Raw genomic sequence first — 56,313 nt, 5'->3', positions numbered from 1 at the left:
GTCGAGAAAAACCGGATTACGCAGCTGATCGAAGCGACACTGGCAGGATCGATTGGCAATTGGCTGCGCAGCCGAGGATCAAGTTCGCGCGCGGTCGAGGGAGCCGATCACCTATGCAGTCGGCAACCGCACCCGTTAACGTGCCTTGTTAAATTACCGCGGTTGCCTCGACTTCGATTAGGAAGTCGGGCAAAGCGAGCGACTGTACTCCGATGAAGGTATTAGGTGCAGGGATTGCGCCTTCATAAAATTCGAGGATGGCCGCAGTGACGGGAGCGAGCTTCTCTAAAGAGTGATTCACAACATAGGTCCGCAATCGCACCACATCTCCGGGCTCTGCTCCAACCTCAGCGAGCATTCGGCGTAGATTTTTGAAGGCTTCTCGAGCTTGCACCACCAGGTCATCCTTACCGATCACCTGCTGATCAGGTGAAAATGCAACTTGCCCAGCTATGTATACGATCTTCCGATCACCGCCATGAATGGCAGCTTGGGAAAAGCCATGACGAGTGGATTCAAAAAGTGCTGGCGGATTGATAATTTCCCGTTTCATTTTTTCCATCCTTTAAACCGAGAGACCGCTATCACGACAATGGTGTGCAACATTGCGCTTCAAGGTCGGACGAAGTTCGCAGTCTTTGTGTTCGAGAAATATGCACGTCCGTCGCGCCAAAGATTAAGGAGAATTGTATTGCTATAGGACCCTGAGAGCACAAACGACTCTTCTGGTAGATCAAGCCAGTATCCGTTCAGGTCGGCGACGTATCTGCGAAAAGCCGTTGCCTTCTGGGTTGAACGATATTCAGTTCCAGGCGACATAACGGAAACCAAAAGGCCGTCTGGTTTAAGAAAGCGTATCGCATGCATCACGTGGTCGATATCACGCTGGTGATCGAACGGCGGGTTCATAATGACTCTATCATAGAGACCAGTCTCTTCCGGGTTCACGTCGAGAAAGTCTGACTCTCTGATCATGCGGTAGAGACCGGCGGCCCGCAGCTGGGCGCAGCGGTCTGCATCCAACTCGACACAATCCACCATAGCCCCCGCTTGAACTGCCTCCCGAGCGAGGTGACCTGCTCCAGCGCTGGGCTCGAGGACACGCAAGGAATCGCCCTGCGAACGTCGGAAAATCGACGAGTGTTGAATAATGGTTGAGGCGATATCTGGTGGAGTTGGAAAAAAGCCCAAATTTTTCGCGTGAGAACGTGTCGGGGCATAAAGGTTATCCGTATCTTTGATCCCTTCTTCAGGGGCAGGAGCTCCATAATGATCCGCGAGAACATCAAGAATCTTTTCCAGAAGATCCTCACGCCGAAATTTGATCGATAACTCACCCGTCGAAGGAATTGTTACGTCGAGGTATTCGGCGGTGATGCCGTTCGCGAAACCTACCTCCGGTATCACGGCTTTCTTCAAAGCCGCGAGACTTGTATTTGCATCGTATTCGCTCTCGCGACCATCCATGATCGCAAAAATGACCTCGACGTCCCACAGCAAGCGCATGATATCCTGCTGGGATATTTCATGACTCGGTATATGCACAAGTTTTGCAGCTGAATTTTCGCGCCAGCCATCATATGAGCGGAAGCGACGATCCAAGACCGAAAGCCTCCTTGCTAGCGTGCGCCGGAATAAGGTCCCAGGTGACTCACAAAGCAGCCGTATCGTCTCCACGTCCTGAGCTGGATCGTTAAGATCAGGAACCGAGTCGTGCATCAACCGAACAGCGGCGCGATCGGTGCGATCCACGTTGGATCTCGCAGCTATTTTATCGATCGCTAGTTGCCATATCTTTCTTCCAAATTGGTCAGTCGCCGCCGATCTCATGCAGTGGCTGAGCGCTGTGCCGCCAGGTGTCGCGCAAACGTCAGGGGGTAAATCGTCGGCGCGCCTCCACGACGTATCAGCGACCACCCTTGGGAAAGCATGATCCGCGTCCGCCGGTTCCCGCTCCGAAATCGCGACCTCAAGGAACGGCATTCGACGCAACATCGCTTCAGTCGCGCTCTCCGCGGCGGTCCGGCAATCGCGCAAGGTCCTTACGCAATCATCGAGAATAGTTCGGTCTACCATATATTCCTCCATTGCTAAGGAGAAGCCCGATCGCAGGTTCTGCATTCGCAAGTAAAATACTGTCAGCGCCAGGCTACCACTGTGAGTAGTAGTGCCGGAGCCTATTGGTGATAGCCGGATTAAACTGAGAGAAAGCGACGACTTCCGGCGGTGGCGTATACTCGGTGTGAAGTTCATCTACGACCCTAGTGTACTTGGCCAATAGCGCGGACTCGATTTCGCTATTCCAGTTTGCCTTGATATTCCACATCGTCTCGAAACCCATTCCCATCATTTGGGACATTGTTTCAGCTGGCATGCTTGAGCGAGAAAGACCCTGTAAGGGCGCACGGATCGGCTGGAACTCAGAAAGATCAATGTCGCTCTGCGCAGTTCCAGCAATGGCGTTAGCCATGTAGTTCGCGAGCAAAGGAGACTGATGCAACCCGTCTCGATAGGTTCCCGAGACCAGCCAAAGACCTAAAAGGCCACACTCCCCGATCAGAGGGAACCCATCTGCCGGAATCGGTCTATTTCCGACTTGCACTGCAGCGATTTCAGAAAAGTAGAGCGATCGATTGATCTGCTCGACAGCGCATTCTAATAAAAATTGTACATCGGATACGGACGCTTCGAATCTCGGAAGATTTTTCAAGATGTTCGTTGCGCCGATGTAGAGCGTGCCGTCGGACCGCGGGACGCAATGCAGACCGCAGGCAAATGCACGATTCGGGGTTCGAATCACTGCGTCCGGCAAGTCCTCCGGATTTTGCAAGCGGAGGAGTATCGACACACCATTTCCAGCGAACATTGGCGGTATCCGGTCAACATCCACTGAATCGCGCGGAAGCAGATCTATGGAACTAACGCCAGCCGCTATCACAACGTGCCTGGCATCAATTCTCTGTCCGCTCGCAGTTATAGCGCCTACAGCGGACTTTCCTTCGACCAAAATATGGTCCGCATTCTCATCCATAATATGAACGCCTCGCTTATGCGCGGCGTCGTCAAGAAGCTTAATAAGCAGCGAGGAGTCGACCGCGTGCTCGTCCGGTATATAGATACCTTGAAGAGGCCTCACTAAATCGTTCGGTTTCAATCCCCGTATTTTAGTAAGATCAGAAGATACATAGTTCTCCCCGTAAGACTCTATCGTGGCTTTTATAGCCTCAAGGTTCACTGTATCAATGTCGTGAGTGCCTGCGGTGTTGAGGACAACATGGGTGCCCTTTGCAACGACCAACTCATCGTCTCTGCCAGTCTCGGCCTTTAATCGTTCAATCCAGTTCGGCCACAGCCGACTCGCAAGATAGTCTAACTTGACCTTCTTCCTTCCGTGCTCGCTCGCGATCAGGCCGCTAGTAACCTCACCAAAGCATCCATTCATTGCGCCAGCTGCTTTCGACGCAGCGCCTAGGCGCTCAGATGTACCTAATCGGCAGACTGTCGCACCCCGGCTAGCGAGTTCGTAGGCGATCGAGCTACCGATCGCGCCATTGCCGATGACCAAAACGTCAAACTGCATTTCTCATCTCCCGTTTTCTCGCTTTATCAAGCGAGTGATTGAATGAAAGAGCGCATTAGTTGAGCTGGCGGATCTCGTTCGACGACTAAGCGGTTTAGGTGGGAAGGTTTGATTGCCCCGTGGTGGCACACGGCCAGTCGATCACGTTGTAAGGTGATTGCTTACGCGGTTACCGCAGCGCATTTCATAATGAGCAGAGCCACATCTTCCGGTGTCGGAAGCGAGGGATGCTCGACATTTTGGCCGAGCGAGAAATCAAAATTTTGGCGCCAAACAGGCTCGGCAACCACATACCCATCGGTTTTGATTTGCTGAACATTGCGCATGACAGCCGCCTTCTTCCACATTGCGGCCCCCATCACGGGAAAGAGGATAACTGGGAACGTGGCTGCAAGGACTACTGTCGTCAGTCTGTTTGGAGCCGCTCCGCCCGCAATGCTCGCTAACGTGTGCGCTGTAGCCGGCAGAACCACAAGCACGTCATGATCGGCTACGAGGCGCGATGGCTTGTCGCTCGGCCAATCCGCAGTCCGCTCACCCGCGATGACCCGGTCCGCACAAAGCGCTACGACATCGGGCGACAGAAACTGAGTCGCGGTTTGCGTCATAAGTACGCTAATCTCGCATGACATTCTTGTTTTTATATGCCGCAGGTATTCTGGCAGATGAATAATGTCCACAGAGCCAGTAGCCCCCACGAGAAGTCGGACGTGTCGCTCGGGCACAGCGCCTTTGTTGATTACTTTTGACATGTAACACTCCCCGCGTGATGATAGACTAGCAAAAATGCCGCATCATGAAATCAGTCAGTGCCTGGAGGAGCTTCGCCCCAACCCCACAACTTGATTGTTTCACGCTTAGAGGGGGGTGCATCGGGTTGGGAGTTTGCCATTGCCCGCCGCGACCCCCACTCAATGTACGCGACAAGCGCCGATCGAAACTCAGGATCGGTGGGTAGGCCGACTTCGTCGACGCTCTCAAAAAATAGTGCAACCCAACGAGCGCGTTGTTCCGGCGCTATCTTCCGCCCGCGATGCTGGCGGATCATTGCTTTAAAGCCACCGCGTTGTTCGGTGTAGCGTTTCGCTCCTCCCAACACCTCTTCAAGCCACATCCCAACATGTTCGGGATGTTCTTCTTTCATCCGTTGAAATAGAGGCTGTAGAAGATCGTCCGCTGCCACTTTCCTATAGAAAACGCTCATTAGCTCATTCAGTTTTTCGCGTCCGCCCATCCAGTCGAAAAGCGTCGGTGCGTTCGTCATTTCACATTCTCCTTTTCAAGTGCTTCATTCAGAGCTTGAGAGACTTGCTAATGATCTCGAGCATGACCTCGCTAGTTCCGCCATAGATTGTTTGAACCCGACTGTTCGTCCATTTTCTTGCAACTTCGGAGCTTGCCATATATCCGCCAGCTCCGAATAACTGCAGGCAACGGTCTGCGACCTTGAACTGCATCTCGGTCGTCCATAGTTTCAGCTGTGCGGCTTCTATGGTGTTGAACTCGCCTTTATTGAACTTCTCGATCGAGGCATTTGCGTAGAGTCGAGATATTGAAATCTCCGTATGTAAGCGCGCAAGATCAAATCGATTATACTGAAGCGACCCTATGGGGGACCCGAAAGCTTTTCGCTGCCGAACATGGTTGAGCGTGACGTTCATGATCGCTTCGGCCGTGGTGACAGCCACAATCGATATGCTCAAACGTTCACGGGGCATCGCTGCTAGAAAATGCATGTTCCCTAGGTTCACCCGTCCGAGAAGGTTTTCTTTTGGAACTAAACACTCCGAAAATCGCAGATCGGCAGTATCGCTTGCGTGCCATCCGAGCTTCTTGTGTAGTTGCCCCCGCGAAAGCCCGGGCGCGTCTCCATCGATGACGAGCAAGCTAATTCCACTTCCCTGTGGACCGCCAGGTGTTTTGACGGCGACGACAAGCAGGTCAGCTTGCATTCCGTTTGTGATGTACGCTTTACCGCCAGTTACGATGTAGTTGCTTCCATCTGGCTGCGCGGTTGTCTGCATCTCGGCAGTATTTGATCCGCCACTATGCTCGGTAACTGCAATTGCAGCGATCTTTCTTCCCTTGCACAAGTCAGGCAGCCAACGTTCTTTTTGTGATGATGTGCCAAGTGCTGAAATATAGCTTGCAACAACATCATTATGCGACACAAATCCCGGAGCAGATACATCCGCTCGGACAAGCTCCTCGGTGAGGGCAGCCGAATATCTGTAATCGGTTATGCCGCGGCCACCGAATTCGATCGGGGCAGTGATGCCCAACAAACCTGCTTCGCCAGCTTTTCGCCAAAAGCTCCGATCGACAAACCCTTGATCTTCCCAGGCTTGTTGGTTAGGAGCCCCCTCCAGCATCAAGAATTCCTTACAGGTTGCGCGGAATATGTTGAGCGGATCGGATGTTGCATCCATGATTAAGCTCCGACGAGATGTCGGCCACGCGCTCTTGTGGCGCCGCCGCACATGACATCCAATACGCACGCCAAATTCTCGTAAATTGCGAAGTGATCACCACTTATGGTGATCTCTTCCAGAGATTTCGTAGTGAATGCGCGCCATGCGTTCGCACAATCGGCAGGGACGTGCGGATCGTCGAGCGCACGAATGTATTTGATTGGGCAATTTAAGGTCGTCCCGAGGAGCTTTTTATATTGATTTCGTATGAGATAATCGGATCTGATTTGGGTTACCAGACGGCTACACATCGCGGGATGATCAAGCAGAGCCGGTGCCGTGGCATTGTCCCGCCTAAGACGGGCGATAATATCTTGATCCGACTCAAGATGCCTGCCGTCATAATCCTGAATATTAGGGGCGATCGAAGCTGAGAGAACGACAAATTTTGGTGTCAATCCGCAGCGTGTCGATAGAAATTGTGCGGTGGCATAACCCAGAACACCTCCGAAACTATGGCCAAAGATTATCCAATCTTCCACACCGTAGCGCCTGCGGATATTGAGATCGTCAATTATCTTTCGCCCTAAATTCTCCACCAGCCGGTTGAGATCGTGGATTGGCTCTTGCCTGATCAGGCTTCCCCTGCCTGGCAATTCCATGGGGAAAAGGGTGACCGGCCCGTCATGACCCAGTTGATCAATCCATCGACGGTAGATGGTAGCGGTTCCTCCAGCATGCGGGAATGCATAGGCAATTCGGGGATTACAAGTGCTCATCGGACACTCCCGTTTAAAATGAAGTCTGCGATGCGCTCGGCAGTCATGATGACGGTTAAGTTAGTCGGCATCGACGGAATGGACGGGAAGATCGAGGCATCGGATACAAACAATCCTCGTAGTCCGTGCACGGCGCCCCGCTCGTCGACAGCTGTTGATTTGTCTTCTTTGGAACCCATGCGGACCGTGCCGCATGCGTGCCATCCGGGATTTGCAAGATTGCTGACCGCGCTTCTGAGTGTGTCGTCGTTTGCAACAACCGCCTCAGACCAGAAGCGAACGCTCTCGACATTTTCTTTCACATCTGGATGCTGAAGCAGCCGCCACATTTGGCGCACGCCTCCGGCAAGACGAGCGACGTCGACTTCGCTGGATGTGACCGGTAATTCGATCAGCGGCGGCTGCCTCGGTCCGCGCCAAGCGACCCGCCCTCGGGCTTCCGGGCGCATTAGCATTACGGTCGCCCCGATCAACGCAGGATCGTTCGTACGCGCTCTCATCGCCGGTATACGCTCGCTGACGACATTGTTGAGTAAGCCGAGTTGGACGTCGATCTCCTTGTCGATCCCGCTTGGGGTTCGCGCCACGACCTGCCGCCAAGGTCGGGGTTCATGCACCTCTTTTGACTTTGGAACTGCCCAGAGCACGACTGACGCGTGATCAGACAAATTTTTGCCAATCGCGGGGAGATGGCTGACAATCGGGATATCCAGCGATCGGAGCTGTGGGGCGTCCCCGATTCCTGACCGTTGGAGGAGGAGAGGTGTTCCGACTGCGCCCGCGGAAAGAACCACGTTCCTTGAATGGATTTCCAGTGCCCTGCCAGATTGACTGATTTCGACACCGGTCGCGCGATTGCCGACGGTTTTGACTCGATTTGCCATCGCCTCGGTCAGAATAACGAGGTTCGGCCTATGGAGAACAGGTTGGACGTAGGACTGGAAGAGATTAATCCGCTCTGCTGCGGGGCCGACGTTCGCTGGAGACAGGCCGACTGCCGGTTCCTCACCTCTATTGATGCAGTCGATGAAAGGCACTCCTGCATCGACACAGGCACGGATAAATGCGCGGTCGAGGGAATGCAGTTGTGACTGTTCGGGGAATCGAAGCCGCAGCGGGCTTTGAATAGCGGCATCCGAATTACGCCGCTCGCATCCGTCGATCGCGCGGAACCATGGCTCCACGTCGCTCCAGCCCCAAACTGTACAGCCTGCGGCAGCCCAGCGGTCAAAATCGCTAGCGAAGCCGATTAGTGCGACGGCACCGTTGACCGCTGAAGAACCGCCAAGTGTTTTGCCTAATCGATACGGAAAGGATTTTGGGCTTCTGGCCGGCGACCCGTCGGCACGCGCCCGAATGAGCTGCGCCTCATAATCCCAATTGTAGCCCTCCAAGATCAGACGCGACGAGTCGCGGAGAGGGCATCCAATCGCATCTGCAACCTCGCGAACGCCGGCTTCTATCAAGACGACAGATCGAGACGGATCGGCAGAGAGGCGATTTGCGAGGACACATCCAGCCGTTCCGCCGCCGATCACTGCATAGTCGAAGACGCGCTCGTCTAACGATGAGGTCGAGACGTTACTCATCGCCCCCGCCCATTCGATCGAATTGCTCCACAATTTTAGCGAAGGCGACAATATCGGCATTCATGAAAAGCGCCTCAATCATGCTTTGCTCGCCTTCCGTCGTGACCTTGAACCGCTGCCTGACCGCGCTCAGAAGCCCCACAGCGTGCAGTGAGTCGCCGCCAGCGTCGAAGAAGCCCTCAGATACTCCGAGATCCGCCCGATTGAGCTGTTCCCGCCACATCTCGAGCAAAAGCTGTTCAGTTGCGTTGGCGGCATTGGCTGGCGCGCTGTTTTCAGCGACCTCCCTGGAGAAAGGCGAGGGAAGCGCCTTTCGATCAATCTTGCCATTCTGGGTTAGAGGGATGGACGGCAAAGTGACGTAGTGGCTGGGCACCATATAAGAAGGAAGAATGTCCCTTACGTTGCTTCGTATGTGAGCAGTCAACGTCTCCGGCTCTCCCGTATTGTCGTCGAACACCAAGTACGCGACGATGTGGCGTCGCTTAGTTTCCGGATGAGCCGGAGCGTCGATCACTGCATGCCGGATACCTGTACACGACAGGATACAAGCTTCAATTTCGCCTAGCTCAACACGGTAGCCATTGATTTTAACTTGGTTGTCCTCGCGACCCAATATCTCGATATTTCCGTCAAATATGTATCGCCCCAAATCTCCAGTCTTATAGAGCCGTTCGCCCGTATGAGGATGATTAATGAATCGTTCTGCAGTTCTTTCGGCATCAGCCCAATATCCTTGAGCAACCCCGGCGCCACCGATGTACAACTCTCCCGTAACACCTTTAGGAGATGGATCGAGCCACTCATTCAAAACATGGAAGCGCTGATTTGCCAGAGGCTTGCCATAGGGTATGCTGGACCATGCTGGGTCGGTCTCGTCTATCTCGTAAAAGATAGACCATATTGATCCTTCGGTCGCTCCACCAAGGCTTATAACTCTAGCGCTTGGTAGCGCAGACTTGATCGCTCCGGGAAGATTGACCGGTATCCAATCACCACTCATGAGTATGAGGCGCAAATGGCAAGTCCTCAACTCGTTCGAATATTCGTCTGCGACAAGCTTCATAGGAGCGGGAACACTGTTCCATATGGTCACATTATTGGTGACGACGGCATCAACCCAACTTTTCGGATCACTGATCGTTTCTGCGGCAGGGAATACAACGCATCCACCTGCGCCGAGAACGCCGAAGTAATCGTATACGGAAAGATCAAAACCGGGCGGCGCAATCGAAAGCACCGTATCGTCGCTTGATACTTCGAATTTATTATTGATGTCGATGATCGTATTAGCAGCATTGCGATGTGAAACCATCACCCCTTTGGGCTCACCCGTCGAGCCTGAGGTGAATATTACATAAGCCAGATCATCGTGGCCGACAGCTGTCATAGGCCGATCGACAGAAGACACGTCGCTTTTGCAATCGTCAATATTTATGCGAAAACACGATTCAGGGAGATCAGAATCGGGATTTATCTCCGTTTTTGTCAAAATTGCTTTCGCAGCGCAGCGTGTGATCAAGCTCGTCCGCCGTTGCGAGGGAAGTGCCGGATCGATAGCGACGTAAGCTCCGCCCGCTATTAAGATACTCATGATGGAGACGAGCAATTCAGGTCCGGGATACATCGAAACCGCAACGATGTCGTTCGGCTTGATGCGGCAGCGTCTGAGGAGTTCGTGACTCAGCGAGATGGCCTGGTCCTCAAGTTCTCCGAAGGTCAGGCTTGAGTAACTCGACCGAACGGCGACTTTGCTCGGGAAGCGCGTTGCGGCTGCGAGAACCATGTCGTGCAGGAAGACCGAGGGTGGCTCGCTTCCAGTGTCATTTGCCCGAACGCGTTCCTCCAGATCTTGAGTGGGCAAATTGACGACGCCGCGCAAGCGCGCCCATATGGTGGAATCAGAGATGCAGTTCTGAAGGAGGCGGGAGAATGCCTCGGCCATGGCCTGTACCATCCCGTCCGGGAACAGCCCATCGACATAATTCCAGTGCATCCATATTTCGTCGGCTTCCCGCACGATCTGTGCTTCCAGCCAAACCTGAGGAGTGCGACTGCTTGTATATACCGGGGTCGTACCGTCCCATGTCAGGTTTACGCCGGCAGCACGCGAACGAAAATGTGGGTCAAGCAAATTATTGAAAACAACAGGTGTAGAAGTCCCTCGGTCGGGAGAGTTCCTCTGTCCCACTTCTCGGATAATGCCTATCGTACTACACGCACCATGAAGGCGCGACTCCAGTAAGTCCTTGTGTAAGCGACCTATCCTGTCGCAAAGTCTGTGATCTTTCATGTCTCGGACCGGCAGAGGCACTGGTTGCAGAAAATTTCCAACAACATTCTGCACATCATCAAAATGAGCCCGGCGGCCATGTTCCGCGATGATTAGCGACAGCTCCTGGTGGCGAGACCAAGTTCGAATGACCTCAGAGAACAACCCAAGAACGAAAGACTCTGGAGAGACTTTAAGCTTGTCCGCCAGCCTAACTATTTCGCTGTAATCGTCATGTCCGATACGAACAGACTCCCGATTAAACGAAATTCTACTGATTAACTGGGGCGAGATTTTTATCGGTAGCTCCGCCGGCTTTGGCAACCGGTCAAGTTGAGTTCGCCAAAAGTTTTCATCGTCTTTTGCTTGTTTGGAGGATCTCAATGATTTCTCGTAGCAAGCATAATCGAGAAATCTGCGATCCTCTTTTACGTCAAATATATTATCCTTATAATGCCTCCACAAATCTCGTAAAACTACATCAATACTTGCCGCATCAATGAACAACAAGCTTATATTGATATGCAGTCGGGTTTTGCCATTCGGAAGCTGAGTTGCATGGACCAGAATCGCGCTCGGCGCAGTGTAGTTTGGCGGAGCCGCCTGCAAGTCAGCACGCTTCTGATCCAAAGCACGCTTTACGATATGATCTGGAGCAGCTCTGTAGTCTTCTGTAGATATCTTGCAATGTACGTTATCCGCAATAACGCCTTGTGAACCAAAGTTAGTAAGTGAGGTTCGTAACATTGGATGCCGACGTAGAGTCAGATCCAATGCCCGTTCAAGCTTCGAAATATCGACATCAGGGACGTCGACTTCCTGATAATGGGCGGCCACAATACCGCCGAGTTCAACGCCGGTTTGAGCGCTAAAAATATAAGATAACTGCATGTCGCTGAGCGTGACTGCTGATCTTAACGCGCCTACATGGTGATCAGAAGCACAATCAACGGGCTCAGACAGGGGGAGTATGCCTGCCTCAATACCAACATCGTGCTTGATCTTTGAGGAATGTGCAGACGAAACCTGAATTTCGTTCTGATGCGTCTTAGACAAGCTGATCATATGCATAAGCCTCCCCTCCCGGCTGAGATTTCTGCTTGAATGTCTACTGTCTGTGCATGCAACAGCACCACGGTGATCGCCCGAGCGGGATGACCCGCTCTGCAAACCCTCAATCGATGAATTGAATGTTCTTTGATAATGGATCGCATATCAAGGAAAAACGCCACACATTTTAGTATGTTTTCATAGAAAACCGGCTAAATTCGTTGCAAATCAAAAGCTTACATTCATATCTCCGAAATATTATATTGTAGGTATCATGCGCATCCGAGATCAGGCATCGGTTTTAATATGTGAAGGTCACCCATCCGTCATACGATATGCAATGCGAGTTCATTCGACGCGATTTATTTAGCGAATGCGTTTCCGACAAAGTTTAGACTTAGAAAATCCGTTCTATTTTTGCCCGTATGTGGAGAAAGGTCCTTTCGCGTCTCAACCCATTAAGATGACGTCATGATTTTGGCCGGTGACTTATTTTTGCGGATCTTGCGTTGGCGAATGGATCAGACTGTTAGTATTGTCGCCGGATACATCCTCCGAAACCTCCTGCCGCAGTTTCGGTCCCTTCGCGAGGCGTTGGCCGAGCGCGGTGACGAAAGCGTCGTAGCGACGGCCTGCGTCAGCACGCGCGGCTTTGGCCGCAGGTTCTGGCAAAGCCGGGGTGGTCATCAGCCAGAACCGGACGAACACCGCCAAAGTCTCGACAGCGATACCGAGGTCCCTTTCCAGCCTGGCCATCCGCCGATCGAGTTGGTCGATGCGCTTGATGATCGCCGCCTCCTGGCGTTCCGCCGCATCCGGCGAGAGAAAGGAGGCGATGGCGGCTTCGGCCACGAGCGAACGGGAGTGATCGCGCCGGGCGGCGTGTTCCGCGAGCGCCTTCATGACGGGCGGATCGAGATAGACCGAGAGCCGCTGCTTGCGCTGAGGTTTCGTCATCGGTGCCTCACAGGTCCATGCCGTCATTGGGGTCGAGCGAGACCTGGCGGGCGACGCCCTGCATGAGTCCGGTCATGCGCCGGTTGCGGGTGGCCGTATCCTCCATCTCGTCGTCACGGTCGAAATCGATCTCGAATTCGTTCTCGACCGGAGGCGCCTTCTCGACCGGCCTCACCCGGTTGAGCTCGGGTTGCTGGCGACGCTCGGATTCGGTCGGATCATCATCAGCAGCTTCCATTCCTGGCCCTGCCTCCACGGCCTGGGGGCGAGCTGGCACCGGCAGCATCGTCCAATCATCGGGTCCGGGGTGCTTCGGCCTGTGAAGCGCTGGCGGCGGCAGGATGCGTTCCTGGAACCGGGCATCCTCATAGTAGCGCGCCTTCTTCGCCCGGATCGGCGGGGTGCCGGCGACCATGACGATCTCGTCGGTGGGCGGAAGCTGCATCACCTCGCCGGGGGTGAGCAGCGGCCGGGCGGTTTCCGAGCGCGACACCATCAGGTGGCCGAGCCAGGGCGAGAGCCGGTGGCCGGCATAGTTCTTCATCGCCTTCATCTCGGTCGCGGTGCCGAGCGCGTCAGACACGCGCTTGGCAGTGCGCTCGTCGTTGGTGGCGAAGCTGACGCGCACATGGCAGTTGTCGAGGATCGAGTTGTTGGCGCCGTAGGCCTTCTCGATCTGGTTCAGCGACTGGGCGATCAGGAAGCTTTTGAGGCCATAGCCCGCCATGAAGGCCAGCGCCGACTCGAAGAAGTCGAGACGGCCGAGTGCCGGAAACTCATCGAGCATCAGCAAGAGGCGATGACGGCCGGCCTTGGCCTGGAGGTCTTCGGTCAGGCGGCGGCCGACCTGATTGAGGATAAGGCGGATGAGTGGCTTGGTGCGGTTGATGTCGGAGGGCGGCACGACGAGGTAGAGCGTCGTCGGGTGTCTCGCCGTCACGATGTCGCCGATCCGCCAGTCGCAACGCCGCGTCACCTCGGCGACGACAGGATCGCGGTAGAGGCCGAGGAAGGACATGGCGGTGGAGAGCACGCCCGAGCGCTCGTTGTCCGACTTGTTGAGCAGCTCGCGCGCGGCGCTCGCGATGACCGGGTGCGGACCGGCATCACCGAGATGCGCCGTCTTCATCATCGCGGCGAGCGTCGACTCGATCGGCCGCTTGGGGTCCGACAGGAAGGCGGCGACGCCGGCCAGCGTCTTGTCGGTCTCGGCGTAGAGGACATGCAAGATGGCGCCAACCAGAAGCGCGTGGCTGGTCTTCTCCCAATGGTTCCGCTTCTCCAGCGAGCCTTCCGGGTCGACCAGGATGTCGGCGATGTTCTGAACGTCGCGCACCTCCCATTCGCCGCGCCGGACCTCCAGCAGCGGATTATAGGCCGACGACTTCGCATTGGTCGGATCGAACAGCAGCACGCGGCCATGCCGGGCGCGGAAGCCGGCGGTGAGCTGCCAGTTCTCGCCCTTGATGTCGTGGACGATGGCCGAGCCAGGCCAGGTCAGCAGTGAGGGAACGACGAGGCCGACGCCCTTTCCGGACCGGGTCGGCGCAAAGCACAGCACATGCTCCGGTCCGTCATGACGGAGATAGTCGCGATCGAGCTTGCCGAGCACGACGCCATCTGCGCCGAGCAGGCCGGCGGCTTTCACTTCCTCCGTCCCGGCCCATCGCGCCGAGCCGTAGGTCTCGACCTTCTTCGCCTCGCGCGCCCGCCAGACCGACATGCCGATCGCAACAGCGACCGCGATGAAGCCGCCCGAGGCCGCGATGAACGCACCGCGCACGAAAATCTCCGCCGCATAGGCGTCATAGAAGTACCACCACCAGAAGAAGGATGGCGGCAGGTAGAGCGGCCAGCCGAGGATCGTGAACCAGGGCGGGCCGAGCTGCGCCTGAAACCCGAGCCTCCAGGCGACGTACTCGGTCGCGCCCCAGGTGGTGGCGAGGACAATCAGGAGAACGGTGAGGATCTGACCCCAGAGGATCTTGGTGCCTGACACGATGGCAGTCCTTTCGTGGGTGGGAGGAAGGGTTCAAAGGCCGAGGCCGCGCTTGCGGCCGAAGCTCCAGTCGATGCCGCCGTCGTCGCGGGCGACACCGGAGACGTGTTTGCCGAGCTGCTTCTCGAGTGCGGGCGTCCAGGGCACGAGCTGGAAGCCCATGCCGTCGTCGAGCATGGCGAAGCGGCCGGAGGCGAGCGTGAGGCGCTGGCGGTAGGTGCCGGCGACGTACTCGCCGCTGCCGGCGCGATTGAACGGCAGCCCGGTCTCGGTCGACAGCTTGTCGCCGAGCGCGTCCAGTTCGCGTCGCCGCAACGTGTCGATCAGATTGCGGCTGAAGGTGACGCGCTGGCCGCTGCGTTCCGCGAACCCCTGCTCGACCAGATGCTGGGCGCGGCGCTCCAGCGCCTGACGCACGTCGGCGCCGAAGCCGCCATCCGCCAGGGCGACGGGTTCCCGAGCGATGTTCTGCCGGTCGAGCCAGGTCGCGCCGGATGCCGTGACCTGTCGATCCAGGTCGAGGTCGGAGCGGACGGCGATGGCGACGCGGCGATTGCCCTTCGCGTCCTCGAAGCGGCGCAGTTCGACGATCGAGCCGGGCGCGCTGTCGCCGGTGGCATCGAGATCAGGGAGCTTGATGTGGTGCGTGCGGCCGTCCACACCGTCGACCACGGCATAGGCGCTGCCCTTCAGCTCGTCGTCGAGACCTCGATCGACCAGCCGGCCGATCACAGGCACGTCCAGGCTCTCGGCCGCGAGCACGTAGCTGGCCGAGCCGCGCTCGATCCCGCGATCGGTGAGCGCGCGGTGCATCCGCTTGATGATGTCGCCGCGCTCACCGAGTTCGCGCAGCACCGCTTCGGCATTCTCCTTGATGTGCCATTGCGCGTTGCCGATCTGGCTGACGACCCCGAGCGTCTCCAGCTTGCGCAGCCGTCCGACCTTGAGCGCGTGGAACTCGTCCGGCTGCACGCCAGCGCGCGGGGCGAGATCGACGATCCGGTCCGGACCGCCGTCGCGGACGAGCTGCCGATCGAGCTGGGTCCAGCGCTCGGCGTCGATCTGGCGTTCGAGCGAGCGGCGGATGTCGAGATCGGTGCGCGGTCCCAGCTCCTGGGTGATCAGGTCCCGCGCCCGGTCGCGCATCCCTTCCTTGATGTAGTCGCGGGCGATGACGAGGTTCTCGCCGTCGTCCCGGACGCCGCGCACGATCAGGTGGACGTGCGGGTGCTCGGTGTTCCAGTGGTCGACAGCCACCCAGTCGAGGCGGGTGCCGAGATCCTTCTCCATCTGCCGGGCCAGATCGCGGGTGAAGGACCGCAGGTCCGCCATCTCCAGCGCGTCGTCGGGCGAGACGATGAAGCGGAAATGGTGCCGATCGTCCTCGCATCGCTCAGCGAAGGCGCCGGCGTCCGCATTGTCGGTGTCGGGACCGAACAGCCGGGCCTTCTCGCCATCGCGGGTGACGCCCTCGCGACGCAGGTAGTTCAGATGCGCGGCGAGCTTGCCGCGCTGCGTCGCGTGGCGGAGGAAGCGGCTCTTCACCACGGCGCCGCGTGAGCGGGATGTGATGATGCGATTGGCCTGGACCGCCGCGCGCTGGCCGCGGCCGAAGCGCGAGCGATTGCCCGCGCCGATCTTGCCGCTCCGGGACACGGTGCCGCCTGCCTTCTGCGTGGCGGCAAGCGCCTGCGCGACGAAGGGTCTGGCCCGCTGGGCCTCGGAGGAGCGGATGCGGCCGGGTCGGACGCGGAAATCGTCCTCCCCGCTCATGGGCAACGCCCCACGCATCGCACCAAGTCCCTGATCGGGCTTGCATTCCATGCCGGTGGCGAGGTGCGATCGGTCTCCGCGCCTCGCGCAATCCCCTGATAACCTCTTGAAAAACCACAACCGACCGACGCCGCACCTCGCGGCCCTTTATCCTGCCCTCGTTCGGTCGCTGTTCCTCCCCCGCCCTTCCAAGCTGCCGAACATTCGCCTTTGCACGCGGAGCCACGCCACCATGCGATCCGCTGAGTGACGGGCCAGTCCGCGCCGGAATTGAGAGCGAACCTCCCCTCATGCCGCTGCTCGACACTCGAAGACCTGCCTCCGGGGGCCATCATGCGCAGGCGGACTCGGCGCGATCGGTCAGCATCGCTGCATCGCTCCGACAGGGTCGAAGCTGCCGGGGCTTTCGCCGTATATGCGCCGGTCGACTGCGCGCGTGAGGTGGAGATCGCATGTCGGCTGCACGCCGTTTGCAGTCCGATGGCGGCAAAGCCGGTGTCGGCGCAGGTCGGCGTCTGCGAGCAGCACGATGCCGGAGCGGCGCTGGGTCGCGCCGCCCCGATCGCGCTGTGGCGGCTCAGCCTGCCGCCGCCAGCTCCCTGTCGAGTGCCGCCTCGCGGGCCGCCAGTTCGGCCTCGGCCGCCCGAAGCTCGGCCGTGATCTGCGCCTTCTCGCGCCGGTCGATGCACGCGTTGAGTTCGGCCCGCAGTTCCTCGATGTGCTGATAGAGCGCCATGGTCGCCTCCTGTTTCGTGAAAGACAGGAGCGACGCCCGGTGCGGCGCGGAGCGGGTCAGGGATCGCGTCAGCGACCGCGAAGCGGCGACAGGGGCAACGATTTTGCGCAGCAAAATGGTGGGACCCTGTCGTCCTTGACGCGCTCCGTGCCGTACCGGACCCTGGGCATGTCTGAGCAGACAGCCTTGTCCCCGACGCCAGCCGCGGGCTCATCGAACCTCTCCGCGGTCGGGACGCTCGACGAACAGGCCGCCGACCTGCGGCACGATCGCCGAGAGATCGCGCACCAGCGCGGCGACCGGCGTCTCGTCCTCTCCCGTTCCGGCCTGGACCTGACCCGCTGTCGGCCGACCCTTGCCGCGCACGGCGAAGAGCGATGCGCGCGTCCAGGCGGACGGATCGGCGTTCGCGAAGCGAGGCGGCCGCGTGCGCCCCGGCGCGCCGACCGCTGATGCCAGTACCGCGACATAGGCCCTCGTTTCTGCCGGCAGTGCGCGGCCGAGAAGCGAGGCTTCGTATCGCCCCGGTCCCGCGTTGTAGGCGGCGAGGAAGCCCGGAGAGCCGTAGCGGTCGTACAGCTCACGCAGATAGGCCGCGCCGGCGAGGATGTTGGCGCGGGGGTCGTAGGGATCGCTGCCGAGCGCATGACGGGCGCGCAGATCCGCCCAGGTTTCGGGCATGATCTGCATGAGCCCCATCGCGCCCTTCGGTGAGGTCGCACGCGGGTTGCCGCGGCTCTCCACCCGCATCACGGCGCGGATCCAGGCTTCTGGAATGCGAAAGCGCTGCGCCGCGATCGTGATGTGACCGGCATAGGGATCGCGCAGCCCCTGCGCGGCGGCCGACGCGGCGATCGTCGCCGATGGCACGGCCACAGCGCAGACTGGAAGGCCGGAAAGGAGAAGGGCGACGATGCGCCTGGTGACGCGGGGCGACCGCGTGGCCGAGCTGGTGCGGAGCGGCGGCATGGTTCAACCCCGCTCCGCGTTTCGCGGTGTGCGGCTCCAGTGCAACGACCATGCGTCTCCATGCTCCTCGTCGCGGAACAGATGGGCGCGGATCGGAGCGAGAAAGGCCGGATCGTCGAGGATGATCGCGACGTACTCCCCCGCGCGCTCGCCGGTGCGTTTCCAGCCGGCACCGATCTCCGGGCCTTGGTCATCGCCGACATGGACGCGATAGTCCGGAGCGTTCTCGGCCTCCGACGGCTCGGCCGGAACGAGAGTGATTTCGCGGTACAGGGTGAAGGTGTGGATGCGGCCGACGAAGCCCGTGGCTTCGCGCGCAAAGGTGCCGATCTTCGACATGAAGAACCTCATTCGAACGGATTGTGGATGAGAGGACGCGTCGGTCCGGACGCTCAGCGTGACACCGCCGCGCGCCAGACGAAGTGGCCGTCGGCCTGTTCGTCGGTGTAGAGCGGCGTCGCCTTGCCGATGACGGTCCGCGCGGGGACCGGGCCGAAGTAGCGACCGTCCATGCTGTCGGGCACGGACGGGTTCATCAGGAAGATCTCGCCCTTCGCGACGCGGCGGCAGCCGCGCCAGACGGGCAGTTCCCGCCCGCGCCGGTCGCGGGCCAGCGCGTCCCCGAGCGGCACGGCATCGACGGTGACGGTGCTGCCGGACCGGCAGACTTCCTGTCCGGGAAGGCCCATGACGCGCTTCATCAGCGGCACACCGCGCCCGATATAGCCGCGTTCGACCATGAAATCTGCGAGCGGCTTGTCCGGCATGACGGCGACCAGATCGCCGACGGTCAAATCGCGGGGCGGATCCAGATCGTAGAGTCCGATCGGCACGCTGGCCGACGCGTTCCAGACGAGCCGCAGCGGCGTCGGCACGAAGGAGGCGATGGCGATGCCCATCGTCGCGAAATACGTCGTCATGACATAGCCGAAGCGGGTCATGCCTCGGCCTCCCGCCGCTTGAGCCACGCCTGATGGCGTTCCGCCGTGTAAGGGCGCGGCTCGTGACCGGCGCTCAGTCGGCTGGCGACATGGCGCCAGTGATCCGGGGCGACCTCGTGCGGTTCGATGCCGGCAGCTTCCACGGCATCGACGTGGTGAAGCACGCGTTCGACCTTGGGCCAGCTCTCGATCTTCAAGAGAATGTCGCCGCCCGGACGCACGAAGGGGAGCGTCTGGTAGGGCTCTCCCGGCGCGACGGCGCGCACGATGTCGATGCGCGAGATGACGGTGCCGAAGTCATTGGCGGCCCAGCGCACGAAGGCGAAGATGCTGCCGGGCCGATAGGAAAGGACGCGCCGACGGCGATCGAGAATCGTCTCACGCGCCTCGCGGCCGAACCTGATCCAGTTCTCGATTCGCTTCTCGATATGCGTCAGTTCGACATGGGTGAGATCGTCGGTGGAATGGGCGCGCGGCGGCGAATCGCCGAGCGCGCGGGGCACCGCGGCGCTGGTCATGACGGGTCTCCTTCCGAGGTTTGGGGAAATTCGCGCGCGAGAAGGTCGCGCAGCATGTCGGCGACGGTGATGCCGCGCCGGAAGGCGGCGATCTTAATCCGGCCGCGTAGCTCGGGCGTCACGTCGATGGTCAGCCGGGCGGTGAACCCGTCGGTCTCACGATCGCGCCGCGCGGGTCCGGCCGCCTTAATCCATTGTTCGGGATCGCCGGGGCGGGCGGCGAAGCCACGGCGGCGGGCGGGCTCGCTCATGGTGCCCTCCCCACGCCGAGGGCGTCGATCGCTCGTGTCAGGGCTGCGATCTCGCGCGTAGCGGGCGTGTCGTCGTCCAGTTCGGACACCAGGCGGCCGGACTGTGCAGCGACCGCGAAGGCGACGCGTTGGCCGACGGTGGCGGTGAGCACCGGCGGGTCGTGATCGGCCAGCGTCTCGGCCGTCTCGCGGGCGAGCACGGTTCGTGCACCGCAGCGGTTCAGCACGAAGCGGGCGGTGAGCTCCGGCCGGTAGATGCGCGCCTCGGTAAGGAGTGCGAGCATCTCCGCCGAGGCCCAGCCATCGAGCGGCGATGGCTGCACGGGGATCAGCACCAGGTCGGCGGCGAGCAGCGCCGACCGCATGAGTGCGGCGACACGCGGCGGGCCATCGATGACGATGTGATCGACGTCACGGGCGAGCTCGGGCGCTTCCCGGTGCAGCGTGTCGCGCGCGAGACCGATCACACCGAACGTGCGATCCAGCCCCTCGCGGGCGCGCTGCTGCGACCAGTCCAGCGCCGAGCCTTGCGGGTCTGCGTCGATCAGGGTGACGCGCCTGCCGTGCCGCGCCCACTCGCCTGCCAGATTCAAAGCCAGCGTCGTCTTGCCGACGCCGCCCTTCTGATTGAGCAAGGCGATGATCATCGGTTGCCTCCCTTGGAGAGGGAGCGAACCGAGAAGCTTCGCGCGACATCCTGGACGAGTTTGTCCACATCGCCGGGCGCAACAAAAATATTAGATTCTCTATTAGACTCTCTATTACGGGTCGGATTCGCGCTGTCGTTCCAAAGTGTTAACTGCGATCCGTGCGTGTGATCTCCCGATCGACTTGCGTGTGATCTCCCGATACCCGGTGCGTGTGATCTCCCGATGGGATCCACAGGCTTGTCCACAGGCCGACCCGCCGCGGCGGCCGGCAGGATGCGGAGCAATTCGCGCCGGTCCTCGCGTTCGAGGATGAGGCGATAGCCCGGCAGCGGCTGCCGCGCGGTGAGCCGGCGAAGCTGGAGGGCGAAATCCGAGAAGCGCGCGAGGCTGCCCGATTTCTCGTGCAGGTGACGCAGCTCGAAGAGCCAGCCGGTCGGCTGATGGCCGGCGTGCTTGCGCGCGACGCGGTAGAGCCAGCGCTCGATCCCGCCGGTCAGGCTGAAATAGGTCGGGTCGATGGTGAGGACGAGCGAGCGGTCGACGACGCCGCGATAGAACCAGTCGGGAAGGACCATCTCCATCCCTTCGGTTCGGCCGTCGCGGGTGGAGCACTCCTCCCACTCGTTGATCCAGGAGAACTGATGGCGCCGCCAGCGGACATCGTGCCGGATCGTCGTGCGCACCGCGGTCGACTGGAGGCGAACCAGCGCGTCCTTCAACAGCTTGTAGTCGCTCGCGCCGGTCGCCCGGCCGATAGAAGTGAGAAGCTGAAAGGGCGTGAAGCGCAGGAAGCGCGAGGTCTTGAGACCAGCAGTTTCCGCTTCCACGATCTGGCTTGCGGCCCAGATCAGGATGTCCGCGTCCCAGATCGTCGCCATGCCGTGCTCGGCGACGGCATGGACCTCGACGCGCACGTCGCCGGCGGCATAGAGGATCGGGGTGACCCGCTTCGACTTGGCGAGCGAGAAGAACGGACGCTCCATCAGGTCGCGCTGATCGCGCGGCGAGGCGTCGCCGGTGGCGATGACGAACGGGTCGAGTCGCGCCCGTTCGCTGCCGGCGAGGAGATCTCGGCGGGACATCGGCGAACCGCTCAGCGGCCGTAGCGCGGCGGCGTCGCCGGCGGGAGGTCAGGCTGCGGCTTGGCGGCGAGAACGGAACCGCGCGGATCGGAGGTTGACGTGACCGTTCCGCGAGCCACCCAGGCTTCGAGATCCTCGATGGCGTAGACGACGACACCACCGAGTTTCCGATAGGCCGGGCCGGTGCCGTAAGTACGGTGCTTCTCCAGCGTCCGGCCCGACAGGCCGACATAGCGGGCGGCGTCAGGGGTGCGCAGATAGTGCGGCGCGAGTTTGGTCGGCGGCATGGGCATAGGAAAGGCCTCCATGGTCTCGGGGGTGGCCGCTGGCGAAGAGCGGCGAACGGAGGCCAGGATGGCGGAGTGGTGCGGCGGGGGTGGATGGGGAAATATGGATCGCTAAATTCCCATCCCGCCGCCCGATCAGACGTGTCAGGGTCGGCGCCGATGACGAAAGAGTTTGCGATAGCTGCCGGCGATCAAGGCGCGACCTCGGGCGACGAGTTCGATCGCTTCGGTGCGCAGAGGAGAACTGTCCCAATCGGGCTCTTCGGCCACGCGCCGGGGACCGTGCAGGGCTTCCGCGATCTCGCGATAGGTGGCGCCGTGCGCGCGAGCGTCGGCGGCGCGCAGTTCGCGCGGAATGCGCCAGCGTCGGAGCTCTGTCAGGCGCGTGTCGGGCGCAGGGAGGCCCTGCAAAGCTTTTTGGAAACGGAAGATGGCGTCAACACGGTCGCGAGCGTCCGCGCCGAGCGGAACCAGCGCCGCAAGCGGCAGCTCCGAGGCCGCGCCCGGAAGCAGGAGGAGCGGTATCTCGGATTGACCGGCCCGATGCCGGGCGAACCGGCCCTCACTGCCATCGCGGATATCGGTAAGCGTCAATAGGATGGTGGATTGATCGTGCGATGAAACGGGTGACGGGACGAGGATCAGGACGGCCGGATCGATGTCCGGAGTCCAGTGGATCGCCTGTTCAAGGCTGGAGCGGCTGGGACGGGCGACGAAATCGCAACCCCCAGCGACGGGAGACGACCAGATCGCCGTCCGAGTCCTTGTCGTCTGCCCGGAGCTGTCGCCTTGCGTCATCCTGATAGGATGGGTTGCGGCGGAGACATTCCCAGGCGAGGTCTTCGACCGATAAGGTATCCATATATTCGTAAGCGCCGTTGTCGCGCCAATGCGACGTATCCGGTTTCATCTATCCTCTCCCGTACTCACAAGTCTTACGCTTGCTAGGTCGAGAAGGATTCCGCGCAATCTTACCGTTGGGAAGTCCCTGTTTCGGCATCACCCGTTGCCGGCAGGGCATCACCCTCAGTGCATCGCAAGGCGCAGCAGATGGCGATAGCCGGTGTGCGTCATCCAGCGGGCACGCGCGAGATGGCGGTCATAGACGCTCCGGGCGCGGTCGGGTTCGACGTCGGGATCGAGCGCGAAAAGAACCTCGACCGCCTCGGTCCAGTCTGCACCGTCGGCGACAGAGTCGAGGAGGCGCATGTAGAGCACCATGTGCGCCCGATCATACTCTGTGAGAACCTCGCTCTGCGGAGGTTCATCGAGGAAATCTTTTGCAGTCATGGCGATCTCCATGGAAGGTGGTCGCCTGGACCGAGCCTTCATTAACCATACAGGCAATCGGCCTCCCTGTAGAGAGCTTTCAGGATGGCATCGTCCGTTGCCGCTATGGCATCCCGCGCCGCAATTTACATACTATAGTTCATAAACTCAAAGTATGTAATTGGGCGAGCGTGCGCCGATGGACATGCGCACGCTCGTCGGACGGAATTTTGCGCGCCTGCGGAAGGAAAAGGGCCTTACGCAGGAGCAGATTGAGGCGCGCTCTGGCTTCAGCCAGCAATATCTGAGTAATCTCGAGAACGGGCGGCGGAACCCGACGGTGATCACGCTTTACGAGCTGGCTGAAGCACTCGGGGTCGAGCATATAGAATTGGTTCGTCCCGACGAGGAAGCACTGACCCAGTACCGAGAAAGACGATCCAGGCCCCACGCGCGCTGAGCGGTCCCGCCCGGCGTGTGCCGGGCGGGACGTCGCGGCTGGGCTCAGTCCCGCCGGCCGTTGGGGCGGGACCAGATCAGCGTGTAGCCCTTGCCGTCCTCGTCGTCGAACAGATTGGCGTAGATGGGGGCGGTGAAGCTCGGGTCGTCGAGCTTGAGGCTGAGATAGTCGCGGCCCTCGTTGGAGCGCTTGGTCCAGGCGGCTCCGATCTCGGCGCGTCCGACATAGACGCGGTGGCTGGGGGCGTTCTCGCCGGCGGCACGGTCGTCGCGGAGGATGCGGACGTTGCGGGCCTGGACCGAGAGGGTGACGATCTCGCCGATGAAGCCGGTGTCGATTGCGGTGAAGGTGCCGATGTTCGCCATGGGAAATCTCCGTTCGTTCCGTTTTCGAGCCCGCACCATTGCGGCCTCGATGGCGATCGACAGGCCGGGGGCGACCGACGGCGCACCTGCCCCGGGGTCCCCGCACGGCCTGCCGTGCGGGGTGGGATCGCAGGCCGAAGCAACGCGGAGGACGGCGTGGAAGCGTCTTTCTTGCCTCGCGAGGAATGGGCGGTCCGGGGTCCCCGCGCGGCTTGCCGCGTGGGGTGGCCCCCAGGGGAAGAAAGTCGCGATGCGCCGTTGCGCATAGGCGGTCGAGGCGTCAGCCGACCCTCGGCCAGATCAGGCCATTGCAGAGGCCGTTTGGTGCGCTCGATCCATGAGGTGCGAGCGGATGACCGTGGTGAGGCTCGGCCTACGACAGACGCATGCAACCGGCTGGCGGCATGACCTCACCCCGTCCTGGGCGACTTCGACGGTGTACCCATGATCGCTGCCACTCAGAACGCCAACCGCACGCGCCGGTCCGATGGGCAAGCCGCGTGGTGCCGACGCTGCGGCAGACGAAAGAGACCGATCAGGCAGACGATCTGGTCACCCACCCGCTATCGCTGCCCTTTGCCCACTCTGTTCGATGACGAAGAGAGCGTGCAACTCGCTGGCTGTCCTTCCTACAGCCGTGGGACGACCATCATGCAGGCGCCCCCGCCCGGCGCGCGCCGGGTGGGACCGCCCGCTGGCAGCCCTGCAAATCTGTCGGAACACGGAGACGTCGATCGCGATCACGCTGATGGCCGCAAGGGCAATCCGCCACCCTTCAGAGGATATGGTGTCGCGATCCCTTCGACTTAATGATAGCTGGCGATGACGGCCAGATCACGCTGCAACTCCCGAGCTTGGCATATAGCGGGCAGACGACCGTGGCCAATTGTGGTTTCGCCAGTGGATCGTCACCCGACAGGGCCGAGACCGCTTGCGGGCTCGGGGAGCGAAGCGACTAGAGCCGCGGTGCCGCCCCCGGCGGCAGGCGCCTGATGCAATGCCGGCGGTCCAAGAAAAGGAGCTTGCTCCCTATGGGATTATTCCGCCGCGGGACCAGGACCGCTCGCGGCATCCGGGAGCACCGCGATCGGACCTGCGGCTTGATCCGCGGCAGGCGCCGGCTTCGGTGTGGGATTGGGAAACGGGTGCGTGTGTGGCCCTAGCCCACCAAGCCGTGCGACAGTTTCGGCTGTGACGTGCTGCTGCAGTCCATGCACTGGGGCCGCCTGGGTGCCGTAACGAGCGAAATGCGGTCTGATGAGATCGAATCCACGCGAGTCGCCTGATTCGAAATGGCGGAAGATCCAGTAAGCGACCAGATCTGCCATTTGGATCAAGCGGGACGCCTTGGAGTCGAGGAAGAGCGGAACTTCCGCAAAATTCCTCAGCCGACCCGTAGCATGACCGATGTGCTTGAAGACATGGGACAGGGTCTGAATCGTTTCCTCGTAATTGCTCTTGTCCAGGATCACCAAGCCGCGCTGTGGATCCTTCTTGTAATAGAGCGACTTCAAAAATCCATCGAAGCAGTTTGCTACATCTTCAAATGCACTCGCTAAGATATCTTCCGGCCTGAAGAGCTTTTTTTCTATCACGCAGGCATAGACTTTAAGTTTTAGCTGACGGTCCGACAACAAGCTCAGGATATCAACCACGGCCTGAACGCGATCTTGGGGTGGAATGCCCTTCCACTCGTCCTTACCCGAACGCATCGGACTGCCGTGAAACTCGATATCGCGGGGATTGGTCGCGCTGAAGCGCGCCGCGACAGGATCGATTTGGCCTTCCAGCCAATGCGTTTGCCGCTCGAAGATGCTGAAGCCAGCGAGCACGAAGAAATTCGTGTTGGGATCATGTGCGTGACCGGACTCATCCAGGTAAAGTAGGTGCACCGATCCCTCGAAACAAAAAGCGGACCACGAAGGGTCCGCTTTGATCTTACTGCAAATGGGTAAGCCAGGTGAAACAATCGTTCAGCGCACCGACGGATCAGCACTCCCGGCTTGTGCCACCTACGTACAGCTTGCGTTCCGAAATTTCAAGAGGAGCAACTCGCAAAGATGCTCTGGCTGGCATAGGTGAACCGGCCGTGTTCCCGGCTGGACGCCCAGTTGCCAGCCCTGCGACTCGCAGGAAGGCAGAAGCGCCGACCGCGGCCGCGCCGATGATCGAGAACGTGATCTGCCAGAATTCCGAGGGCATGGTGTGCTTCACGATCCCGTGGACCGCATGATAGCCGGCGATGACGGCTGGCGCGACGAACACGGCGGCGATGGCGAGCTTGGCCCATAGAGGCCGAACGATCGCCAGCAGCACTTGGCCAAGGCCGAATGTCAGCGCGGCGGCGACCAGGCCGACGAGCACCGCGCCGAGCCAGCCGGCGCCGGTGTGCCAGGCCCAGGTGCCGGCGCTGACGCCGAGCAAGAAAGGCAACGCGAAGACGGCGAGCGTGAACAGCAGCCAGCATAGGAAGCCGATTGCAGCTAGACTGAGGATGGCGAGAAGGATCATGGTGGCGTCTCCGTGAAACAAGGTTTGACGGTCGCGCCTCCACCACCACCACGGCGCATTGTGTCGTATAGCAGAAAGCGAAGGGTGGCGGGAGTGCGAAATCCGGCTGTGCGACCGCCGGACTGCTTTGAAGGCCGCGCCGTCATGGTGCGAACGGGTCGATCTCAGCCACAACGTCGGCGTCGCCGTCGAAGTCGCCTGCCGGGACCACCGAGAGGCTGCCGTCGCCCGCCCGGAAGATGACGATCACCGTGAGGAGGCTGGCGGCGAGGCTGGATGCGAAGGCGTAGGCGTCGCTGAGGGACATCGGATCGGCTCCTGTGGGAGCGGAGGACCATCCCCCGCTGACAGGCGCCCGAAGTGTTCGACCGGGGACCGCAATCACCGCGATGGGTGAAGCCCGAGCGGCGGCACGCGGAGCGTAGCCGACCCTTTACGGGTTGATGGCGTCAGGTTCCCGGTGGGACCAAGGATCAGCGCAAGTCGAGGGGGAATGGTCTTCCTACCGGAGCGGAAGTATCCCTGACCTCGCTCAGCGGCGTGTCTGCTATGCTTTCCTCCTCAACCGCAATGATCGAGAGGCGGTGATATGCAACACGAACGGGCGCTGGCGCTTGCAAAAGTCCGGCACGGGTACGTCAGTGGACTTCGCGGGTAACTAGGTGAGCGAACCGGGGTCGACGCTAATGAAGACCGGAGGAGGCAACTGGCAGGCGATGTTGCGCCACCCGACGTTCTGGGTCGCGGTCTTTTCGGTCTGCGCAGTTCTTCCTTCGAACGCCTCGGCCGAGAGGGGGAGGATCGTGTGGGTCATCGACGGGGATACGTTTCGTATGGCTGATGGCGAACGGATCCGGATCGCGGGGATCGATGCGGCCGAGACAGATCCTGCACATGCCAAATGTGCCGCAGAGATCGTGATCGGTAAGAAGGCGACCGCCGAGGCTATCAGCCTTCTGAAAGGCCGAACGGTCGACTTCGAGCGCGTGGGGCGTAGCTATCGGCGGACAGTCGCACGCGTACGGCTGGAGGGACGCGACCTTAGCGGCGACTTGGTTGCAAAGGGCATCGCTCGTCCTTGGGCAAAGGGACGTCCCAAGCCGGATTGGTGCGGTTAAATCAAAGCAACCTCGCTGCCGTCGGCTTGGGTCACAGTCGCAAAGGCTGCTCTGATGCGAGGAAACGCTCGGTGAAACAGACCGGAACGCGATGCGACGGCGAGAATGGCGTGAGCCGGATGTGGTCGAAACGGCAGCTTGAGCCGACGCGCAGCGAGCTTTATGCTTACTCCCCTACGGTGTTCGTAGCAGGGCGTGGAAACCCTGGAGGTTAGGAGCCAAGCTCGGTCAACCGGGTGGCGGACGCGTATGTCCAGGCCACCCGGCTAAAGGCGTTCGCGCCTAGCCTAACCTAGGTTTCCAACACCCGGTTCTTGAGCGACGACGCACCTCACGGTGCGTCGGCGGCTCCTGGTGGGGTGGCGACAATGACAAATCAGTTTCGTGACCTAGACGCGGCAATGGAGTTGATTGAGCGAGCTGCCGCGATCCTTGATGCAGCCGGCGATTGGATTTCTGCACTAAGACTTCGCGGAACTGGAGCGTTGATCCGCGACGATCAGTCATCGGCAAATCATGAGCGGCTGCAATCGCCGTTAATGCTTATGCGACTAGCGCTCGTCAGCCTTGAACAGGTGGGCGAAGGCGTGTCGGCAGCGGCTTGCCAGCTTCAATCCGCGATCGACTCAGCCCGCGGCCGGACGTCCGCGCATGGCGAAGAAGTGAACGTCGAGATCTTGAACGGACTTCTTCGGTCGCCCTTGCGCTAGTTCTTGTCGCTCATCTCGGTCGGAAACGGCGCTCACGCGCCGCCCCTCTCGAACCGCCAGACCGGGATGCCGAGCTTCTTCGCCTTGTCGGCGAGATTGTCCTGGATGCCGGTGCCGGGCCAGACAAGGACGCCGATCGGCAGGACGGATAGCATCGCGTCGTTGCGCTTGAACGGCGCGGCCTTGGCGTGCTTCGTCCAGTCCGGCTTGAAGGCGACTTGTGGAACCTTGCGGTGGTCGGCCCAGCGCGAGGCGATGAGCTCGGCCCCCTTCGGCGAGCCGCCGTGCAGCAGCACCATGTCGGGGTGCTTGCCGTGGACCTGATCGAGCTTGGCCCAGATCCGCTGATGGTCGGTGCAGTCGAGGCCGCCCGTGAAGGCGATCTTCGGTCCGGCGGGCAGCATCACCTCGGTCTCGGCGCGGCGCTTGGCGGCGAGAAAATCGCGGCTGTCGATCATCGCCGCGGTCAGGTTGCGATGGTTGACCATCGAGCCACTGCGCGGTCGCCAGGGTGAGCGGGTCAGGCGCTCGAAGGCGTCGGCAGCCTGGTCGCGCATCAGCTCGAAGGCGTCGCGGCGTTCGAGGAGCGTCTGCCCTTCGGCGGTGAGGCGTTCCAGCTCGACCGACTTCACCTCCGAGCCGTCCTGCTCGCGCTGTCCGCGCCGCTGCGCCTGCTCGTTGTCGTCCAGCTCGCGCTCGATGCGGTCGGTGGCGCGATGGAAGAGGTTGACGGTGGACCAGAGGAGATCGTCGAGGTCGGGCTCGAGGCGGGTGTCCTGCAGCGTGCCCGCAATGGCGTCGAAGATGTCGGCGATCATGCCGGCGACGTCGGTACCCTCGGGCAGCGGGCGGGCGTCGGGTTCGTCCTGGAAGGGACGGTAGCCGTAGAGCTGAAGCTCCTGAAGGACGTGGTGGGTGGAGGAGGCTTCGTGTTCGGGCTCGATGTCGTGGCGGGCCATGGGGCTGTTCCTTCGCCGGTTCGGACCGCGACCCTCGCGGCCTTCATGGCGACGACAGCCGTCGGGCGGCGCGGCCCTGCACCCGGGCCGCGGAACGCGACCGGGCCGAAGCGCCAGCGGAGGATGGCGAAGGCCGGCGATTTTGTTTCGCGATGCAAAGCCGCAGACGGGGTCCCCACGCGGCCTGCCGCGTGGGGTGGCAAGGCGGCGGAAAATCGTCGGCCGCAGCCATTGCCGGGCCGGGTCGTTTGACGGCCGTTCGCCCTCTCGGAAGGCCAGGGCGCGGTGCTCTCCGGCGGCACCGGATCAGGCACACCGCCACTGCGGCGATCGCAAGCCCGATCCGGCGACTTCCGCCCTTCCGGTCAGGCCGCGAGCGCCATGAAGCGGGCGACGTCCTGCGGCAGGACCTGTGCCCGGAGTGCTGCCCGGAGTCCTTCGACACCGAATGCTCGGAGATCGTCATTGAAATCGCCGAGCGTCGGGACCAGCACCACCGCCTCGATGCCGGTCGCCTCCGCCCGCTCCGCCAGCGTCCTCGCCATCGCCTCGCCGGCCTCGCCGTTGTCGCGGGCGACGTAGAGCCGCCGCAGTGTGTCGGGCAGCAGGAGGGCGGCGAGATGGGCGGCGGAGAGCGCCGCGACCGCCGGCAGATCCGGCAGGCCTGAGCGAACGGACAGCATCGTCTCGATACCCTCGCCAGCCGTCTGCACCTCGGAGCCGATCCCGAACCGGACGCCGTGGCCAAGAAGGTCGCCCATCGCCTTCCGCTGCGTATCGATCGGCGCCTTTCCGGAGCCATCGGGCGCGAGCCAGGTCCGGTGCGTGCCGGTCTGACGGCCGGCGAGATCGGTGACCCGCGCGAGCAGTGCCGGCCACGTCTCGGTCGGGCCGTCGTCGGGACGGTAGTAGCATTGCGGATGGAAACGCAGCGCGTCGGTTGCGTTGAAAGCCGTGATTCCGCGTTTACGGAGATACGCCTTTGCGATCGTGCCGGCGATCGGCCGCGCCATGGCGAAAAGCCGCCGCGATGCCTCGGCCGAACCGGACGGGACCGATGCTCCACGCTGTTTGGGCGATGTCGGTTCCGGCTCGGGATGCGGCAGGCTGAGGAAGGCGCGGGCCTCCTCGGCGACGTCGGCAAAGTCGATCAGGCCGAGCGCCTCGCGGATCACGTCGAGCAGGTCGCCATGCTCGCCGCTCTCGGCGTCCATCCATTTGCCCGCCGGCCCCTTGGGCGTGTCCTTCAGGCGTACGAACATCGAACGGCCGGGCGTGTTGCGCACGTCGCCGACCTGCCAGTAATTGCCCTGCCGGCGGCCGTTGGAGAGATAGTGGCGGCACACTGCCTCGGCCTGCCGGCCGAGACGCTGCGCCAGATCGGATGCGTCGAGCCAGACCATCACGCTGCCTCCCGCTCGGCGACCCGTTCGATCGGATAGGTGTCGAGCAGACGGCCGAGGACCGTCGGCCCGTCCGCACCGACGGGCACGAAGAAGCGCAGCTTCCACGAGATGATCTCGGTGAAGAGCCCATAGGCGCGCAGGCGCTCGCGCATCGCCTCGCTGAAGCCGGTCAGCTCGATGCGGTTCGCCGCCATGACGCGGGTGCGGCGAAGCTGCAGGCCCTCGGCGAGGTCGATGACTGTCCTGCCGTCGATCAGCGCGGCGAAGGCCTGGTCGGGCGTCAGCGTCGGTGCGCCGGTAGCCGCGGCATTGGACGCCCAAGCGGGTGAGACGCGGCGGCCGATGATGCGCTCGCCGTCATCGGTCTGGAGCCGATAAACGCGGGTCGATTCGTCCGGCAGGCGCTTCCACACCGGCAGGAGCAGCCCGGCGACGATATGCAATGTGTGCTCGGTAAAGGGCGGCAGCTCGGCCAACTCCGCTTCCCATGCGGCGGCGAAGGCGTCGCGGTCGACCTCGGCCCAGTGGCTCTCGGTCAGCGCCCGCAGCGGCAGGCCGTGCGCTTCCATCGGGCGGAGCAGCCGGATGCGCCGCTCGATCTCGCCGTCGTCGAGCATCAGCGAGGGTGCTGCGACCTGCACCGCGGCCCGGCCCGAGCGCTCGTTGACCAGCAGGCGGGCACGACCGTCCTGCGCCAGCGCCAGGGCATCGTCCAGCACCATCGGCCGGTTGCGCTGCCGCTCGGCGATGGTGAGCAGCCGGGTCTCCGCGCCGGTTCCGGGATGGGTGTAGATCGTCGCGCGGTCGGTGACGGTGAAGCTCTCGGCCGTGAGCGTCTCCAAGCCCTGATCGTAATGGCCGGCGGCGATGGCGCCCTCGACCTTGGCGGCGAGAAGCTGTTCGAAGGCCGTGAACAGCACGTTCTGAAGATCGATGGTCAGCGCCAGGAGTCGGTTGAGGAAGGTGGTTATCGGCGGCAGCTCGTCCTTGATGCCGTTGGCATCCATGAGCGTCAGGCCGGTCGCCGCCTCGAACTCCGCCAGCGAGCAGCCCTCGATCCGGCCGCGCACGATCAGGAGATAGAACTGGCGCAGCGCGTCGCGGGCATAGACGCCTTCCAGATTGTCCTCCGGCCGGAACAGGCCGGCTCCGCCCGTCTGCCGCTGGCCGCGCGTGATCGCGCCAAGCGTGTCGAGCCGCCGGGCGATGGTGGACAGGAAGCGCTTCTCCGCCTTCACGTCGGTCGCGATCGGCCGGAAGAGCGGCGGCTGCGCCTGGTTGGTGCGGTTGGTGCGCCCGAGGCCCTGGATCGCGGCGTCGGCCTTCCAGCCTGGCTCCAGCAGATAATGGACGCGCAGCCGGCGGTTCCGGGCCGACAGTTCGGCATGATAGCTGCGCCCGGTGCCGCCCGCCTCGGAGAAGACGAGCACACGCTTCACGTCGTCCATGAAGGCGGCCGTCTCGGCGAGGTTAGCCGAAGCGGCCCGGCGCTCGACGACATGGCGGTTGATGCCGTCGCCGCCACGCTTGCGCACGATGCGGCGCGAGCGGCCGGTCACCTCGGCGACCATATCGGTGCCGAAGTGCTGGACGATCTGGTCGAGCGCGCCCGGAACCGGGTCGAGCATGGCGAGGCGTTCGATGAGATCGTCGCGCCGGCGGACGGCCTCGCGGCTCTCCACCGGCTGACCGTCGCGGAAGACGGGCCGCGAGAGCGTGTTGCCGTCGGCGTCCGAGTACGGTTCGTAGAGCTGGACCGGAAAGGAATGCTGCAGATAGGCAAGGACGTATTCGCGCGGCGTGATGTCGATGCGAACGTCGTTCCATTCCTCGGTCGGGATCTCGGCGAGCCGACGTTCGGTCAACGCCTCGCCGGTCGAGACGATCTGCACGACGGCGGCATGGCCGGCGGCGAGGTCCGCCTCGATCGAGCGGATCAGGGTCGCCGTCTTCATGCCGGTCAACAGGTGGCCGAAGAAGCGCTGCTTCACCTGCTCGAAGGCCGAGCGCGCGGCGGACTTGGCCTGGCGGTTGAGCGTGCCGTCCGAGCCGGTGATGTTCGCCGCCTGCATCGCGGCGTCGAGGTTGGTGTGGATGACCGCGAACGCCCCGGCATAGGCGTCGTAGATGCGGCGCTGCTCGTCCGTCAGCGCGTGCTCGACCAGCTCGTATTCGACGCCGTCATAGGACAGCGAGCGGGCGGTGTAGAGGCCGAGCGCCTTCAGGTCCCGGGCCAGCACCTCCATCGCTGCGACGCCGCCCGCCTCGATCGCCTCGACGAACTCGGCACGGGTCGCGAAGGGGAAGTCCTCGCCGCCCCAGAGCCCGAGGCGCTGCGCATAAGCGAGATTGTGGACGCTGGTCGCGCCCGTCGCCGACACATAGACGACACGCGCATCCGGCAAAGCGTGCTGAAGCCGCAGACCGGCGCGGCCCTGTTGGGATGGGCCGGTGTCGCCGCGCTCGCCGGTCGATCCGGCGGCGTTCTGCATGGCATGGCTCTCGTCGAAGACGATCACTCCGTCGAAGTCGGAACCCAGCCATTCCACGATCTGCTTGACCCTGGAAAGCTTCTCCCCGCGATCGTCGGAGCGCAGCGTGGCATAGGTGGTAAAAAGAAAACCCTCGGGCAGCTCGATCCGCTTGCCTTGGGCGAAGCGTGACAACGGCGTGACCAGCAATCGCTCCAGGCCGAGCGCCGCGACATCCCGCTGGGCGTCCTCCAGCAGCTTGTCGGACTTGGAGATCCACACCGCCTTGCGGCGACCGCAGAGCCAGTTGTCGAGGAGAATACCGGCAACCTGCCGACCCTTGCCGCAGCCGGTGCCGTCGCCGAGCATGAAGCCGCGGCGGAAGCGAACGGTGCGGTCCGCATCGGCGGGTGCGGCCTTCACCAGGTCGAAGGTCTCGTCCACCGTCCACGATCCGGGCAGATGCGCGCCATGCGCCTCGCCCGCCTGGATCACGGTCTCGAGCTGCGCGTCGGAGAGGAGTCCCCCGGTGACGACGGCAGGCGACAGCATCGGCCGGTACGAAGGCTTCGGCGGGGGCACGCTCGCCATCGCGGCCGACTGGACGAGCTTGGTCGGGTGGGCCGTAGAGCCGGGAATACGGATCGACTGCAATCCGTATTCTTCGTAGATCGCATCGGTCAGGCGTGCGCCGTCCGGCGGCGTCCAGTCCACGGTCTCATAGGCGAGCTCGACGCCGGCGATTTCCAGTCCGGCAGGCCGGGAGCGCGCCGGTGCCGGAGCGGCCGATCGCGGGCGGAGATATGCGGAGACGCTGCGCGGAGCGGACGTCACCGAAGCGACCGGCAGCGCGACGGGCAACCGTGGGGGCACTTGTCGTTCGATCCAGCCGAGCAGCGTGGCGACGTCCGGCGCCATGCCCGGCGAGGCCGGGAATATCTGCGGATCGTCGGCAGCCGCCTTGTCGATGACCGTCAGCCGGGTCGGAAAACTCGTGCCGTGCTTGGCATAGACCGCACCGGCGATCGTCGCGGTGAACAGGACTTGGCCGCGCTCCTGGAGGCCGACAAAGGCGTCGCGCCAATCGGGCATGTCGGGACCGACATTGGCGCCGGTGATCGCGACGAGACGCCCGCCGGGTGCCAGTCGTGCCAGGGCCGACGACAGGTGGCGGAAGCCGGCATCGTGCACACGGCCCGCGACATGGGCCATCGCCGAGAAGGGCGGGTTCATCAGCACGACCGACGGTATGGCCGCGGGGTCGAGATGGTCGTTGATCTGCGCGCCGTCGAAGCGCGTGACCGGGTCAGCCGGAAAGAGAAGGGAAAGAAGACCGGCGCGGGTATCGGCCAGCTCGTTGAGGATCAGCGTGCCGCCGGCGGTCTCGGCGAGGATGGCGAGCAGGCCGGTGCCGGCGGACGGCTCCAGCACCCGATCCGTCGGTGAGATCGCAGCCGCGGTGATGCTGGCCAAGCCCAGCGGCACGGGCGTCGAAAATTGTTGCCGCGCCTGGCTCTCCTCGGACCGGCGCGTATGCGTCGGCAGCAGGGCGGCGATCTTCGCCAGTGCGGAAAGCCGGAGAGCCGGAAGCGCGGCTTTGCGGAACAGCGCCTTTCCGTATTTGCGCAGGAACAGGACGATGGCGACCTCGCCCGCCTCATAGGCCGCCTTCCAGTCCCAGGCGCCGGTGGCATCGGAGGCGCCGAAGGCGGCCTTCATGGCGCCGCGCAGGATGGCGGTGTCGATCGGTCGCCCCTGTTCGAGATGCGGCAGGAGCTGCTGCGCGGCGGCGAGGATGGCCGGAGCCGGATCGGACGGGGCGAGACCAAGCGGCAGCGACGCTGCGGCATGGGCCGCAACGGACGGGGTCAAGGCGTGCATGAAGAGGACCTCGGGAGAGCGGAACGGAATGACGCCCCGCGACGCTCTCTCTCGATCGCCGGGCCTCGCTCCGTCCCGGCCCGCCTCTCACTCTCGCGCCCGGACGCCCCGACCACGAGAAAAGGGCGCCCCGCCATCCGGCAGGACGCCCTTCGCGATCCTCGGCCGATACGATTCAGGCGGCGGCCGGGTCAGGCGGTGACACGTCGACCTCGGCCTCGATCCGCTGCGCCCGGCCCATCCACGGCTCGGGCCGGATCGTCTTCACCCAGTCGGCAAAGGAGGGGATGAAGCCGAGATCCTCGCGCACATGCTGCTCGCCGACCCAGCGTGTCGGGATCACACGACCGGTAGAGAGGGTCAGCGTCGCGCCGAAGATCGTCTCCGCCATGAAGATGCCTTCTCCACGATCCGGCGTTTGCTTGCGGCGTCAGTCGACCAGACCCGGTCACTCAAATCAGCCGACAGGAACGTCTGCTCCAGACAAAAGCTGCCAATCGGTCGTTCCGAAGCGGAATGTCAGGACGGAGCGCCTGAACATCGAAAGCAGGCGTCGTAATTGAAGCGCAGGCACTTGCAATGTTCCCGGTGCGTTCCCAAATTTTGCTTGAGGTCTATGGGAGGGGCGGCGCATGAGGCAGATTGAGGTCGAGAACCAGCTTCGCGATGTGGTCAGCCGCATCATCGTTCAGGTCGAGCTGGCGACGGCGCAGGGCAGGACCGACGTCAATCTGGCGCTGGAGGATGCATTCATCCCCATCCTGAAGTCAGTCTTTAACCTGCCGCACCTCATAAACCTCAACCGCAAGCAGAAGAACTATCCCGGCATCGACCTCGGCGACGACCACGACCGCGTCGCCTTCCAGGTGACGTCCACGACCGGGCTGGAGAAGGTGAAGTTCACGGTCGGCCAGTTCATAAGCCGATCCTACTACAACACGTTCGACGAGCTCTATGTGCTGATGCTCGGGAGAAAGCAGTCCTCCTACAGCCAGAACGCCGTGAACGCCCTTCTGACGGAGAACTTTTCCTTCAACTGCGCCAAGCACATCATCGACCTCGGTGACATCCTGGGCATGGTGACCGGACTGCGGTTGGCGGCGCAGGAGCGGGTGCTGGCGGAGTTCAGGCACATCCTAGGTGAGGTTGACGCCTTCATCAGCATCCGTTCCGAGACAGTCGAGGCGCCGACCGCGATCACAACCAATCTGCAGGAGATACGGCTTCCCGATACCGTGTACGTCGCCGAATTGACAATCGACGACAGGGCAGTGGTTGAGCGGGCCAAGGTCGAACTGAGCTACCGGGGTTACGCGAAGGGTCGCAGGGCGGTCGTGAAGATGGCCCTGCTTCTGAACGACGTGCAGACCGACGCGTGGGTCTGCCACGACAACAAGTTGTTCTCGTTCATGGACATCGCCGCCAGTGGCCTTGTCAGCATCGTGGACGAGGGCACCGTCGAGCGGCTGGACGTCGCCGATCTAGCGGACTCCGACGAGCCAGACAACGTCAACGTCCTGAAGCAGCTGCTCGCGGCCGAGACCCGTCAGATGCTGAAGGCGCGCAACGTGCGCGCCCATCCGAAGGACGGGTTCTTCTTCTTCGTGCCGGTCGAGGATGGCCAGGACATCCGCAGGGAAGCCTGGGTCGGCAAGGCCAGCGCCACCCGTACGGTTTATGTGGTCCGGTATCAGAAGAAAGATCCGGACAAGGTCCTGCACCATCAGCACTTCTCGTTCGAGCTGACGTTTTCGAACCTCGGCGGGACCTGGTTCGCTCAGATCGTGCCGAGCTGGTATTTCTCTTACGATGGTTTCAAACGGTCGAACTGGCACGACAAGCTGCTGTCTAAGCAGAAGCGGCTCGAACTTAACCTGAGCGTCAGGAACGCGGTGCGCTTTGTCGCGTACTTCCTTTCGAACAGCAGCGGAGCGGATGAGGCGGACGACACGTCGTTGAGGTTCGGAACGCTCCTCGAGTTCGATGTGGACCGCGATGGCGAGGAGGATTTGGATGACGGGGACCTTGCCGCGCATGCCGCCTTCGATGACGACGTGACCGATGACGAGGTGGCGGCATGAAACTGACCACCCTTGCAGAGCCGCTTCTCGAGTTCGGCACCGGCACGCACGTCTGCCCGCGCACGGGCATCGAGAACATGGGCGTCTACGACAAGCGTGACGAGCTGCGCCGAACCGAACTTCGGATCGGTGTCGTCGGTCGCGGTGAGGGCATTGACCTCTTCGACGAATGGCTTGAGCGCTGCCGGGAGGGCGTCGAGCGCAAGAAGGATTCCCAGCTTCTGAACCTTTTCCGAGGCTTCGGAGGAGTGAATCAGAACTATGGCTTCCTCACAAGGCTCATCAACTCGCCCCAGTATGCGCGCCTGCTGAAGAAGTCGGAGATTACGGCTATCGTGAAGCTGGCCTCGCGCGCCGATCGCGTAGAGCGGGCGGTGGATCTCTATTACGAGCAGATCCGCTTTTTGGCCGAGAACAGGTCCGTCGACGTGATCGTATGCGTCATGCCGAACGAGATGTTCGATTCCGTGACCACCGCTGTGGTCGGCGACGACAAGGATGACAGCGAAATCGAGAACAATTTCCGCCGGAGGCTGAAAGCCAAGTGCATGCATCTCGGCACGCCGCTCCAGCTCGTTCGCGAGAAGACCATCCTCATCACCAAGTTCGCGGGAGAGCAGCAGGATCCCGCAACGAAGGCTTGGAACTTCTGCACGGCGCTTTACTACAAGGGAAACCGGACAATCCCCTGGCGGCTAGTCGAGGACGGCTCCAAGCTGCGGTCGTGCTACATCGGTATCGGGTTCTACAAGAGCCGTGACGGCGAGACAGTGTCGTCCAGTCTGGCACAGGTCTTCGACGAGTTCGGCCATGGCATCATCCTACGCGGGACGCCCGTTTCAATCGACAAGAAGAACCGGCATCCCTTCCTGAGTGAGGATCAGGCCTACGAACTGCTCAGCGACGCGCTGGACGAGTATGACCGCGCCTTGGAGCACATGCCGGCCCGGATCGTCATTCACAAATCCAGCCGGTTCCGTGATGGCGAGCGGAAGGGCTTCCTGCGGGCGTTGAAGGAAAAGGGCATCCGCTCGAAGGATTTCGTCGCCATCACAGACACCGACGTCCGCCTCTTCAGTGACAAAAAGTATCCGCCGAAACGCGGGACGCTGCTCACCATCTCGGAGACCGAGGGTGTCCTGTATACCAGGGGCACCGTCGACTTCTACAAGACCTATCCAGGTCAGTACGTGCCGAGTCCGCTCAAGATCACCGTCTACGAGCAGGATTCGTCGCTCGAGAGCCTGTGCGAGGAGATCCTGGGTCTGACCAAGATGAACTGGAACAACACCCAGATGGACGGTCGGCTACCGATCACGCTCGAGTGCGCCAAGAAGATCGGCGACATCATGAAGTACGTGGACGTGAACGAGAAGCCGCAAGTCAGCTACAGCTTCTACATGTGAGACTGGTTTCTGCGGCGACTGGTCCGACGGCGTGGCGGCGGCGCTCTCATTCCTGACAGTGTCCGCTATCGGACTCGTTGGGCCAAAACCTGCCTAGCCGCAAGCGGCTCAAGTTCTGTCGCCCGGCGGAATACTCCGGGCGAACGCTAAATCTCGGCTTTCAACAAGGGCCGCCGTTCGACGCGGCGCAGGTGGACGGCGGCTTCGTCCCAATGTCGGACTGCGCAAATGGCTCTGATAGCCTCCCGATTGCCGCTGTACGGTAGGTTATGAGAAGCTGCGACATTCCTACCCAACCATCGTTTTTGGGATGACCGACCGGGGCCGCCATTCCAGAATGATGCGTCACTCGCACCTGGAACGGCGAGTCAGATCGACTGGCCTCAACACTCAGCAGATCGTGCCGGTCGGCGAGATCGCGTTCGTGCTTCACGATTACCGTCGCACGGTCGCCATCTCGTCGGATGACGAAACGATTGCCCCACTTCGAACCCCGGCCGATATACGCACCACCTGCTCAGCATACTATGCACATGCTTGTTCAGAACCCTGCACATCGTCCCGATCTCCAATTCCGTTCGCGGATCGCTGCGGGACGCGCCGAAGTGCGCAGGGTCACGCGGAGCCGTCCGGCGACGCGGGAACGGCTTTACCGTTAACCCGCGACCTGACGCGTCCAGGCAGAGAAGGCGAACGGATCGGGATCGGGCGATCGACGGATTTGGTCATGTCCCGCATGAATTGCCGGTCAACCGAAGCGGTGGCCGTCGGCGGTGAAGGTATAGGCATTCGCCTCCAGCGCCGCATCGATCTCGGCATCCGAGGTCTGGTACTCATACTCATCTTCGAGGCGGCGATAGAGCCAGCGCGCGAGATCGCGCAGCGCCTCGATCACAATGTCCTCGGCGTCGGCCGTCATGGCCTGTCCGTTCGGGCTGTCCCGCTCGACAGCGATCGCCATCGTGTATTCGTGATAGTAGCGATCCTGATGCCGAATGCCGGCGCGGAGCTGGTAGAAGTTGCGCCGCTGGACGGCTTGGAGCGCGTCGGCGATGGCGTGCAACTCCGTATCGCGCGGTGCATGGGCGCGGATAGCGCTGGCTGCCCGCTTGGCGTAGGCATACGAGCCCTCGAAGCAGGCGCCGTCGCCCTGGCTCCAGAAGCCGGAGAACCAGATGCCGGGCTTCGTCCGCGTCCCCCCGCCGAAGAGGCGGATCGGCACCGCGCACAACGTGATGCCGAGGATCGTGCAGATGGTTTCGAAGTCCGAATAGACGAACTCATACCATTCGTGGTCGAACCCGACTTGGCGGAACCACTCGCGCGCTTTCTCGCGGGCCGACGCGTCCAGTTCGTCGATGCGATATACGGTGGTCTCGACGATCTCAGGCATGATCCGCCCCCGCATCGATGCGCTCGGCGAGCCAGGTGGTCGCATCGACCGAAGCGAGAACGCGGCCCGCGCCGAGGTCGAGCAGATGCGCGCGCCCGCCCATCGCTTCGGGCTCGGACCGATCGGCGACGATCGCATAGGAGAAGCCCCAGAGGCCACCGAGGCCGAAAAGCCGGGCGCAATGGAGCGCGAACCGGATGACTCCGTCCGGGTCGCCGCCGTCGTCATCGCGGATCCAGAGGATCGAGGGTCCGTGATCGGGTTCGATCGACAGGCGGAAGGCTTGAGACAGCGAGACATCGCGCGTGTCGTCCTCGGACAGAGCGACATAGGCGTCGAGCGCCCGGGCGGCGTTGGCCGGCGATCCGACGTGGAGCAGGCAGGAGAAGCGAACGAATGGTTCGGCCATGACGGGTTCCTGAAACGAAAGCGACCCGGCGCTGATGAGCGGCCGGGCCAGAAGGAAGGATGGCGCGACAGGAAGAACCAGCCGCACCGATAATCAGGTCAGGTTGCGATCAGGCCGCGCGCCGGCCTTCGACGGTGTCGGCGGCGATCTCGTCGGCCGAAACCTCTTCGATCCTGGCGCGGCTGTATCGATTCTTCGCCAGCCAGAGATCGGCCGCCTCGCGGCTTTCGGCGAGATGGAGCAGTTCGTAGCCGTCGCCGATATCCTGAAGGATCCGCACCGCGCCGACCGGCGGATGTTCGACGAGTTCGAACTGGAGATCGCTGTCGAGCGGAAAGCTTCGCGACACGGTCACGATGATGACGCCGGCGTCGCCGAAGTCGCCCTCGTGCAGCGTGAAGGACGGAGGCGACACGTAGGTCGACCGCTCGCGAGCCGGCTGCTTGCGGACCAGCCGGCCGACGCCATTGCGCTGCCGCCAGGCGGCGAGCTTCTTGGTGAAGCGGGCCGGTGGCCGGGGCGTGCCGTCGAAATAGCGCACGAGTGCGCCGAGGGGTGCGGTGTCGAAGATCAGAGGGGCGGACATGAACAGGGTCCTCAAAACGGAGGCGCCCGGCGATCCATCCGGATGCCAGGCGCGAATGAAAGGAAGGATGAAGAGAGGCCAAGGCGACCGAAGCCGCCCCGGTCCGGATCATTCGGCGGCAAGCGCGTGGGCGAGGTCGTCCGCATCCTCAGCGTTCGAGTCACCCGTGACGCCTTGCTCATCGTCGCCGGCGAGGAAGGCAGGCAGGATATCGGCCTCTGTCTCGAGGTCGGCGGCGTCTGCCTGCACCTCGTCGTCAATGGGGCCAGATCCACGCAGCGGCTCGGGCAACCAGCCGCTGTCGGCAAGCAGGCGTTCAGCTTCCCGCGCCATGTCGCCCTTCTTCAGATGGTCGATGAGCTGCGCGGCCCGTTCTCCTGCGCCCTCACGCACCGCTTCGAGGATCCGGGCCTTGGTGACGGCGCCGAGATAGTTGCCAACCGTCGGTCGCCAGCCCGTCGCCACCATGTCGAGCCCAGTCGCCCGCGCCAGTCGGTCGGCCTGGGCAAGGCGCACCTTCAGCCCATGCTCGCTGACGCCGTGGCCGCTGTACGGATTCGGCTTCTGGTAAAGGGCATTGACGCCGTAGCTGACGCAATGCGCCAGCAGCGCCATGCGGCTCGTCTCGTCGAGGGCGGCGAGCCAGTCCCAGAGCGCGTCATCGTCCTCAGGCAGGTCGGCCTTCCAGGCTTCGTGCCGCTCCTCGACCGAGCGAGCCGAGACGCTGTCCTTCAGATCGTCCGCCTGTGCCAGCAGATGGACTTCCCGCACGCTCGCTTCGAGCGCGCCGGTGGCCGAGACGTGGCGGAAGATGTCGTTGACCAGCTTGTAAAGCAGCGCGGTCATGGCGACGTGCGGATGGTTCGCCAACGCGTCGCGCAGCGCCAGCGTGCGGTGTGCCGTCAGTTCGGTCAGGAGCCGGTCCGGCAGCGGTCGGATGCCGTCTTCCTCCTCGGGCTCGGCCTGTGCAACCGACTTGCCGCCGATGGTGACGACAGCGCGCTGACCCGCCGGAGCGGCAAACGCTTCGCGTTCCCGCTCCTCGCTATCTGCTACGGTTGCGACCGCATCATCCTCCAGTTCCGGCGGGACCGGCGCCTCGTCCTCGGGCCGGACATAGCCGCGGTTGACCACCAGCGAGCCGTCGGCGCCGATCGAAACGAACACGCCCGCACGAGCGATCTCGGCCGGATCGTATTGGACCGGGCGCTCGTCGAAGACAGCCAGCGCCGTCTCGATCTCGCCGAGCCGCTCGTCCACCTCGTCGGGCAATTCGTCGGCCTCGGCATAGTCCGCTTCGAGTCGCTCCAGCTCGGCGTTCAGCGCATCCACCGTCGCCTGCTCCTCGTCGCTCAGCGCGGCTTGATGACCCACAAGTTCGCGCAAGCCGTGTTCGACGCCGTAGGGAAAGCTGACGGCCGCCTCGACCCACTTCCAGCCCTCACCGGCAATCTCGTCGGCCACCGACTTCAGCTTCTCCGACACCAGTCGGTCGAGCAGGCCGACGTCCTGCAGCCAACCACCGTCGTCGGACTGGAACAGGTCGCGCAGCACCACGCCGCCGGCGTCCTCATAGGCGGTGACGCCGACGAACTGTGCCCGCTTGTCGGACGCGCGGACCGCCTTTTCGGTCAGCATCCGCCGGATCTGCCACGGCTCCTTCTGCCATGACGCGCGGATCGCCTCCCACACCTGCTCCTGCCGCTGATGGTCCGGATTGACCGTGAAGGCCATCAGCATTTCAAGCGTCATGCCGTCCTCGGCATAGACGTCGAGCAGGCTCGGGGCGACGGAAGCGAGTCGCAGCCGCTGCTTCACCACATTGACGCCAACGAAGAAGGCGGCCGCGATGGCCTCTTCGGTCATGCCCTTGTCGCGCATGGCCTGAAACGCGCGATACTGGTCGAGCGGGTGGAGGGGTGCGCGCTCCTCGTTTTCCGCCAGCGAGATCTCCTCGATGAGGATGCCGCTGGCCGCATCGCTGACGACGCAGGGCACCGGCGCGGTCTTATTGAGGCGCTTGCCCTTCACCAGCAGCTCCAGCGCGCGGTAACGCCGTCCGCCGGCCGGCACCTCGAACATGCCGGTCTCCTGGCCCCCGCTGTCGAGCACGGCTCGCACGTGTAGGGACTGAATGAGGCCGCGCCGGGCGATGGACGCGGCGAGATCCTCGATCGAGACGCCGGCCTTCACGCGCCGGACGTTGGCCTGGCTCAGCACCAGCTTGTTGAAGGGAATGTCGCGCGCGGACGCGAGCGTGATCTTCTGAACGGCTGTCGCCATGTTCCGTACTCCGCGACGGGCGCCGAGAACCACTCTCGACCCGAAACCCGTCACGAAGCGAAGCGCCACCCCCTCACTCTGAGAGAGCGGCGCCGCAGAGCCGGAAAACCGGGGAACCGGAAAAGCACGGACGCATGAAGCCGGAGATACGGAATGCAGCATCTCCGGCTGCACGATCTTTAGGCCACCCGATCGAGCAGCTTCTTGGCCTGCCCCTCCATGTCGAGGCGGGCGTCCTGATGCGGCTTGTCGCGCGCAACCGCCGTGATGCCCTGCACGAAGTCGAAGATACTCTCCGGCGGATGGCCTTCCTCGGCCAGCACCGTCTCGATGACCTTGCCGGTCTCGGCCTTGGAGAAACCACGTCGGCGCAGGAACTCGGTGCGCTCCTCGGCGGTACGGGCGACGATCCGCTCGCGCGCGGCCTTGATGCCCGCGATGAAGGCGGACGAGGATGAGTCGGCGAAGGCGGTCAGCGCCGGAGCGGCTTCGGCCGCGAAGCGATTGGCGGCATACTTGGAGTGCCGGATGGTGATCTCCTCGAAGTGCTCGACGCCCCAGAGATTGCGATTCTGGCAAACTGCGCGGAGGTAGAAGCTTGCAATGCCGAGCGTTTTCGCCCCGACCTCCGAATTCCAGGCATAGAAGCCGCGGAAGAACAGGTCCGGCGAGCCGTCCGGTAGCCGTCCCGCCTCAATCGGATTCAGATCGTCGACCAGGAAGACGAAGATGTCCCGGTCGGAGGCGTAGAGCGTCGTCGTATCCTGGCTGACGTCGACGCGCGGGTTGTAGATGCCGGTCGACCAGTCGAGCACGCCCGGGACCTTCCACCGGGTGTCGCCCGTGCCGTTGCCGGCGATGCGCTGCACCGCCTCGACCAGCTCATAGTCGTAGATGCGGCCGTAATCCGGACCGGTGATGGCGCGCAGTTCGGTGCGACCGCCGGCGATCTCCAGCGTCTTCACCTGCTCAGCTCTATGGTGGAGCAGACCGTGCTGGAGGTTGATCGCGGCGATCGGCGCGGGAAGCTGGCGAAGGTATGCAGCCGGCGCGCCGACGAGACCGGCGAGCTGTCCGAAGCTCCAATGCGTGGGCGTGACCGGTGCTTCGGCGCCGGGCAGGATCAGCGACAGCCGCTCGGGATCGTCGCGACGCGCCTCGACATGGATGAGCGCGCTCTCCACGACGCGGGTGCGGCTGCGATCGGACCGGGCCTGGACGGCGGCGCGCAGCCCATCGAGCGACAGGAAACGCTCGTCCGCCGGTCGCGAGAACCATTCGGACGACACGCGGCCGATCCGCTGGCCGCGTGACACATCCACCTTGTAGCCGCCAGATCGATCGCGGCGGGCATCGAGAACCTGAATTCCAGTCATGGGGCATCTCCACGACGGGCGCCGCGGACACTCTCCATGGCTCTTAACCCGTCACGGAAACCGGCGCAGCCCTCTCACTTTCACGGGTGGCGGCCGGCCGGTCGCTGTCGACGGACGAAGCGGCGGCGGAGAGGGAGTGCCTTCCATGTAAAGTTCAGACGCCACACAACCCCTCGCATTCGTTCGGCCAGAGATCGAGTTGGCCGTGATCGGCATCGATGGACAGGTCGGCTTGATCGAGCGGCACTGCCGAGCGGTGAAGGTAAACCTCTCCCCGTAGACCACGAAAGCCGGTGCGGATCGTCCGGTCCAGATCGACGGCATCGGCCCAAGCCTCGGGATCAGAATCCCGCATCCGGCGCCAGACTGCGTCGGAATGGAATGGGCAGCCGATGCAGGCGCTTTTCGGCGGAGTCGGATAATCGTGCCGCTCCAGCCAGCGCAAGCAGTCCTGCCGGCTCATGCCTCGCTCGATCAGCGGCCAGCGGTTGACCTGCCAGTCCTCGAAGGACGGCTTCATCCGGATCGCCTCGTCAAACGAGATGCCCACCCATTGTTCAGCGACGGCGACCTTCGGCGAGCGCTTTCCGGCAATACCGAGCAGTTCGCGCACCTTCCGCCGGATCGGTACGATCTTGTAGTCGCTGGTGCATTGGCGGCGGATCATGCCGACGCCGACGCGCTCAGTCACAACGATCCGTGTCCCGACGACCGACAGCTCGCCGTCCTCGTCTTCGTCGTAGACGGGGAGTTCGGTCCCGGCAGGCGTGACGGTGCGGGTGAAGGCTGGAATTGACGCCCATCGCGCACCTTGGGCACCAGCGACGAGATCGTCACGGATGTTGCCGGCGGAGACGATGTGGATCGGGAACGGCAGGACGTTGGGGGAGCGCAGCCAGTCGAGATGCTCGTAGACGGCCTTCGGCTCCCAGCCAGTCTCGGCGAAGATGGCACAATCCGGCATCGGCCTGACCTCGCCATGTGCCGCCATCAAGGCGAGCGTAGTGGACTGAACACCGGCACCGAGTGAGAGCACGCGCAGGCGGATGCCGTGTTCGTCCGGGGCCGACAGGAACGGTCGTGCGGCCTCGGCGCCGACAACGGCGCGGTATGGTAGGAGGGACATCGCGGATCTCCGCGACGGGGCGCCGGAGGCCTCTCCTCCAGCCTGTCACCCGTCGCGGGCGATCCCGCGGTCCCTCTTCCTCTTCTGCGTCAGGAATGCCTGCCCGCGTAGGTGGAGGCCTGGTCCCCGAAGGGCTGTCCAGCCCAGGTCTTCGAATTTGGCAGGTCTGCGCCTCAGCCAGCCGTGGGACGAGCATTGAATCGTGCAACTGCCGTTGCCGCGGATATCGCAACCTCCGTTCCCATGGCTTTGGACAAGGCCCGGAACCGCCTGAGAACCGGATCGGCGACCGCGACTTCATCGACGAGGTTGGGAAGGCCGGCGGCATCGCATTCGGTCACGCGAAACTCGATCTCCTCGATGCCGGCATCGCCGGCCACAACGCGACACACTAATGACCACGGATCGATCTGCGAGAAAATCTGCTGCTGGACGGGCGTGGCGTTTTCCCAGTCCTGCTGCGCGATGTGATTGCCGAGGCTATAGAGGATTGGACGGCCCCTATAGGTCTCGATTCCGGCAGGACTGTGAGGGTGATTGCCCAGCACCAAGTCAGCTCCGGCATCAATCAAGGCACGGCCGAGCGGTCGCTGATACTCCGCCAGCGGGTTTCCCCGCCCAAATCCCCAATGGACGCTGACGATGAGGATATCGACCTCGGTTCGCAGGTCACGCACGCTCGCGCACAATCGCTCCAGGTCGTCAGGATCGACGCTGCTTCGCATCGGAAGCGGTGCCCCTGGTTCGGTCGCAAGAAGGATTGGATCGATCTCCGGCCATTGCTTGATGCGAATCGGAGCGATGCCGGGACGATGGTCGGTGGCGGCATAGTCAGGCGGAAGTAGGCAGGAGGCGGCGAGGATGCCGAGCCGGCGTCCTCCCACGTCACGCACGAGGGGCGCAACCGCCTCCCTTATGGTCGGACCGCCCCCGACGGTGGCGATGCCAGCGCCGCGAAGGTGATCAAGAGTATCAAGGAAAGCGTCTGCGCCGAAATCTTTGGTGTGATTGGTGGCGACGGTCATGACGTCGAACCCCGCGCGGCCGAGATCCTCGGCAATGGCGGGATCAACGAGATAGGCGATGGGAGCGTCGGTCCGATATCCGCGATGCGAGAATTGAACTTCGCACGATCCCCAAACCATCGCAGCCGTACGCAGGTATTCCAGCGTTCGCTGGTAGGCCGCGTGTAGCGGCGTGTTCTTGTCGAACAGACGATGGCGGATGACGATGTCGCCTACGCCGCTCAAGAGATAATGCGTTGCCATAGACCTCTTCCGTATAAGATTGAAACATCACGGCACGACGGGTTCCAGCGGAGATCGTGCCGAATATTCGCGATTTCCATCATGAATCTCATTTTACGGCAAGCTATGAGCATAGGCCGCGATGCTCAATTTGACATTATGATATTTTTTTGATGTTTTAATATCACCGCCTCGCTGATCAATTGCGCGTCGGCCACCGCCTGTATCGTTGAAATCGCTGATGCGAGGGGAAATGAATATCTTCAGCTTATCGAGTGCAACGGCGCAGACCGCCGTCGCACCGCACGAACTCAACGCGATCTACCGAAAGATCGTCGTCAGGATCGTCCCGATTCTCATGGTCCTGTGGGTGCTTGCCTGGATCGACAGGGTCAATGTCAGTTTTGCCAAGCTGCAGATGATGGACGAGCTTCGATTCAGCGAGGCGGTCTATGGGCTCGGAGCCGGCATTTTCTATATCGGCTACCTGATCTTCGAGGTGCCGAGCAACTTGCTGCTTCAGAAGATCGGCGCACGTCGCACGATTGCGCGCATCGCTATCGGATGGGGCCTCGTGTGTATTCTCATGTCCCAGGTGACCACGCCGATCATTTTCTACGGACTGCGGTTCCTTCTTGGGGCTTTTGAAGCCGGCTTCTTCCCAGGGGTGATTCTTTATTTGACCCATTGGTTTCCGAGCGATCGGCGGGCGAAGGTCTTCGGCATTTTCATGTCCTCGGTCGCCCTGTCCGGCGTCATCGGTGGACCGATGGCCGGCACCGTCATGAGTGGGTTCCACGACCTCCATGGTTTGGCGGGTTGGCAGTGGCTGTTCATCGTCGAGGGCGTCCCGACGATGCTGATCGGTGTCTTCGCGCTTTTCTATCTGACGGATCGGCTGGAGGATGCGCATTGGCTCACACCGGCCGAGCGCGCGACGGTTGCCGCGGATCTTACGCGTGATCAGGAGGGGCTCGGTCCGCGTGAGTACGATCTGCAAGCGCTTCTTCGCGATCCTCGTCTTTGGGTGCTGACAGCGATCTACTTCGGCATCATCGTCGCCAACGCAACGGTCGCCTTCTGGGGGCCAACGATCGTGCGCGATGCCGGCGTGGCCGATGTCGTGACGATCGGCTGGATCGTTTCGGGTGCCTCGCTGTTGGGATCGTTCGCTATGATCTTCAACGGCTTCGCAGCAGATAAGACCGGGCGACCGCTGCAACTTTGCAACGCATCACTCCTGGTTGCGGCTACTGCTTTCGTCGTCGTCGCCTTTTCCGTGGATGCCACCGGTTCGCTCACCATCACGGCGTTCGCGCTCGCGCTTGCCGGTGCCTATGGTGCGATCCCGGTGTTCTGGCAGATCCCCAATCGTCTCTTTGCCGGAACTGCTGCTGCTGCCGGAATCGCGATCATAAACTCGATCGGAAATCTTGGAGGGTTTCTGGCACCGTACGGATTGGGAATGCTGAAAACTTATACCGGTGACGTGACCGAAGGTCTTTTGGCGGTCGCCAGCATCGCGTTGCTCGCCGCGCTCGCGCTTGCCACTGTCATTCGACGGTTCTTCGGTTCGGGTTCTCCATGATAGGAAACGATGACCACGAGCGAGATTCATCGGCATCGAACCGAAACAGAACGCAGGGACCGAAACGCAGCCATGAACAAGACCAAAACACCGCCGAAAGTCCCACTTGGCGAGCGCGTCTACGAGGATTTGCGGACGGCGATCGTTTTGGGCGAACTGGCGTCGGGTCAGGTATTCAACGAAGCTGATCTTATCCAGCGTTACGGCGTAAGCACCTCACCCTTAAAGGAAGCGCTGACACGCTTGCGGCAGGACGGCTTGGTAAAAGTCATCCCCCGGCGTGGCTATACCGTAGCCGACCTCACCCTTCGCGACTTCCACGAACTCATGCAAATGAGACTGGTTATAGAGGGAGCGGCGGCGGAGCTTGCCGCCCCTCGCATTTCCGACGAGCATATTGCGGAGATGCGACGATTGTCCGCGACCGTTCTTATCGTCGCAAAACCGGCGAGTTATCGGCCGTTCATGCAGGCCAACCAGAGCTTTCACGAACTGATTGCAACGATTGCGGATAATGGGAGGCTCCTAAAGGCGACGAAGCAGACGTTCGATGAAGTGCAGCGACTGCTGTTCGCAGGTATCAACGAACAGGACGACAAGGATTTGTCGCACGATCACGATGAAATCATTGCCGCATTGGCGCGCCGTAATGGAGGAGCGGCACGTCAGGCGGTGATCCAGCACGTCAAGCAGTCGCGCGATCGCGTCATCGATAGGATGCTGCGGCGTGACGCGCGGCTGGATCATCTGACTCTGACCTGATCTTATAAAGGCAATCGGCGTTTTTGCATCACGAGTTGAAATTGATGGACGATTTCATCAGGTGCCGGCTAGCGTCGGTGGCGTCGCTGCTGCCTGCTTTGGTGTCTGCGTCCTCTCGGCGAGGGCGAGAGCGAGAACCACACCTAGCAGGAACGGATTCCAGCCGCCGGCACCGCAAGCGAGGAACAGGACGGAAAGAAAACCCGCGAGCGCGAGGGTGGGTCGCCGAATCCGTTGATCGACGACGCTGACGAGGAAACCCAGAGCCACAACGATCTCGAGCCACGGGATCGCGATATTGATGAACGGCTCCGCCGGGAGAGCGATCTCGGACACGATCCGTCCCATGAAGGGGAGAACAGCGGGCGACTGCGCTTGGGCCTTTTCGATCGTCGCCTGAAGGAAAGGACGGGCGTCGAAACCGCTCCAGACCTTCGTGACGCCACTGTACAACCAGAATGCCCCAAGGCCCGCTTGAAGGATGGGCAATACTCCCTTCAGAACGCGCTTCACGATCCGGTCCTCCGGATGCCAGCGTATCCGACAAAAGCGACAATCATCAAGGCCGCGAAGATCGTCGAGATCGACAAGCTCGACGTGATAGGGAGTGAGTTGATGATCACAGTCGCGATCGAGCCTCCGACTAGCATGAGGCATCCTTGCAGGCTTGCGGCGGCACCGGCCCGATCCGGGAAGAGCGACATCGACACTGACATGGAGTTGGAGAAGATGAAGCCCTGAGCGCAGGCGACAATGATCGTTCCGCTCAGAACAAAGGGAAGTTGAATCGACGCGCCGCCTAGCGCTGTTACAATGGTCCCGATTGCGAAGAGCGCCAAGCCACCGATAAGGCGTGTCTGGTTATCGAAAGTCGACACGAGAGCGCGATTGACAAGGGTCGCTCCAAGATAGGCGACACCGACCATCAATGCCGTGGTTCCGAAAAAAGCCGGTCCATGACCAAGTCGATCCTGCAAGATATATGGACCGATGACATTCCAGATCAGGAAGGTCGTGAAGCTCGCCGATAGCAGCGTAACCGCCGCCAAGAAACGTGGATGCACGATGATCGACAGATAACCCTTCAGCGTCGTTCCGATCGATCGCCGTGCCGTCGAAGCGAGCGTCTCGCGTAGGCCGAAGAACGCGGTGGCCAGCACGGCAACGCCATAAACGGCATAGAGGGCGAAGTTCCAGCGCCAGCCAAGGTTCTCTTCGATATGGCCACCAATGAACGGAGCGATTACCGGTCCGAGGCCGAAGGCGACGCTGAGATAGATGATCGCTACATGGAATCGGTCGCCCTTTACGGTGTCCACCAGGACCGCTCGAGCAACGACTTGGCACGCGCCGATGGCAAAACCTTGGAGGGCGCGCGCGAACATCAATGTTTCGATTGATGTCGCAACGACAGCCAGTAAGCTTCCCGCGACAAACACCGAAAGCCCGAATATGATCGAGGGACGACGCCCCCTCGCGTCCGCCATGAACCCAAAAAAGATCTGGCCGACCGCGTAGGAGATCAGCGTGATGCTGATCGTGTTCTGCATCATTTCAGCGGAGACGCTGAATTCCCGACCAATGGCGGGCAGGCTCGGCGCATAGAGGTCTATCGCGATGCCGGCGACGCTGTTGATGAGCGGAGCCAGGAAAATCAGGAAGCTCTCGTAGCGAGCGCTTCTTTTTGCTGGCTGCATGAAAATGGCGTCAGGCCGCGACGACATGAGAAACTCCAGGAGGTGGATTGATCGGGTGGCTGAGGATACCGGCACCGTGAGGCGGGCCGAAGCTGCGGTCGAGGGCCATGCGCCGGCGGTCAGCATCGGTCCTAAGAGCTTGTGCGAGCGGCTGCAGATCGAGAAGAATGACCCTAGGGTCGTTCTGGTAATAGGTTCCCCAATCGAGATGGGCATCGCGGCAGTGTCGCAACTCCGCGACGCCGAGTTCCGTGGCAGGAATGCCCAGCGCGTTCACGATCGATCGAATATGGGCTGTGGCCGTCATAAGCACGTGACGCAGGTTGCGTTGCGCGAGTTCGGATATGGTCAGGTCAAGCAGGCGAGAGCCCGAACCTGGTTCGAATGACGCGACTTGGCCAATCTCCACCAGTGCAGACCGATCCTGGTGCCCGCAGATGCGGCGTCCAGGCAAATAGTGCTCCGAAAATAATGGACCGCGGTCGCCCCAGCACAGCCCCAACGAAGCCAGACCCGGCAGCGAGCGGCTGGGGCCGAGCAGGCTCCAGAACTCGTCGGGGCGTGGTTGAGGACGTGCCTTATGATGCTGGAAGAAATGCGCCGCAACGCTTTGCTGAATGACGGCATATTCGGGCTGGCCGTCATGATAGGAGCGAACGATAGGCATGACTTTCTCCTCACGCGTAGAGCCGGTCAGCGAACGCATCGGCGATCAGGCTACGACGGGGGCGCCCGGTGACTGTGTAGTAGCGCTCCCGGAAATCGGCGATGTCTGGCTCGACATGGATGCGGGTGACACGCGCAAAATCGGCAAGCTTGGCGTGCCGGCTCTCCATCTCGGCCCGCACCGCCGCTTCGGACGCAGTCGAAAGGACAACGGCTGCGGGTTCGGGCTGCCCTTCTCCAACGACGATCATGTCGTCGATTAGCGGGCTGTCCTTGTAGATCGTCTCGACCCATTCCGGTGAAATGTTGCGGGCCGTGGAGAGAATGATGACGTGCTTCTTGCGACCCGTGATGAACAGGAAGCCATCGCGGATCTCGGCGATATCACCGGTATGCAGATAGCCGTCCGATAGATCGCACGCGGTATCGTCGGCGTTGTAATAACCGGCACAAAGGGTCGGCGTCCGGACGAGCAATTCGCCGTCCACGAAGCGCGGCTCGATGCCATTAAGCAGCGGGCCGGCCGATCCCACGCGCCGGCAGTCTGGTCCGTTAAGCGAAATGATGGAACTGTTTTCGCTGAGGCCGTAGGCCTCGTAGATCGGGAGACCTTTTCGGTCGAGAGACTCGAGAATAGCGATGGGCACTTTCGCGCCCCCGGTGATGATATGCGGCGCGGGGAGCCCGAATACTTCGACCACGCCGGTCTTATCAAGCTTCGCGTCCGCTTCCTCAAGGAGCTTGGGCGGTAAGTAAAGGAAGTCTGGATGGACCGCTTTCACAAGGTCGAGATAACGCGCTGCATTGCCGCTTTGCGCGCCATATTCGGGAACGCCTTTCGGCATCAGGGTTAGCGAGCCATTCGTGGTAAGAGGGAGGAAGATGCCGAGCACCTGTTCGATGAGCAGGCTCATCGGCACGATGGAGAGGTAGTTCAGTGGCCGATGCGGTAGCCGCTCCAGGACGTGATCGACGAGGATCTTCACGGCCTCATCTCTGATCTTGACGCCCTTCGGCTTGGAGGTCGTGCCGGACGTGTGAATGATGGCCAAGATGCCTGGTTCGATCCGCTCGCGATTGGCCGTGTCCTGTGGCGGACCAACAGGGGAGTCCGCAGTGAGGCAGAGTGTACCCGGCAGGATATGCTCGATTCGATTGGCTGTTACGGTGTCACCTACGAAGACCGCGGCGGCCTTGTTGAGCAGACTGCCGATCTGATCGTCTGAGAACTCGATTGGCACCGGCAGAAGGACGGCGCGTACCTCCATGATGGCGAACATGGTCGCCACCCAATGGTAGCTGGAGCGCATGGCAACGCCGATCACGAGACGATCGCAGTTTTCGAATGTTCGCTTCAGCCCCTCGGCGATCCGATCGACATCGGCGCGTAAGGTTGCGACCGTGTAGCTCTCGCCGCCCATTTCGCGGATGAAGAGATGGTCGGGCGTTTCGCGAAGTCGCTGTGCAACGAGGCCGCTGATCATCACAGCGCTCCTTTGCGATAGCTCTGCGCGCCGAAGATGCGGCGCGACGGATCATCAAGGTGGCGGCGTCCGTGCATCACCCTACTATTGTCGATGATGACGACGTCGCCGGTCTGCCAATCGATGTCGTAGGTATAGCGTTCGGTCAGATCGCGAACTTCATCCCAGATGCGGAATTCGATCTCCTCGCCGTCGGCCCATGTGATACGCGGAGGCTCATAGTTGATGCTCGGGCCGAGCAACGAATTGCAGAAGGCCTTGCGGCCGGAAAAGACGCTGGTCGTAATCGCGCTCGTCACGAACTCGCTGGCGATCAGATGGTCGTCAATCCGGCGATAGGTCTGCCCTTCGACGTGATCGTTGACGTGCTGCAGATGCGAGTCGTCGATGACGTCCTCTGGTACCCCGAGTTCGACACTCAGGAAGCGGCGCACATTTGTCCACGGAAGGCGCCGCGCATATCGGATGTTTCGGCTCTCGAATGCGCGTCGCGTCGCACTCGACATCTCGAACAGAATGCGCGAGCCATCGCACATGGTGGTTTGTGAGCCCGAATTGGCAGGCTTAAGGCAGAAGAACCACTGAAGATCCGGATTGAACGGGAGATTGCCGTTCTCGCGATGTAGACCCATCGCGTAGCGGCCGGCGTTGATCTCGGCTGTCGTTCGCGTCGCGGTCTTGCGGGCAGGGTCGAAAGTGACGCGGGCGGAGTGGCGCGTCACCAACTCGCTGAAATCTTCCAGCGTGTCGGCGAAGCCTCGGAAGATCAGGGCGCCGCTATGGGCGAGATCGTCATAGAGCGAATGCGTGTCGAGGAGGTGGATGAGCTTCGCATCGGGCTCGATAGCTTCGATCAGGTCGAAGCCATGGTTCGGTACCGGCAGGCGACTGTAAGACAGGGCAAACGATGTCGTTGGCGCAGCGTCGGAAACAATATCCAGCATATAACCTCCCATTTCTGTCAGCTAGGAGTCCTAGCGACGAAATGGGCGAGTCGATTTCAAAGTCTGAAATGCTGAAATGAAAATTTCGAATGTGCCGAAATAGGGAGTGAATTCAACGCTATTCAGGTAGGGGCCGGGAAAGCAAGCATGCTGTCTATGACACGGGCTAACTGTTCACGAAGCCATCGGCTTTCGTCGGCCCGCCGTTTGGACCAGATTACATCCAATGTGAACGTTGGGAAACCCATGGGCGGCTCGAACACATGCGCCGACTCCGGGATTTTCAGAAGGGGGAAAAGGCGGCGCGGCAGGGAAAACAGAAGTGGTGTTTTCTCGATGATATTCAGGCAGGCCTGATAGGTGTTTGCTCGCGCGATAATGCGACGTTGCCGCCCGATGGTGTCGAGCCATCCATCGACCATATTCGTCGTCGCATCCCAAGGCGTCGGGTGAACGTGAGGATGCGTCAAAAACTCGTCCAGCGAGATTTTCTTGCCTCGCAACGACGAAACAGAGGTTAAGCACACGAAGTCTTCATCGAGGACTGATCGCCATTCCAGTTCTGGATGGATGCGATGATAGCCGGGGCCGAAACCGAAGGCCAGGTCGAGTTTGCCGGCGAGAAGACGCTCGACGGGAAGCTCTGCGCCCAAGCGCTCCGTCTCCAGGGTCACACCAAATGGCGCCGCGACGGTCTCGACGATGCGCGGCAGCAGCAGAAGTTCGTAATATTCGGGTGCCTGTGTACGGAACGTGCGTCGGCGCATCTCGGCGAGAAGAGCATCTTCAGGTGCCGCACAGCGGTTGATGGAGTCGATGGCCGCCTGCACGTAAGGCGCAATAGCCTCCGCTTTGGGCGTTGGAGACATCGCCCCCTTTCTGACGAGGAACAGTTCGTCATCGAAGCACTCGCGTAGGCGCTTCAGGCTGTAGGAGATCGTGGATGGACTGAGCCCGAGTACGTCCGCGGTCTCGCGCGCGCTTTCGCATGACAGTATCGTCACGAACACCAGCATATCCTGGACATCGATCTGCCTCAGCGCGTTTCTGATCAGGGCAGCCATCTGTCAATCGGCCTCATGAGCACCACAACATTTTTCTGTCTCCAGCAAAGAGATAGAAGGAAAAATGAGCTTGGACTAGCGATCTATAACTATGCGCAGTGCACCGGATAGAGAAACGAATGACCGGGGTAATCACGGGCTGAATCGCCGTAATTCGCCGTCGACTGAGCTTGTGGTTCAGTGTGGATATTTTTAACCCTATAACCCTCGCTGGACATTACGAACTGCTCCATAAATTTTCGAGCCGTTTCCGCCATGCGATGGCCAGCCAAGGTCGGGGCAACGCCACTGGAATGGCGGATGAACAATGCAACGCCAAGTTCGTATTCGAGCTGGCGGATTTGCCGGCTGACGGAGGAAGGGTTGACATCAAAGAGCTTAGCTGTGGCACGAAAGCTGCCGGAGCGGGCAGCGGTGACCAAATAGCGGAGGCGCCGAGTTTCGATCATGCAACATTGCTCTCCAATTGGGGGGCGTTGATCATGAGGTGGCAAACGTCTGGGGTAAAGGGCTTCATTAGCCAAAGCCGGGCGTCCTCCGCCACGATCCTCTACCCTTGGCAGGCGATCCCACGACCCCCTTCCTCTGCTGTGTCAGGGATGCCTCCCCGTGGGGTGGAAACCCGGCCACAGCGCTCCAGGGTCAGCCGGCAGTCCGGCCCGGAGGGGACGCCCCGCGGTCTACCGGCTCGACCTGGCGAACATCTCCCGGAACAGTTTCTCCGAACGCTCGATACCTTCGTCGGTCAGCACGACGGATTTGGATTTCCCGACGGGGTTGCCAATCATCCCCTTGGTGTGGAGCCGGTTCATCGCCTCCCATTGGAAGCCCTTCCAGGCCCGTCCGTCACGGTCGAGTGTCAAATTGAGAAGTGCTAGGACGGCGTCGTCGATCCTGTCTTCGTCGATCTCCATGATCGCCTCACGCTCCGTCAAACGTCGATCGATGTGTCATTCATATCACACCTCACGAGAAAAAATCGAACGTTCCCGCCAAGCCTACTACGCCATAGCTTGCTGTCTGGCGCTTCCACGACGCTTCCACGGCCGTTCGGAGAGGGTGGACTCCGGACAGCGAAAAGCCCGCTAAGCCGTTGGCCGAGCGGGCTTTGATTTGGTTGCGGGGGCAGGATTTGAACCTGCGGCCTTCAGGTTATGAGCCTGACGAGCTACCGGGCTGCTCCACCCCGCGTTATCGCGTTTTTGCG

Annotated in this window: 55 protein-coding genes and 1 tRNA gene; 7 read left to right on the top strand and 49 right to left on the bottom strand. The window is 61.8% G+C overall.

Going from position 1 to position 56,313, the window contains the following annotated elements:
* Positions 1–148: 148 nt before the first annotated feature.
* From BMX61_RS19065 to BMX61_RS18950, 24 genes are all read right to left on the bottom strand, one after another.
* The gene (locus BMX61_RS19065; RefSeq protein WP_075628744.1) at positions 149–553 is read right to left on the bottom strand and encodes a RidA family protein; all 405 of its coding nucleotides are present in this window, start codon (positions 551–553) and stop codon (positions 149–151) included.
* Positions 554–612: 59 nt separating this feature from the next.
* A complete protein-coding gene (locus BMX61_RS24800; protein ID WP_234794744.1) occupies positions 613–1,830 on the bottom strand; it encodes a class I SAM-dependent methyltransferase in 1,218 nt (405 codons plus the stop codon).
* A 319-nt stretch (positions 1,831–2,149) separates the two neighbouring features.
* Entirely contained in the window at positions 2,150–3,580 is a 1,431-nt protein-coding gene (locus BMX61_RS19055; protein WP_075628746.1) for an NAD(P)/FAD-dependent oxidoreductase, read from the bottom strand.
* 161 nt (positions 3,581–3,741) lie between these two features.
* Complete coding sequence (locus BMX61_RS19050; protein WP_075628747.1) at positions 3,742–4,332, bottom strand: flavoprotein; 591 nt, start codon at positions 4,330–4,332, stop codon at positions 3,742–3,744.
* 50 nt (positions 4,333–4,382) lie between these two features.
* Positions 4,383–4,844, bottom strand: coding sequence for a group II truncated hemoglobin (locus BMX61_RS19045; RefSeq protein WP_075628748.1), 462 nt, complete (start codon positions 4,842–4,844; stop codon positions 4,383–4,385).
* A gap of 28 nt (positions 4,845–4,872) precedes the next feature.
* Positions 4,873–6,009: an acyl-CoA dehydrogenase family protein gene (locus tag BMX61_RS19040; RefSeq protein WP_075628749.1), complete on the bottom strand. Its 1,137-nt coding sequence runs from the start codon at positions 6,007–6,009 to the stop codon at positions 4,873–4,875.
* 2 nt (positions 6,010–6,011) lie between these two features.
* Positions 6,012–6,770, bottom strand: a complete 759-nt coding sequence (locus BMX61_RS19035) for a thioesterase II family protein (RefSeq protein WP_075628750.1) — start codon at positions 6,768–6,770, stop codon at positions 6,012–6,014.
* Positions 6,767–8,359, bottom strand: coding sequence for a GMC family oxidoreductase (locus tag BMX61_RS19030; RefSeq protein WP_075628751.1), 1,593 nt, complete (start codon positions 8,357–8,359; stop codon positions 6,767–6,769). The genes BMX61_RS19035 and BMX61_RS19030 overlap by 4 nt, the downstream gene beginning before the upstream one ends.
* On the bottom strand, positions 8,352–11,696 hold the full coding sequence (locus BMX61_RS19025) for a non-ribosomal peptide synthetase (RefSeq protein ID WP_210186297.1): 3,345 nt from the start codon (positions 11,694–11,696) through the stop codon (positions 8,352–8,354). Before BMX61_RS19025 ends, BMX61_RS19030 begins: the two co-directional genes overlap by 8 nt.
* Positions 11,697–12,170: 474 nt before the next feature.
* Positions 12,171–12,638 carry a ribbon-helix-helix protein, CopG family gene (locus tag BMX61_RS19020; protein WP_075628752.1) on the bottom strand — a complete coding sequence of 156 codons (468 nt, stop codon included), beginning with the start codon at positions 12,636–12,638 and terminating at the stop codon, positions 12,171–12,173.
* A 7-nt stretch (positions 12,639–12,645) separates the two neighbouring features.
* Entirely contained in the window at positions 12,646–14,637 is a 1,992-nt protein-coding gene (locus BMX61_RS19015; protein ID WP_075628753.1) for a conjugal transfer protein TraG, read from the bottom strand.
* Between the two features lie 33 nt (positions 14,638–14,670).
* On the bottom strand, positions 14,671–16,410 hold the full coding sequence (locus tag BMX61_RS19010; protein ID WP_075628754.1) for a relaxase/mobilization nuclease domain-containing protein: 1,740 nt from the start codon (positions 16,408–16,410) through the stop codon (positions 14,671–14,673).
* A 577-nt stretch (positions 16,411–16,987) separates the two neighbouring features.
* Complete coding sequence (locus tag BMX61_RS24795; protein WP_170854979.1) at positions 16,988–17,146, bottom strand: hypothetical protein; 159 nt, start codon at positions 17,144–17,146, stop codon at positions 16,988–16,990.
* Positions 17,147–17,356: 210 nt separating this feature from the next.
* Positions 17,357–18,115 carry a lytic transglycosylase domain-containing protein gene (locus BMX61_RS19000; protein WP_075628756.1) on the bottom strand — a complete coding sequence of 253 codons (759 nt, stop codon included), beginning with the start codon at positions 18,113–18,115 and terminating at the stop codon, positions 17,357–17,359.
* Positions 18,116–18,118: 3 nt separating this feature from the next.
* On the bottom strand, positions 18,119–18,454 hold the full coding sequence (locus BMX61_RS18995) for a DUF736 domain-containing protein (protein WP_075628757.1): 336 nt from the start codon (positions 18,452–18,454) through the stop codon (positions 18,119–18,121).
* Positions 18,455–18,507: 53 nt separating this feature from the next.
* On the bottom strand, positions 18,508–19,056 hold the full coding sequence (gene traF, locus BMX61_RS18990; RefSeq protein ID WP_075628758.1) for a conjugative transfer signal peptidase TraF: 549 nt from the start codon (positions 19,054–19,056) through the stop codon (positions 18,508–18,510).
* Positions 19,053–19,574, bottom strand: a complete 522-nt coding sequence (locus tag BMX61_RS18985) for a DUF2840 domain-containing protein (RefSeq protein WP_075628759.1) — start codon at positions 19,572–19,574, stop codon at positions 19,053–19,055. Before BMX61_RS18985 ends, traF begins: the two co-directional genes overlap by 4 nt.
* On the bottom strand, positions 19,571–19,825 hold the full coding sequence (locus tag BMX61_RS18980; RefSeq protein WP_075628760.1) for a ribbon-helix-helix protein: 255 nt from the start codon (positions 19,823–19,825) through the stop codon (positions 19,571–19,573). The genes BMX61_RS18985 and BMX61_RS18980 overlap by 4 nt, the downstream gene beginning before the upstream one ends.
* The gene (gene parA, locus BMX61_RS18975) at positions 19,822–20,472 is read right to left on the bottom strand and encodes a ParA family partition ATPase (RefSeq protein WP_075628799.1); all 651 of its coding nucleotides are present in this window, start codon (positions 20,470–20,472) and stop codon (positions 19,822–19,824) included. Before parA ends, BMX61_RS18980 begins: the two co-directional genes overlap by 4 nt.
* Entirely contained in the window at positions 20,469–21,557 is a 1,089-nt protein-coding gene (locus tag BMX61_RS18970) for a replication initiator protein A (RefSeq protein WP_092742927.1), read from the bottom strand. Before BMX61_RS18970 ends, parA begins: the two co-directional genes overlap by 4 nt.
* 11 nt (positions 21,558–21,568) lie before the next feature.
* Entirely contained in the window at positions 21,569–21,850 is a 282-nt protein-coding gene (locus BMX61_RS18965) for a helix-turn-helix transcriptional regulator (RefSeq protein WP_407703799.1), read from the bottom strand.
* Between the two features lie 138 nt (positions 21,851–21,988).
* Positions 21,989–22,438, bottom strand: a complete 450-nt coding sequence (locus BMX61_RS25350; protein WP_234801475.1) for a DUF2285 domain-containing protein — start codon at positions 22,436–22,438, stop codon at positions 21,989–21,991.
* 91 nt (positions 22,439–22,529) lie between these two features.
* Positions 22,530–22,706, bottom strand: a complete 177-nt coding sequence (locus BMX61_RS25120; protein ID WP_234794742.1) for a transcriptional regulator domain-containing protein — start codon at positions 22,704–22,706, stop codon at positions 22,530–22,532.
* A gap of 164 nt (positions 22,707–22,870) precedes the next feature.
* Complete coding sequence (locus tag BMX61_RS18950) at positions 22,871–23,146, bottom strand: DNA -binding domain-containing protein (protein ID WP_210186296.1); 276 nt, start codon at positions 23,144–23,146, stop codon at positions 22,871–22,873.
* Positions 23,147–23,312: 166 nt separating this feature from the next.
* Here BMX61_RS18950 and BMX61_RS18945 point away from each other — a divergent pair, with 166 nt between their 5' ends.
* A complete protein-coding gene (locus BMX61_RS18945) occupies positions 23,313–23,573 on the top strand; it encodes a helix-turn-helix domain-containing protein (protein ID WP_075628762.1) in 261 nt (86 codons plus the stop codon).
* A gap of 44 nt (positions 23,574–23,617) precedes the next feature.
* On the opposite strand, the gene BMX61_RS18940 is transcribed toward BMX61_RS18945, so the two are convergent.
* The 4 genes from BMX61_RS18940 to BMX61_RS24790 all read right to left on the bottom strand — a co-directional run bounded on the left by BMX61_RS18940 (position 23,618) and on the right by BMX61_RS24790 (position 26,756).
* A complete protein-coding gene (locus BMX61_RS18940) occupies positions 23,618–23,938 on the bottom strand; it encodes a DUF736 domain-containing protein (RefSeq protein ID WP_075628763.1) in 321 nt (106 codons plus the stop codon).
* 1,037 nt (positions 23,939–24,975) lie between these two features.
* A complete protein-coding gene (locus BMX61_RS18935) occupies positions 24,976–25,830 on the bottom strand; it encodes a DUF3800 domain-containing protein (protein ID WP_083639548.1) in 855 nt (284 codons plus the stop codon).
* Between the two features lie 97 nt (positions 25,831–25,927).
* Positions 25,928–26,449, bottom strand: a complete 522-nt coding sequence (locus BMX61_RS18930) for a hypothetical protein (protein WP_456119710.1) — start codon at positions 26,447–26,449, stop codon at positions 25,928–25,930.
* Positions 26,450–26,591: 142 nt separating this feature from the next.
* Positions 26,592–26,756 carry a hypothetical protein gene (locus BMX61_RS24790; protein WP_170854978.1) on the bottom strand — a complete coding sequence of 55 codons (165 nt, stop codon included), beginning with the start codon at positions 26,754–26,756 and terminating at the stop codon, positions 26,592–26,594.
* A 379-nt stretch (positions 26,757–27,135) separates the two neighbouring features.
* Here BMX61_RS24790 and BMX61_RS18925 point away from each other — a divergent pair, with 379 nt between their 5' ends.
* Entirely contained in the window at positions 27,136–27,567 is a 432-nt protein-coding gene (locus BMX61_RS18925; protein WP_210186294.1) for a thermonuclease family protein, read from the top strand.
* A 368-nt stretch (positions 27,568–27,935) separates the two neighbouring features.
* Entirely contained in the window at positions 27,936–28,277 is a 342-nt protein-coding gene (locus BMX61_RS18920) for a hypothetical protein (protein WP_139198961.1), read from the top strand.
* A gap of 32 nt (positions 28,278–28,309) precedes the next feature.
* Here BMX61_RS18920 and BMX61_RS18915 read toward each other — a convergent pair whose 3' ends face one another.
* From BMX61_RS18915 to BMX61_RS18900, 4 genes are all read right to left on the bottom strand, one after another.
* Complete coding sequence (locus BMX61_RS18915) at positions 28,310–29,236, bottom strand: DUF2493 domain-containing protein (RefSeq protein ID WP_075628766.1); 927 nt, start codon at positions 29,234–29,236, stop codon at positions 28,310–28,312.
* Between the two features lie 365 nt (positions 29,237–29,601).
* A complete protein-coding gene (locus BMX61_RS18910) occupies positions 29,602–30,639 on the bottom strand; it encodes a DUF7146 domain-containing protein (protein WP_075628767.1) in 1,038 nt (345 codons plus the stop codon).
* Positions 30,639–34,994: a strawberry notch family protein gene (locus tag BMX61_RS18905; RefSeq protein ID WP_075628768.1), complete on the bottom strand. Its 4,356-nt coding sequence runs from the start codon at positions 34,992–34,994 to the stop codon at positions 30,639–30,641. The genes BMX61_RS18910 and BMX61_RS18905 overlap by 1 nt, the downstream gene beginning before the upstream one ends.
* A 175-nt stretch (positions 34,995–35,169) precedes the next feature.
* Positions 35,170–35,391, bottom strand: coding sequence for a DUF6915 family protein (locus tag BMX61_RS18900; protein ID WP_456119711.1), 222 nt, complete (start codon positions 35,389–35,391; stop codon positions 35,170–35,172).
* A 235-nt stretch (positions 35,392–35,626) separates the two neighbouring features.
* Here BMX61_RS18900 and BMX61_RS18895 point away from each other — a divergent pair, with 235 nt between their 5' ends.
* The gene (locus tag BMX61_RS18895) at positions 35,627–37,075 is read left to right on the top strand and encodes an SMEK domain-containing protein (RefSeq protein ID WP_075628770.1); all 1,449 of its coding nucleotides are present in this window, start codon (positions 35,627–35,629) and stop codon (positions 37,073–37,075) included.
* Positions 37,072–38,481 carry an argonaute/piwi family protein gene (locus BMX61_RS18890; RefSeq protein ID WP_075628771.1) on the top strand — a complete coding sequence of 470 codons (1,410 nt, stop codon included), beginning with the start codon at positions 37,072–37,074 and terminating at the stop codon, positions 38,479–38,481. Before BMX61_RS18895 ends, BMX61_RS18890 begins: the two co-directional genes overlap by 4 nt.
* A 160-nt stretch (positions 38,482–38,641) precedes the next feature.
* On the opposite strand, the gene BMX61_RS25400 is transcribed toward BMX61_RS18890, so the two are convergent.
* The 8 genes from BMX61_RS25400 to BMX61_RS18850 all read right to left on the bottom strand — a co-directional run bounded on the left by BMX61_RS25400 (position 38,642) and on the right by BMX61_RS18850 (position 46,922).
* On the bottom strand, positions 38,642–38,947 hold the full coding sequence (locus BMX61_RS25400) for a hypothetical protein (protein ID WP_327216420.1): 306 nt from the start codon (positions 38,945–38,947) through the stop codon (positions 38,642–38,644).
* Between the two features lie 282 nt (positions 38,948–39,229).
* Positions 39,230–39,874 (bottom strand): antitoxin of toxin-antitoxin stability system, encoded by a 645-nt coding sequence (locus BMX61_RS18880; RefSeq protein ID WP_075628773.1) that lies wholly within the window; start codon positions 39,872–39,874, stop codon positions 39,230–39,232.
* Positions 39,867–40,283 (bottom strand): hypothetical protein, encoded by a 417-nt coding sequence (locus BMX61_RS18875; protein ID WP_075628803.1) that lies wholly within the window; start codon positions 40,281–40,283, stop codon positions 39,867–39,869. The genes BMX61_RS18880 and BMX61_RS18875 overlap by 8 nt, the downstream gene beginning before the upstream one ends.
* A 109-nt stretch (positions 40,284–40,392) precedes the next feature.
* The gene (locus BMX61_RS18870; RefSeq protein WP_075628774.1) at positions 40,393–40,869 is read right to left on the bottom strand and encodes a hypothetical protein; all 477 of its coding nucleotides are present in this window, start codon (positions 40,867–40,869) and stop codon (positions 40,393–40,395) included.
* A 108-nt stretch (positions 40,870–40,977) separates the two neighbouring features.
* A complete protein-coding gene (locus BMX61_RS18865; RefSeq protein ID WP_075628775.1) occupies positions 40,978–43,152 on the bottom strand; it encodes a ParB/RepB/Spo0J family partition protein in 2,175 nt (724 codons plus the stop codon).
* Between the two features lie 179 nt (positions 43,153–43,331).
* Positions 43,332–44,528 carry a DUF932 domain-containing protein gene (locus tag BMX61_RS18860; protein WP_075628776.1) on the bottom strand — a complete coding sequence of 399 codons (1,197 nt, stop codon included), beginning with the start codon at positions 44,526–44,528 and terminating at the stop codon, positions 43,332–43,334.
* Between the two features lie 154 nt (positions 44,529–44,682).
* Positions 44,683–45,654 carry a hypothetical protein gene (locus BMX61_RS18855; protein ID WP_075628777.1) on the bottom strand — a complete coding sequence of 324 codons (972 nt, stop codon included), beginning with the start codon at positions 45,652–45,654 and terminating at the stop codon, positions 44,683–44,685.
* A gap of 173 nt (positions 45,655–45,827) precedes the next feature.
* A complete protein-coding gene (locus BMX61_RS18850) occupies positions 45,828–46,922 on the bottom strand; it encodes a CapA family protein (protein ID WP_075628778.1) in 1,095 nt (364 codons plus the stop codon).
* A 232-nt stretch (positions 46,923–47,154) separates the two neighbouring features.
* On the opposite strand from BMX61_RS18850, the gene BMX61_RS18845 reads away from it, so the two are divergent.
* On the top strand, positions 47,155–48,489 hold the full coding sequence (locus tag BMX61_RS18845; RefSeq protein ID WP_075628779.1) for an MFS transporter: 1,335 nt from the start codon (positions 47,155–47,157) through the stop codon (positions 48,487–48,489).
* A gap of 72 nt (positions 48,490–48,561) precedes the next feature.
* Positions 48,562–49,251: a GntR family transcriptional regulator gene (locus BMX61_RS18840; RefSeq protein WP_170854977.1), complete on the top strand. Its 690-nt coding sequence runs from the start codon at positions 48,562–48,564 to the stop codon at positions 49,249–49,251.
* Positions 49,252–49,308: 57 nt separating this feature from the next.
* On the opposite strand, the gene BMX61_RS18835 is transcribed toward BMX61_RS18840, so the two are convergent.
* The 9 genes from BMX61_RS18835 to BMX61_RS18795 form a co-directional block, all read right to left on the bottom strand.
* Positions 49,309–49,764 carry a hypothetical protein gene (locus BMX61_RS18835; RefSeq protein ID WP_075628781.1) on the bottom strand — a complete coding sequence of 152 codons (456 nt, stop codon included), beginning with the start codon at positions 49,762–49,764 and terminating at the stop codon, positions 49,309–49,311.
* Positions 49,761–50,975 carry a multidrug effflux MFS transporter gene (locus tag BMX61_RS18830; protein ID WP_210186293.1) on the bottom strand — a complete coding sequence of 405 codons (1,215 nt, stop codon included), beginning with the start codon at positions 50,973–50,975 and terminating at the stop codon, positions 49,761–49,763. The genes BMX61_RS18835 and BMX61_RS18830 overlap by 4 nt, the downstream gene beginning before the upstream one ends.
* Positions 50,959–51,615: a thermostable hemolysin gene (locus BMX61_RS18825; protein ID WP_075628782.1), complete on the bottom strand. Its 657-nt coding sequence runs from the start codon at positions 51,613–51,615 to the stop codon at positions 50,959–50,961. The genes BMX61_RS18830 and BMX61_RS18825 overlap by 17 nt, the downstream gene beginning before the upstream one ends.
* 10 nt (positions 51,616–51,625) lie before the next feature.
* Positions 51,626–53,098, bottom strand: coding sequence for an AMP-binding protein (locus tag BMX61_RS18820; RefSeq protein WP_075628783.1), 1,473 nt, complete (start codon positions 53,096–53,098; stop codon positions 51,626–51,628).
* A complete protein-coding gene (locus tag BMX61_RS18815; RefSeq protein ID WP_075628784.1) occupies positions 53,098–54,042 on the bottom strand; it encodes a TauD/TfdA family dioxygenase in 945 nt (314 codons plus the stop codon). The genes BMX61_RS18820 and BMX61_RS18815 overlap by 1 nt, the downstream gene beginning before the upstream one ends.
* Before the next feature lie 122 nt (positions 54,043–54,164).
* Positions 54,165–55,106, bottom strand: coding sequence for a LysR family transcriptional regulator (locus BMX61_RS18810; protein WP_075628785.1), 942 nt, complete (start codon positions 55,104–55,106; stop codon positions 54,165–54,167).
* Between the two features lie 89 nt (positions 55,107–55,195).
* Positions 55,196–55,555, bottom strand: coding sequence for a LysR family transcriptional regulator (locus tag BMX61_RS18805; protein ID WP_075628786.1), 360 nt, complete (start codon positions 55,553–55,555; stop codon positions 55,196–55,198).
* A gap of 231 nt (positions 55,556–55,786) precedes the next feature.
* On the bottom strand, positions 55,787–56,020 hold the full coding sequence (locus BMX61_RS18800; protein WP_075628805.1) for a DUF6429 family protein: 234 nt from the start codon (positions 56,018–56,020) through the stop codon (positions 55,787–55,789).
* Between the two features lie 200 nt (positions 56,021–56,220).
* Positions 56,221–56,297: transfer RNA gene (locus BMX61_RS18795), tRNA-Met, on the bottom strand.
* Positions 56,298–56,313: the final 16 nt, after the last annotated feature.

The sequence above is a fragment of the Xaviernesmea oryzae genome (genome assembly GCF_900109605.1).
In the GTDB taxonomy this organism is placed as follows: Bacteria; Pseudomonadota; Alphaproteobacteria; order Rhizobiales; family Rhizobiaceae; genus Xaviernesmea; species Xaviernesmea oryzae.
This window is presented reverse-complemented; position numbering and strand designations above follow the sequence as displayed.

Excerpts from the sequence above, each read along its gene's own strand:
- BMX61_RS18815 (WP_075628784.1), bottom strand. The coding sequence starts at position 54,042 with ATGCTGGATATTGTTTCCGACGCTGCGCCAACGACATCGTTTGCCCTG.
- BMX61_RS19020 (WP_075628752.1), bottom strand. The coding sequence starts at position 12,638 with ATGACGAAACCTCAGCGCAAGCAGCGGCTCTCGGTCTATCTCGATCCG.
- BMX61_RS18895 (WP_075628770.1), top strand. The coding sequence starts at position 35,627 with ATGAGGCAGATTGAGGTCGAGAACCAGCTTCGCGATGTGGTCAGCCGC.
- BMX61_RS24800 (WP_234794744.1), bottom strand. The coding sequence starts at position 1,830 with ATGAGATCGGCGGCGACTGACCAATTTGGAAGAAAGATATGGCAACTA.
- BMX61_RS18915 (WP_075628766.1), bottom strand. The coding sequence starts at position 29,236 with ATGGCCCGCCACGACATCGAGCCCGAACACGAAGCCTCCTCCACCCAC.
- BMX61_RS18930 (WP_456119710.1), bottom strand. The coding sequence starts at position 26,449 with ATGATCCTTCTCGCCATCCTCAGTCTAGCTGCAATCGGCTTCCTATGC.
- BMX61_RS18840 (WP_170854977.1), top strand. The coding sequence starts at position 48,562 with ATGAACAAGACCAAAACACCGCCGAAAGTCCCACTTGGCGAGCGCGTC.
- BMX61_RS18880 (WP_075628773.1), bottom strand. The coding sequence starts at position 39,874 with ATGCCTGAGATCGTCGAGACCACCGTATATCGCATCGACGAACTGGAC.
- BMX61_RS18875 (WP_075628803.1), bottom strand. The coding sequence starts at position 40,283 with ATGGCCGAACCATTCGTTCGCTTCTCCTGCCTGCTCCACGTCGGATCG.
- BMX61_RS18945 (WP_075628762.1), top strand. The coding sequence starts at position 23,313 with ATGGACATGCGCACGCTCGTCGGACGGAATTTTGCGCGCCTGCGGAAG.
- BMX61_RS19050 (WP_075628747.1), bottom strand. The coding sequence starts at position 4,332 with ATGTCAAAAGTAATCAACAAAGGCGCTGTGCCCGAGCGACACGTCCGA.
- BMX61_RS25120 (WP_234794742.1), bottom strand. The coding sequence starts at position 22,706 with ATGGATACCTTATCGGTCGAAGACCTCGCCTGGGAATGTCTCCGCCGC.
- BMX61_RS18965 (WP_407703799.1), bottom strand. The coding sequence starts at position 21,850 with ATGCCCATGCCGCCGACCAAACTCGCGCCGCACTATCTGCGCACCCCT.
- BMX61_RS18920 (WP_139198961.1), top strand. The coding sequence starts at position 27,936 with ATGACAAATCAGTTTCGTGACCTAGACGCGGCAATGGAGTTGATTGAG.
- BMX61_RS18805 (WP_075628786.1), bottom strand. The coding sequence starts at position 55,555 with ATGATCGAAACTCGGCGCCTCCGCTATTTGGTCACCGCTGCCCGCTCC.
- BMX61_RS18865 (WP_075628775.1), bottom strand. The coding sequence starts at position 43,152 with ATGGCGACAGCCGTTCAGAAGATCACGCTCGCGTCCGCGCGCGACATT.
- BMX61_RS18825 (WP_075628782.1), bottom strand. The coding sequence starts at position 51,615 with ATGCCTATCGTTCGCTCCTATCATGACGGCCAGCCCGAATATGCCGTC.
- BMX61_RS24790 (WP_170854978.1), bottom strand. The coding sequence starts at position 26,756 with ATGTCCCTCAGCGACGCCTACGCCTTCGCATCCAGCCTCGCCGCCAGC.
- BMX61_RS19030 (WP_075628751.1), bottom strand. The coding sequence starts at position 8,359 with ATGAGTAACGTCTCGACCTCATCGTTAGACGAGCGCGTCTTCGACTAT.
- BMX61_RS18830 (WP_210186293.1), bottom strand. The coding sequence starts at position 50,975 with ATGTCGTCGCGGCCTGACGCCATTTTCATGCAGCCAGCAAAAAGAAGC.
- BMX61_RS18910 (WP_075628767.1), bottom strand. The coding sequence starts at position 30,639 with ATGGTCTGGCTCGACGCATCCGATCTGGCGCAGCGTCTCGGCCGGCAG.
- BMX61_RS18940 (WP_075628763.1), bottom strand. The coding sequence starts at position 23,938 with ATGGCGAACATCGGCACCTTCACCGCAATCGACACCGGCTTCATCGGC.
- BMX61_RS18850 (WP_075628778.1), bottom strand. The coding sequence starts at position 46,922 with ATGGCAACGCATTATCTCTTGAGCGGCGTAGGCGACATCGTCATCCGC.
- BMX61_RS18860 (WP_075628776.1), bottom strand. The coding sequence starts at position 44,528 with ATGACTGGAATTCAGGTTCTCGATGCCCGCCGCGATCGATCTGGCGGC.
- BMX61_RS19065 (WP_075628744.1), bottom strand. The coding sequence starts at position 553 with ATGAAACGGGAAATTATCAATCCGCCAGCACTTTTTGAATCCACTCGT.
- BMX61_RS19000 (WP_075628756.1), bottom strand. The coding sequence starts at position 18,115 with ATGCCGCCGCTCCGCACCAGCTCGGCCACGCGGTCGCCCCGCGTCACC.
- BMX61_RS19025 (WP_210186297.1), bottom strand. The coding sequence starts at position 11,696 with ATGATCAGCTTGTCTAAGACGCATCAGAACGAAATTCAGGTTTCGTCT.
- BMX61_RS18980 (WP_075628760.1), bottom strand. The coding sequence starts at position 19,825 with ATGAGCGAGCCCGCCCGCCGCCGTGGCTTCGCCGCCCGCCCCGGCGAT.
- BMX61_RS19040 (WP_075628749.1), bottom strand. The coding sequence starts at position 6,009 with ATGGATGCAACATCCGATCCGCTCAACATATTCCGCGCAACCTGTAAG.
- BMX61_RS19010 (WP_075628754.1), bottom strand. The coding sequence starts at position 16,410 with ATGAGCGGGGAGGACGATTTCCGCGTCCGACCCGGCCGCATCCGCTCC.
- BMX61_RS18985 (WP_075628759.1), bottom strand. The coding sequence starts at position 19,574 with ATGACCAGCGCCGCGGTGCCCCGCGCGCTCGGCGATTCGCCGCCGCGC.
- BMX61_RS19045 (WP_075628748.1), bottom strand. The coding sequence starts at position 4,844 with ATGACGAACGCACCGACGCTTTTCGACTGGATGGGCGGACGCGAAAAA.
- BMX61_RS18845 (WP_075628779.1), top strand. The coding sequence starts at position 47,155 with ATGAATATCTTCAGCTTATCGAGTGCAACGGCGCAGACCGCCGTCGCA.
- BMX61_RS18925 (WP_210186294.1), top strand. The coding sequence starts at position 27,136 with ATGAAGACCGGAGGAGGCAACTGGCAGGCGATGTTGCGCCACCCGACG.
- BMX61_RS18820 (WP_075628783.1), bottom strand. The coding sequence starts at position 53,098 with ATGATCAGCGGCCTCGTTGCACAGCGACTTCGCGAAACGCCCGACCAT.
- traF (WP_075628758.1), bottom strand. The coding sequence starts at position 19,056 with ATGACCCGCTTCGGCTATGTCATGACGACGTATTTCGCGACGATGGGC.
- parA (WP_075628799.1), bottom strand. The coding sequence starts at position 20,472 with ATGATCATCGCCTTGCTCAATCAGAAGGGCGGCGTCGGCAAGACGACG.
- BMX61_RS18810 (WP_075628785.1), bottom strand. The coding sequence starts at position 55,106 with ATGGCTGCCCTGATCAGAAACGCGCTGAGGCAGATCGATGTCCAGGAT.
- BMX61_RS24795 (WP_170854979.1), bottom strand. The coding sequence starts at position 17,146 with ATGGCGCTCTATCAGCACATCGAGGAACTGCGGGCCGAACTCAACGCG.
- BMX61_RS19035 (WP_075628750.1), bottom strand. The coding sequence starts at position 6,770 with ATGAGCACTTGTAATCCCCGAATTGCCTATGCATTCCCGCATGCTGGA.
- BMX61_RS18855 (WP_075628777.1), bottom strand. The coding sequence starts at position 45,654 with ATGTCCCTCCTACCATACCGCGCCGTTGTCGGCGCCGAGGCCGCACGA.
- BMX61_RS18970 (WP_092742927.1), bottom strand. The coding sequence starts at position 21,557 with ATGTCCCGCCGAGATCTCCTCGCCGGCAGCGAACGGGCGCGACTCGAC.
- BMX61_RS18905 (WP_075628768.1), bottom strand. The coding sequence starts at position 34,994 with ATGCACGCCTTGACCCCGTCCGTTGCGGCCCATGCCGCAGCGTCGCTG.
- BMX61_RS18870 (WP_075628774.1), bottom strand. The coding sequence starts at position 40,869 with ATGTCCGCCCCTCTGATCTTCGACACCGCACCCCTCGGCGCACTCGTG.
- BMX61_RS18995 (WP_075628757.1), bottom strand. The coding sequence starts at position 18,454 with ATGTCGAAGATCGGCACCTTTGCGCGCGAAGCCACGGGCTTCGTCGGC.
- BMX61_RS18800 (WP_075628805.1), bottom strand. The coding sequence starts at position 56,020 with ATGGAGATCGACGAAGACAGGATCGACGACGCCGTCCTAGCACTTCTC.
- BMX61_RS18890 (WP_075628771.1), top strand. The coding sequence starts at position 37,072 with ATGAAACTGACCACCCTTGCAGAGCCGCTTCTCGAGTTCGGCACCGGC.
- BMX61_RS19055 (WP_075628746.1), bottom strand. The coding sequence starts at position 3,580 with ATGCAGTTTGACGTTTTGGTCATCGGCAATGGCGCGATCGGTAGCTCG.
- BMX61_RS18950 (WP_210186296.1), bottom strand. The coding sequence starts at position 23,146 with ATGGAGATCGCCATGACTGCAAAAGATTTCCTCGATGAACCTCCGCAG.